The sequence below is a fragment of the Mesorhizobium sp. B263B2A genome (assembly GCF_020165775.1).
GTDB classification, from domain to species: Bacteria; Pseudomonadota; Alphaproteobacteria; order Rhizobiales; family Rhizobiaceae; genus Mesorhizobium; species Mesorhizobium opportunistum.
This window is the reverse complement of record NZ_JAIUIU010000034.1, coordinates 1-54,019: the sequence shown is the minus strand read 5'-3', so window position 1 is coordinate 54,019 and position 54,019 is coordinate 1. Positions and strand designations below refer to the sequence as shown.

Genomic DNA, 54,019 nt, shown 5'->3' with positions numbered 1-54,019 from the left:
CCCCCCCCCCCCCCCCCCCCCCCCCCCCCCCCCCCGGCCGCGCCGGCCGCCGCGGCCAAGCCGATCGCCGACCTGCTGGCGACCGCCAATGTCGAGCAAGGCGCCGCCGTCTTCAAGAAATGCCAGGCTTGCCATTCCGGTGAAAAGGGCGGCCCCAACAAGGTCGGCCCCGATCTGTGGGACCTCGTCGACCGTCCGGTTGCCGAACATGAAGGCTTTGCCTATTCGGCCGGCATGAAGGAATTTTCCAAGGGCGGCACCGAGAAGTGGACCTACGACAACATCAACCACTTCATCACTTCGCCGAAGAAATTCGTGAAGGGCACGGCCATGGGCTTCGCCGGCCTGCCCAAGGACGAGGACCGCGCCAACGTGATCGCCTATCTGCGCACGCTGTCGGACAATCCCAAGCCGCTGCCGGCACCTGGTGCCGCCGCCGATGCCGGCGCACCGGCCAAGCCCGCCGATGGAGCCGCTCCGGCAAAGCCCGCTGACGGCGCCGCACCGGCCAAGCCGGCGGCGCCCGCGGCGCCTGCCCCGGCTGCACCCGCCAAATAACCAGATATCATCGCGACGATCTTGAAAAAGCCGGGTTCAGCCCGGCTTTTTCGTTAGGAAAACGGCATGTGCGGCGACAAAGCCGCGCATGGCGGTTTTCACCAGCGCCAAATCATCTAGATTGGTCTGGGACAAGCCGTACGAAGACGAGCAGTGCGAAGATGGGCAGTGCGAAGACGGGCAGTGCGATGATGCAGGCAGCGCGAAGAGGACAGGGCATGACGGTTGGCCGAACGCTTCTCAAATCGCTGCTGGCGGCGGCCCTGCTGGCGGCGGGATTACAGACGACGCGTGCCGACGAATGGCGCACCACCTCATCGCTGATCGGCCAATCCAAATATGGCGACAATTTCCAGCACTACGACTACGTCAACCCGAACGCGCCCAAGGGCGGCACGCTGAACTCGGTGGTGCTCGGCACGTTCGACAGCTTCAACCCCTACATCGTGCAGGGATCGCCAGCGGCGGGCCTCGTCGGCTTCGGCGGCGGCCTGCTCTACGACACGCTGATGGAGCAGGCGACCGACGAAGGCAGCGTCAGCCACCCGCTGATCGCCGATGCCTACAAATATCCCGATGACTATTCCTCGGCGACATACCGGCTCGACCCGCGCGCAAAATGGCATGACGGCCAGCCGATCACGGTCGACGACGTGATCTGGTCGTTCCAGGTGCTGAAGGCGAACAGCCCGCAATACAGCCGCTATTTCGAGAACGTCACCGATGCGGTGGCGATCTCCGACCGCGAGGTCGAGTTCCACTTCAGTCAGAAGGGCAACCGGGAACTGCCGAAGATCCTCGGCGATCTCGCCGTGCTGCCGAAGCACTGGTGGGAAGGTACGGATGCCAATGGCAAGAAGCGCGACGTCACCAAGCCGACACTGGAAATCCCGCTCGGCTCGGCCGCCTACAAGATCGTCAGCTTCAAGCCTGGGTCGGAAATCGTCTGGCAGCGCGTGCCGGACTATTGGGCGGCCAAGCTGCCGGTGAAGATCGGCCGCGAGAACTTCGACACACAGCGCTTCACCTACATTCTCGACGACAATGCGGCATGGCAAGCCTTCACCAAGGGCGGACTTGATGACGTCAAGCCGGAAAACAGTTCGAAGCGCTGGAAGACATTCTATAATTTCCCAGCCATCAAGGCTGGCGACGTCATCAAAAAGGAATTCAAGACCACCTCGCCCGAGCCGATGCAGGCCTTCATGCTGAACCAGAGGCGACCGCTGTTCGCGGACCGTCTGGTGCGCGCAGCTCTGACCTACCCGTTCGACTTCGAGACGATGAACCGCACGCTGTTCTACGGTTTCAACACTCGCACCAGCAGCTATTTCCAAGGCACGGAACTGGCCTCAAGCGGCTTGCCGCAAGGCAAGGAATTGGAGATTCTGGAAAAGTATCGTGACAAGCTGCCGCCTGAACTGTTCAGCCAGGAATTCAAGCTGCCGGTCTACGATTCACCTCAGGCGGAGCGAAAATATCTCAAACAGGCTGTCGATCTCTTCGCCAAGGCGGGCTGGGTCATCAAGGGCGGCAAGATGGTCAACGCCAAGACCGGCGAACCGTTCAAGTTTGAAATCCTCGGCTGGAACGACACCGATCAGGTCATCGCCAGCCCCTATATCGCGAATCTGCGCAAAATCGGGGTCGACGCCACGCTGCGTCTGATCGATCAGACGCAGTACATCAACCGCGTCAACAATTTCGACTATGACGTCATTATCGGGCAGCTCGGCCAGTCCGAATCGCCCGGCAACGAGCAGCGTGACTTCTGGAGTTCCATGGCTGCCGACAGACCTGGTTCGCGCAACTACGCCGGCATCAAGAACCCGGTCGTCGATGCCCTGGTCGACGGCATCATCTTCGCCACCGACCGCGACGATCTGGTTGCGGCCACCCATGCACTCGACCGGGTACTGTTGTGGAACTACTACGTGGTGCCGCAATACTATCGAGCCGTGGTCTGGCTGGCTTACTGGAACAAATTCGGCATTCCGGCCAAGCAGCCGTCTTATATCGGCGCCGACCAGAATTCCTGGTGGATCGACCTCGACAAGGAAAAGGCCCTGGCTGCCAAATACAGGAGCGGCAATTGATGGCGGTGCTGCCCCGCCGTGATTTTCTCGCCCTTGGCACTGCCGCCGCTGCCGCCGCGATGCTGCCGGGCAAGGCTTTCGCCGACATTGCCACCGGCGTGAAACTGCATGGGCTCTCCGCCTTCGGCGACCTCAAATACAAGCCGGATTTCACCCATTTCGACTATGTCAATGTCGATGCGCCGGCCGGCGGGATTTTCAATTTCTCGCCACCCAACTGGGGCTATAACCAGGATACGCAGACTTTCAACACATTGAACTCGTTCGCCGACAAGGGCGATGCGCCACCACGCATGGAGATGTGTTTCGACGGGCTGATGGTGCGCGCCCTCGACGAGCCCGACGCGGTCTATGGCCAGGTCGCCGACGGCGTAACGCTGTCGGATGACCGCAACAGTTTCACCTTCTCGCTTCGCCCCGAAGCGCGTTTCCATGACGGATCGCCGTTGACTGCGCAGGACGCGGCCTTCACCTTCAAGCTCTACAAGGAAAAAGGGCACCCCGACCTGTCGTTGTCGCTTACGCACATGGTCGAAGCCACCGCCGTCGACGACCACGCCTTGCGACTTACTTTTTCCGGCAAGCAATCGGCCCGCACCGTCCTCAACGTCGTGGAATTCCCGATCCTGTCGAAAGCCTTCTACACGGCCAATCCTTTCGACTCTTCGCAGTTGAGTCCACCGCTCGGCTCCGGCGCCTACAAGGTCGGGCGCTTTTCGGCCGGCGCATGGATCGAATATGACCGCGTGCCCGACTATTGGGGCCGCGACCTGCCCGTCAATCGCGGCCAGAACAATTTCGACCGCATCCGCATCGAGTTCTACCAGAACCGCACGGCCGGCTTCGAAGCTTTCAAGAAGGGCGAAATCACCTATCGCGAGGAGTTCACCTCACGCGTCTGGGCGACCGCCTACGATTTTCCAGCACTGACCGCCGGCAAGGTGGTCAAACACGAATTCCCGGCCGAGAAGCGACCGACGATGCAGGGAACCGCGGTCAACCAGCGACGCGCCCAGTTTCGCGACGCGCGCGTGCGCCAGGCGATCGCGCTCTGCTTCGACTTCGAGTGGACGCGGCGTAACTTCTTCTACGGTTCCTACGAGCGTTCGCAATCCTGCTTCGAGAAATCGGACTTTCGCGCCGAAGGACCGCCATCGCCGCAAGAACTGGCCCTGCTGGAGCCGCTGCGTGGCCAGCTTCCAGCCGAGGTCTTCGGCGAGGCCGTAGTCCAGCCTGCATCCGACGGTTCCGGCCGCGACCGCAAGCTGCTTGGCCAGGCCGTGAAGCTGCTCAACGCGGCGGGCTGGAAACGATCGGGCGATTTCGTCGTCAACGACAAGGGCGGCAGGCTTTCGGCCGAGTTCATGGTCGATGACGACACCTTCGTTCAGGTCTATTCGCCCTGGGTCGCCAACATGAAGGCGGTGGGCATCGACGCCACGATCCGGCTGGTGGATTCGGCGCAATACCAGTCCAGACAGGCAACGTTCGATTTCGATCTGCTGTCGGCCGCCTTCTCGTTCAGCGCAACGCCGACCCGAGACGACATCGAAGCCTTCTTCCATTCCCGCACCGCCAACCTCCCAGGATCTCGTAACCTGCCGGGCATTTCGAACCCGGCGATCGACGCATTGATCGACATGGTAGGGGCTGCGAAGAACCGCGAAGACCTGAACGTGGCGATGCGCGCGCTCGACCGGGTCTTGCGCGCGCGGTGCGATTGGATTCCAAGTTGGTTTCTGGCGAATCACCGAAGCGCCTATTGGGATATGTTCGGCTTTCCCGAGCAGAAGCCCGATTTCGGCTTTCCGGTCGAGGCGCTGTGGTGGGTCGATAAGGGCAAGGCGACGAAAATTGGCAAAGGCTGAGATCCAACGAGGGCAGGAAGCCTGATGGGCGCCTATATCCTGCGCCGCATCCTTTTGATGATCCCGACGCTGTTCGGCATCATGGCAATCTCCTTCGCCGTCATCCAGTTCGCACCTGGCGGCCCGGTCGAGCAGGTCATCGCCAAGCTGACCAACCAGGGCGGCAGCGACCGCCTCGGCGGCGGTGGCGGCGATGCGGGCGGCTCCAACCTCGACGGCGCCGGCGACGTCAGCTCGAAATATCGCGGCGCGCAGGGGCTCGATCCGGAATTCATCAAGAAGCTGGAGAAGCAGTTCGGCTTCGACAAGCCGCCGCTCGAGCGCTTCGGCATGATGCTGTGGAATTATGCCCGCTTCGATTTCGGCAACAGCTACTTCCGCGACATCTCGGTGCTCGACCTGATCCTGGAAAAAATGCCAGTGTCGATCTCGATCGGGCTCTGGATCACGCTCCTGTCCTACATGATCTCGATCCCGCTCGGCATCCGCAAGGCGGTGAAGGACGGCACACCTTTCGACATCTGGACCAGCGGTGTCGTCATCGTCGGCTATGCCATTCCAGGCTTCCTGTTCGGCATCATGCTGATGGTGCTGTTTGCGGGCGGCTCGTTCTGGGATTGGTTCCCGTTGCGCGGCCTGACCTCGGACAATTGGGACCAGTTGTCCTGGTGGGGCAAGATCGTCGACTATTTCTGGCACATGACCCTGCCGCTGACGGCGCTGGTGCTGTCGGCTTTCGCCACGACGACGCTGCTGACCAAGAACTCGTTCCTGGAAGAAATCCGCAAGCAGTATGTGGTGACCGCACGCGCCAAGGGCCTGTCGGAACGGCAGGTGCTCTACGGCCACGTCTTCCGCAACGCCATGCTGATCGTCATTGCCGGCTTCCCCGGCGCCTTCATCTCGGCCTTCTTCACCGGCTCGCTCCTAATCGAGAACATCTTCTCGCTCGATGGCCTCGGCCTGCTCGGCTTCCGGTCGGTGGTCGAGCGCGACTATCCGGTGGTGTTCGCCAACCTCTATATCTTCTCGCTGCTTGGGCTGTTCATCGGATTGCTGTCCGACCTTATCTACACCTGGGTGGATCCGCGCATCGATTTCGAGCGGAGAGACGTCTGATGTCGGAGGCAAGCGTTACCGCAGGCGTGGTGCCGGAGCGGATGCCACGGCCGTTTCTGTCGCCGCTCAACAAGCGCCGCCTGCAGAATTTCAAGGCCAACAAGCGCGGCTACTGGTCGCTGTGGATATTCCTCGTCCTGTTCGTGCTGTCGCTGTTTGCCGAATTCATCGCCAACGACAAGCCGATCATCGCCTCCTACAAGGGCGAGATCCTGTTTCCGGTGCTGGTCGCCTATCCCGAGGAAAAATTCGGCGGCTTCTATGCCGTCACCGATTATCGCGACCCGGTCATCCAGGACGAGATCAACGCCCATGGCTGGATGATCTGGCCGCCGGTGCGCTACTCCTACCAGACCGTCAACAACGCCATTCCCGAAGCGGCACCCGCCAAGCCGTCATGGGAATATGATGCCAAGACGCGCTGCAACCAGTATCCGCAAGGTGCCGCCGATCCGGCCTGCAATGTCGGCAACTGGAACTGGCTGGGCACCGACGACCAGGCGCGCGACGTGCTGGCACGGGTCATCTACGGCTTCCGCATCTCGGTGCTGTTCGGCCTTATCCTGACCGCCGGTTCGGCTCTGATCGGCGTCGGCGCCGGCGCCTTGCAGGGCTATTTCGGCGGCTGGACGGATCTCCTGTTCCAGCGCTTCATCGAAATCTGGTCGGCGATCCCGGTGCTCTATCTCCTGCTCATCGTCGCCGCCATCCTGCCGCCGGGTTTCTTCATCCTGCTCGGGCTGATGCTGCTGTTTTCCTGGGTGGCGCTGGTCGGCGTGGTGCGGGCCGAATTCCTCCGCGCCCGCAACTTCGAATATGTCAACGCGGCTCGCGCGCTCGGCGTGCCCAACCGCACCATCATGTTCCGGCATTTGCTGCCCAACGCCATGGTGGCGACATTGACCTTCCTGCCGTTCCTGCTCTCAGGCTCGATCTCGACGCTGACCTCGCTCGACTATCTCGGCTTCGGCCTGCCGCCGGGCTCGGCGTCGCTCGGCGAACTGCTCAAGCAGGCGCAGCGCAACCTCAATGCGCCGTGGCTCGGCATTTCCGGCTTCGTCGTCATCTCGCTGATGCTGTCGCTGCTGGTCTTCGTCGGCGAGGCGACGCGCGACGCCTTCGATCCGCGCAAGACATTCAGATGAGCGAAGCCCCCTTGCTCCGCGTCCAGGACCTCAGCGTCGCCTTCAGCCAGGGCGGCGGCCAGTCTGTCGCCGTCGACCACATCTCGTTCGACATCGCCAAGGGCGAGACGGTGGCGCTGGTCGGCGAATCCGGCTCCGGCAAGTCGGTGTCGGCGCTGTCGGTGCTGAAGCTGCTGCCCTATCCCAGCGCCAGCCACCCCTCTGGAAAGATCCTGTTCCAGGGCACCGACCTCCTGGCCATGAACGAGAAGCAGTTGCGCCAGGTGCGCGGCAACAAGATCACCATGATCTTCCAGGAGCCGATGACCTCGCTCAATCCGCTGCACACGATCGAGCAGCAGATCGTCGAGATCCTGAAGCTGCACCAGGGCATGGCCGACCGTCCGGCCAAGGCGCGCACGCTGGCCCTGCTCAACGAGGTCGGCATCCGCGATCCGCAGAAGCGGCTCGACGCCTACCCGCACCAGCTGTCGGGCGGCCAGCGCCAGCGCGTCATGATCGCCATGGCGCTGGCCAACGAGCCGGAACTGCTGATCGCCGACGAGCCGACGACGGCGCTCGACGTCACCGTGCAGGCGCAGATCCTCGAACTGCTCGCCGGCCTGAAGAGCCGCAAGGGCATGTCGATGCTGTTCATCACCCATGATCTCGGCATCGTGCGCAAGATCGCCGACCGGGTCTGCGTGATGACCAAGGGCAAGATCGTCGAGACCGGACCGACCAAGGACATCTTCGCCAACCCGCAGCACCCCTATACGCGTCACCTTCTGGCCGCCGAGCCGAAGGGCAAGCCGCCGGCCGCCAATGCCGACGCCAAGCCGGTCATGACCGGCAAGGACATCAAGGTCTGGTTTCCGATCAAGCAAGGCTTCTTCCGGCGCACCGTCGACCATGTGAAGGCGGTCGACGGCATCGATGTCACCGTGCGCGCCGGCCAGACGTTGGGCGTGGTTGGCGAATCCGGCTCCGGCAAGACGACGCTCGGCCTGGCGCTGGCGCGCATGATCTCGTCGACGGGAACCATCCAGTTCAACGGGCGCGACATCAACCAGCTCACCTTCAACGCCATGCGGCCGCTCAGGCGCGAATTGCAGATCGTCTTCCAGGATCCGTTCGGTTCGCTCAGTCCGCGCATGTCGATCGCCGAGATCATCGAGGAAGGCCTGAAGATCCACGAGCCGAAGCTGTCGCCCGACGAGCGTGACGACAAGGTGGCCGCCGTGCTGAAGGAGGTCGGGCTCGATCCGGCGACCCGCAACCGCTATCCGCACGAGTTCTCCGGCGGCCAGCGCCAGCGCGTCGCCATCGCGCGCGCCATGGTGCTCAACCCGCGCTTCGTCATGCTGGACGAGCCGACATCGGCGCTCGACATGAGCGTGCAGGCGCAGGTCGTCGACCTCCTGCGCAGCCTGCAGGCCAAGCACGACCTCGCCTATCTCTTCATCAGCCACGACCTCAAGGTCATCCGGGCGCTGGCCAACGACGTCATCGTCATGCGCAACGGCCAGATCGTCGAAGCCGGCCCTTCCGAACAGATTTTTGGAAATCCGCAAACCGACTATACTCGGGCGCTGATCGCGGCGGCCTTCAAGATAGAGACCGCTCCGGTCGGTATTGTCAGCCAGTGACTGCATAGAGAGAGACTGAAAGACCGCGATGGAAAAAGGCCGCATCCTGCTTGCCGTTACCGGCTTTCATCCACAGCGCTGGCGCGACCTGTTGTCGGCCGAGCGCGAAGTGGTGCTGGAGCCGGACGGCGCCAAGGATCCATCGATCACCTATGCGGTGGTGTGGAAGCAGAGGCCCAACCTGTTGTCGTCGCTGCCCAATCTGCGCGCCATCTTCTCGATCGGCGCCGGCGTCGACCATGTCTTCGCCGACCCCGGCCTGCCCGACGTGCCTGTCGTCAGGGTCGTCGCCGACAACCTTACCCAGCACATGACCGAATATGTCGTCTGGCGGGTGCTCGATCATCATCGCCAGGGCATGCTCTACCGTTCGCAGCAGCAGAAGAAGATCTGGCACGAGCCGCAGCAGAGAGCGGCTAGCGACATTTCCGTCGGCATCATGGGGCTCGGCAATCTCGGCCGCGCCGCGGCCTCGGTGCTGTTGTCGCTCGGTTTCGCGGTCAATGGCTGGTCGCGCACCGACCGGCCGATGGCGGGCGTGGCGACCTATTGCGGCGAGGCCGGATTGATCCCCTTCCTCAAGGCGACCGATATACTGGTGGTGCTGTTGCCGCTGACGCCGGACACGCAAGGCATCATCAACTACGGCGTGCTGAAGGAACTGCGGAAACGCAACGGTCTCGGCGGCTCGGTGCTGATCAATGCCGGACGCGGCCGCCTGCAGAAGGACGCCGACATCGCGCGGGCGCTGGACGACGGCACGCTGAAGGAAGCGAGCCTCGACGTGTTCGAGGTCGAACCGCTGCCGAAAACCAGTCCGCTGTGGAAACACCCAAAGGTGTTCGTGACACCGCACGCCGCGGCAACCTCGGACCCGGTCCACCTGGCGCCGATCATGCTGCGCCAGATGGACGCCTTCGAGCGCGGCGAAAAGTTCGATAACCTGGTGGACCGCAAGGCGGGGTATTAGGCGGCGACCGTCCTCATCTGGCCAGATCCCACTTGCGGAAGCATTGCTTGATCGCCTTGATGGAAGACAACTGCAACTTTGGCAGGTCTGTCTGTTCGAACAACGCCTGGTAGCGTTCGCGGTTTTTCGGCGTGGTCACGGCGATATGGCGGATCATGTCCCATTTGACGCTGTCGCGCCCGCCCTGCAGGGCACCGCGCCTTTCCTTTTCGAACAGCGTTCGCCTGAAATAACGCAGCAGGCTTGCCGGCGTGGAGATATCCAGCAGGATCAGTCCCGTCGCCCGCTGAAAGCGTTGCGGCATGCAGATCGAGTAATTTCCGTCCATCACCCAGCGTTCGCCGGCAATCGCGGCGTCATGCAAGGCGATGAATTCGGCCTTTGGACGCGGTTCCCAGTCGGTGTCGGGCAGATGATGAAGCAGGTCGAGGTGAACGGGCTCCAGGCCACGCTTGCGGGCAATCGCGTCGGCCAGGGTCGACTTGCCGCTGTTGGACGGCCCCAGGACGCATATGCGGTCTCCAAGGTCCGAGAGTTTCATCCGATGATACCCTACGAAGACGCGGTCCGCTGCCTGCGATTAGCTGGGCAGGGCGAACTTCTTCTGCTTGTCCGGTTTGCCGCAGTCGCGGCGCTCGATCGACCGGTTCATGGCATCGATCTCGCCGGATGCCTTGTCGCTGTCGCGCTTGGCTTTGGAGCGCATGTCGGGCGTGAACGGGCCGAAGCCCATCGCGGGATTGTAAAAGGTCGGTTTTGCCGTCGTGGGAAGGTTGTATTGCTGCGCCAACCCATTGCGCCGCGCCAGCAATTGATCGCATGGCACGCTGTCATACTGCAGGGAGGACTCTATGTTGGCGTCCTGCCGCTCGGACATCGAATTGCCCACGCAGCCGGCCGTTGCCAGGCAAGACGCCAAGATCATCATGTTCCAGCGCATCTGAAATGCTCCTCCTGATATCCCGCCTGATGCGACCAGATCGCAAATATCAGTCGCGCACGCAAATCAGACTTTTTCGCAGCCGTACGCACGAGAGCAGGATCACCACACCAAGATTGTGCAGCTCAGGCGGCGTAAGCCTTCCCTGCCACAACGGCCAGCCCTTTGACAGGCTCATGGCGGTCCAGCCGGATGGTCGTCGGCTCCAGCGCCAGGACCGAAAGCCCGTTGGCCTCGAGCGTGCGCCTGACATAGGCTTGCGAATGGGCGTAGCGCCGCGACGTCTGCAGCGCGAAGTCGCCGGCCTCCGCCATGGTTTCGACGGAGAAGGCAAACAGGCCGCCGCCGGCAAGCAGGCCCGCGACCGTCTCCACCAGAGCTTCGAGGCGACCGACATAGATGAGCACATCGGCCGACGTCACCAGATCGGCCTTGTCGCCCGAATAGGAGAATCCCTGCAGATCCGCCTTCACCAGCGCGTCATAGATGCCTTTTGCCCGCGCCTTCCTCAGCATCGCGGCGGAAATGTCGAACCCTTCCAGCCGGTCGACGATCGGCCTCACCCGCTCGCCCATCAGCCCGGTGCCGCAGCCAAGGTCGAGCGCCAGGCGGAAGCGACCCGGCCTTGCCTTGCGAATCTGTCGGTCAAGAAACTCGGGCAGCCGGTAGCCGAGCCTGTCGACCAGTGCCGTGTCGAAGGTTTCGGCATAATGGTCGAACAGCGTTTCGACGAAGGCACTCGGCGGCGCCGGGGCCGCGGGCCCCTTGCCGATCAGCTGCAGCTTGAGGGATGCGCCCTGGCGGTCCGCCGGATCGAGCTTCAGCGACGTCGCCCATGCCTGCGCGGCCAGGTCGGCCCGGCCGGAGGTCTGCTGCATCTCACCGAGGCGAAACCAGCCCATCGCCCATCGCGGTGCCAGTTCCAGCGCGCCGAGCAGCAGTTCGGCCGCCTGGGCGTGATCGCCGGAGGCAAAGAGCATTTCGGCATAATCGGCACGGCGATCAGCGTTCAAATCGCCCGACGAGGTCTGAAGCGGCTTCATGATGATGGGTTCCGCCGGCAGAACCGCCAGCCATCGCCTCTGTAGAGCAAACAAGAGCCGAATTGAACTGGCCAGTCATGTTTTGACGGGGAGTCAGCAGTCTCCGGCAACAGGCTTCCCGTGGCGGAATTATATCCTATCTTGGGGCGATGCGCGCCAGCGACCTGCTTCAACCCCGGCCCGAGGGCCTTTACTGCCCGCCGGGCGATTTCTTCATCGATCCGGTGCGGCCGGTGAACCGGGCATTGATCACGCACGGCCATTCCGACCATGCACGCTCCGGCCACCGCTCGGTGCTGGCGACGCAGCAGACGCTCGACATCATGGGCCTGCGCTATGGCGAGGATTTTGCCGGAACGACCCAAGCGGCGCGGTTTGGCGAGACGATCGTCCTCAATGGCGTCGACGTCAGCTTCCATCCGGCCGGCCATGTGCTGGGTTCGGCGCAGATATGCGTCGACCATCAGGGCATTCGCATCGTCGCCTCCGGCGACTACAAGCGGCAGAAGGATGCGACCTGCGCGCCGTTCGAGCCGATCCGCTGCGACGTGTTCATCACCGAGGCGACTTTCGGCCTGCCGGTGTTTCGCCATCCGCCCGATACGGAGGAGATCGCCCGCCTGCTGAAATCGGCCGCGCAATTCCCGGAGCGCACGCATCTGGTCGGCGCCTATGCGCTGGGCAAGGCGCAGCGGGTGATGCGGCTGCTGCGCGACGCCGGCTACGACAAGCCGCTCTACATCCATGGCGCGCTGGCCAAGCTCAGCGACTATTATCAGAGCCAGGGCATCGAGCTGGGGATGCTCGAACCGGCGACGGTGGAAGACGGCAAGGGGGATTTTGCCGGCGCCATCGTGGTCGGCCCGCCGGCGGCTTTCGCCGACCGCTGGGCGCGGCGTTTTCCCGATCCGATCTCATGCTTCGCGTCAGGCTGGATGCGCATCCGCCAGCGCGCCAAGCAAGGCGGCGTCGAGCTGCCGCTGATCATCTCTGACCATGCCGACTGGGACGAGCTCACCGCCACCATCAAGGAGACCGGCGCCAAGGAAATCTGGGTCACCCATGGGCGCGAGGAAGCGCTGGTGCGCTGGTGCGAGCTCGAAGGCATCGCCGCGAGACCGTTGCATCTGGTGGGGTATGAGGACGAGGGCGATTGATGTTAGTTGCTGATCAACTAATCGCCGGCGTCGCGATCCTTCACACCCCCCTCTGGCCTGCCGGCCATCTCCCCCGCAAGGGGGGAGATCGGATGTCACCACCGCTTTCGCCAATCGCCAACGGCGCAAGGAAAGTGCCGGCATCGAAGCTGCCAATCTCCTCCCTTGCGGGGGAGATGTCCGGCAGGACAGAGGGGGGTGTGCCGAAGCGCCATGCTCGCCCGGTGTCACCATGAACCGCTTCGCCGAGCTTCTCGACCGCCTGGTGCTGACGCCGTCGCGCAATGGCAAGCTGACCTTGCTGACCGACTATTTCCGCAGCGTCGAGGACCCGGACCGCGGCCTGGCGCTGGCCGCCATCACAGGCGACCTCAACATAGCGGCGATCAAGCCGGCAATGCTGCGCACCCTGGTCACGGAACGCATGGACCCGGTGCTGTTCGGCTATTCCTATGACTATGTCGGCGATCTCGCCGAAACGGTGTCGCTGGTCTGGCCGCAGACACCGGGGCACATCCCGAACCGCGAGCCGACGCTTGGCGAGGTCGTGGCGAAACTGCAGGCGGCGAGCCGCTCCGACGGCCCGAAGATACTCGCGGGGCTGCTCGACAGCGCCGGCATTTCGGCGCGTTTTGCCATCATCAAGTTGGTCACCGGCGGCCTGCGCATCGGTGTGTCGGCGCGGCTCGCCAAACAGGCGCTGGCGGATTTCGGCAAAGTCGATATCGCCGAGATCGAGGAGCTCTGGCACGGATTGTCGCCGCCTTACACGGCGCTGTTCGCCTGGCTCGAGGGCAAGGCCGACAAACCGCGCAACACCGCATTGGCGCTGTTCCGCCCGGTGATGCTGTCGAACCCGATCGGTGACGGCGATCTCGAAAAGCTTGATCCCGCCGACTATGCGGCGGAATGGAAATGGGACGGCATCCGCGTCCAGGCGGTGGCCGAAGGCGGCGTCCGCCGGCTCTATTCGCGCACCGGAGACGATGTCTCCGGCGCCTTTCCCGACCTCGCGGACGCCATGAATTTCTCCGCGACGCTCGATGGCGAGCTGCTGGTCGGCGATCCCAGAGAGGCGACAGGAACCTTCTCGGACCTGCAGCAGCGGCTGAACCGCAAGACGGTGACCCCGAAGATGCAGCAGCAATACCCGGCCTTCATGCGCTGCTACGACCTGCTGCAGATCGGCGGCGAGGATCTGCGCGGATTGTCGTTCCGCGAACGGCGTACCCGCCTCGAAGCCTTCATAGGGACGCTCGACCCGAGCCGCTTCGATCTGTCGCCCTTCGTCGACTTTACCGACTGGCAGGCGCTTGAGGATTTGCGCCGGGCGCCGCCGCACCCGATCATCGAAGGGGTGATGCTCAAGCGCTGGGATTCGGCCTATGTCGCCGGCCGGCCGAAAGGCCCATGGTTCAAATGGAAGCGCGATCCGCACACGGTGGACGCGGTGCTGATGTATGCCCAGCGCGGCCATGGCAAGCGGTCGAGCTTCTACTCGGACTACACGTTCGGCGTCTGGTCCGGAGCCGAGGGCGAGGAGGAACTGGTGCCGGTCGGCAAGGCCTATTTCGGCTTCACCGACGAGGAGCTGAGGCAGATCGACAAATATGTCCGCGACAACACGGTCGAGCGTTTCGGGCCGGTGCGCTCGGTGCGGGCCGACCGCGACAACGGGCTGGTGCTGGAAGTCGCCTTCGAAGGGCTCAACCGCTCGACCCGGCACAAATCCGGCGTGGCCATGCGCTTTCCCCGCATTTCGCGGCTGCGCTGGGACAAGCCGGCCAACGAGGCCGACCGAATCGAGACGCTGCAGGCGCTGCTCGACCGATAGATCACTTTACGGCAGAAGCTTCCGTTCAGGGCTCGATCGAGACGCGGATCTCGTAGATATCGACCGCCTTGCCCTGCTTGTCGAAATCGGAATTGATGGCGATGGTTCCGGCCGAGCCTGGACGCTTGTCGGGGAATTTCACGTCGAACAGATATTCGTTGCGCTGCTGGCCGACCGCGTAGCGTTTGCGGCCGCAGTCGCCAAGCTCGCCGAAATTGCAGTCGACGGATATCTGCGTGTCCTTGCCGTCCTCGGCGCGGGCGAGGATGTCGAACACGGCGTGCTTGCCGGCGAGTTTCTCCAGCACGCCTTGCCCGACGTCGAAGGCAACCGCCGAACCGGAGGCGCCGGACTGGATGCGCAGGAATGGCCCGCTGTCGTCCTTCATCACCTCGGCCTTGGCATCCGACGGAGCGGCGACATGCGTCGGGTCGGTCGGCGAGAAAACATTGATCCAGTCGCGCGACTGGTCCGCGGACCCCGGCTTTGCGGGTGCGTTGGCACCGTCGGCCGGGGTGAAATCATCGTCCTCGACCGTTGGTGGCGCTTCAGGCGGCGCCGTATCGAGCTGCGCCGCCGTCTTGAACACGCCGGTCTGCATGGCGAAAAACAAGCCGATGCCTACGGCCGCAAGCACGGTCACCGTGAGGAAGATGGCGGTCAGTGGCAGGCGGCGCCCGCGAATGCGCCGCTCGTCGCGGTCGGGCGCCACTTCCGTCGCGGCACCGGACGTGGCGGGGGCGGACATGTCGATGGCCGGCGCACCGGGGAGCGTCGCGTCCGGCATGATGTCGGGAACGACCGGCAGCACACGCGAGCGCGGCGCGTCGGACGCGGGCTGCGCAGGGCTGTCGACGACGGCAGCGGGCGATGGCGACTTGTCGCCGATCTCGATCGCGGGCGCCGCAACGGGCGCGGGCTCGGCCGCCGGTGCGTCGACCTCCAGGCCAACATCCGGCACCGCCGGCAGGAACTCGGATTCGATTTCGGTGATTGTCGCCTGGATCGACTTGCGGCGCTTGATGGCCATTTCCACGGTCACGCCGGGATTGGCTTGGAGCGCACGGTCGAGCGCGGCAAAGGCCGACCGGTAGACCCGCTCGCGGAACGCGCGGTCCTCGGCATTGCCCTTTTCCAAGGCGTTCCGGATCGCTTTTTCGATCGCGTCCAAGCGAAATCCCTCTGCAAATCGCCTAACCTGGCGTGATGGTTAGCCGCAGGCGACCAATCAATCAACGGGCGGGCAGCCGCATTCTGCCTCGACGGGCTGTCCAAAGTCCATCTTCGCGATATTCCGGCAAACAAAATCGGAATATCGCGGCGATTTTCACGCTTGCGGACGCGTGAACCCGGTTTCCATCACCATGGACGCTCCTCAATGATTTGCTAAGTCGCATCTTGAATTCGCGGCCGGTTGCGTCTATCACCCAGCCCATCTTGGATGGCCTCGGCCTCCCGGGCCGCTTTAGCTCAGTTGGTAGAGCACCGCATTCGTAATGCGGGGGTCGCGTGTTCGAGTCACGCAAGCGGCACCAATTCCTCTCCGCTCATGTCGTCCTCCCACGTGCCGCAACCAGCACCTATGCGGTGGATCGCTCCCGGCCGAGCACATCCGCCATTGTCGCGACTCGGGTTTGGTGGGAAACTCCCGGGCGTCAGCATGGGAGGTCGAAATGCCCAACACTTTCAAGACCGGAGACGTCGTCAAGCTGAAGTCGGGAGGCCCGAAGATGACGGTCAGCGACGGTGCCGCTTCCGGCGTGTATCTGTGCCATTGGTTCAACAAGGAAGGCGACGTGTGGACCCCGCAACATGCGGGTTTCAAATCGGACCAGTTGGTGGCCGCCGACCAATCGACATAATTCCTGTCCCAGAAGGGGCCGGATCAGGGCACTCCACGGCTCTCGGAACCAGCGCTGTCGCGGTGTCGCCGACAATCGGCATGATCGGCACAGGGCGACCGACGGATTTCCGCCGTCGCGGCGTTTAACGGTTGAAGCGTGACCTCGGCACGGGCCGTGGCCAACGCGCCAACCGGAGACGCCGAACCATGATACGCAGTTCGATCCTTGCCGCTGCCTTGAGCCTGCTGACCGTGGCCGCTTTCGCCCAGACGGCGACGCAGTCCCCGGCCGACACACCCCCTGCCGTTACGCCCCCTGCCGCCACGCCGCCGGCTGCCGCCCCCGCCGCGCCGAAGGCCAAGCCCGACCTCACCCTGGCCAAGTTCCAAAAGCGGCGGGAGAAGGCGATCATGGCCGCCGACACGGACGGCGACGGCAAGATCAGCCAGCCGGAGTGGGGAGCGTTTCAGGCCAAGCACAACGGCAAGGGCGATCCCGCCAAATCCTTCGCGCGCATCGATTCGAACCATGACGGCTTCATCGATCGCGCCGAACTCGATGCCTTCTTCGCCAAGCGCTTCGCCAAACTGGACAAGAATGGCGATGGCGTTCTGACGGCCGACGAGAGGCCAGGCCACAAATCCGCTCCCAAGCCGGAGCAATGACCAAGAGGCCATGAAGCGTGATGAATATCGGGAGCGCGCCAGCCGATGAGCGCCGATCCGGACGAGGAGTTGGTTCGTCGGGTCGGTGCTGGCGATCCCGCGGCGGTGCAGACGCTCGTCGCGCGCAAGCTGCCGCGCATCCTGTCGCTGGCCGCGCGGATGCTGGGCGACGCGGCGGAGGCCGAGGATGTCGCGCAGGAAACCTTCGTGCGCATCTGGCGTCATGCATCGAGCTGGCGGCGCGGCAATGCACGCTTCGACACCTGGATCCACCGGGTGACGCTCAACCTGTGCTACGACCGGCTGCGCCGGCGCCGCGAATGGGTGACCGACGCTGTGCCGGACGTGGCCGACCCGGCGCCGCTTCCCGACGCTCATCCGCGGGAAGACGCGTTTCGCGTCGAGCAGGCCCTGCAGGCGATCGCGCCGCGCCAGCGCGAGGCGATCGTCCTGGTCTACTATCAGGAGATGTCGAACATAGAGGCGGCCGCGACCCTGGAGATCAGCGTCGATGCCTTGGAAAGCCTGCTTTCGCGCGGCCGGCGGGCCTTGCAGACGATCCTGGCCAGGGATGGTGTCCATGAAGGGCATGACTGAGAAAGGCATGACCGAGAGCCGCACGACCACGAATGCGCGGCTTCCGTCGCGCCTTGCCGGCTGGGCACCGGGTTCCATCGTTGCGACACCGCGCGGGGCACGCGGCACCTTTGGGCAAGGGGAAAACAGATGACCGAAGAGAACAGTCGGGCGATGGACGCCAAACGCTTCGCGGCACTGGCCGCGGCCTATGGCAGCGACCTGCGCCGATGGCCGCAAGCCGAACGCGAGGCGGCGACCGCGTTCGCTTCAAGCGAGACGGGCCAGGCCATTTCGGGGCACGCCGGCAGGCTCGATGCCCTGCTCGACCGCTACAGCGTCCCGCACCCAGGCAAGGCACTGCACGACGCCATCCTACGGACTGCCGGCCAACATCTCACCCGGCGTCGGCGCCGGCGGTTCTGGTGGCTGGGAATGGGACTTGCGGGCATCGGTCTTGCCGGCGCCGTCGCGGGGCTGGCGCTGGTGACCGTCGTCACGCCGGAGGTTCAGCCCGACCACTATGTACTCGATGCCAACGCGACGGCGTTCGGCGATGCCGGGCCCGACGACACGATCGAGGAGGACCTATGAGCACAGGCCGCAATTTCCTCATCGCGTCGGTGGTGCTGAATGTCTTCCTGGCCGGCGCGCTTGCCGGCGGAGCCGTCTGGATAAGAAGCGGCAAACCGGCCCTGGGCTATTCGCTGGAAGCGGCCGGCGGCCGGCTTCCCGACCAGGAGCGCATGCTGTTCCGCAAGGCACTGCGCGAAGTCCGCCGCGAGTCGCGCGACATCATCCTCGACGGCCAGCAGGCTCGGCGCGAGGCGGCGGACCTGTTGCGGCAGCCCGTCCTCGACACCGCGGCCCTGTCGGCGGCACTGGAGCGCGCCCGCAATGCCGACGTCACCGTGCGCACGCGGCTGGAACAACGCATCATCGAATTCGCGGCGGCAGGCTCCGCCGATGAGCGCAGCGTGCTGGCCGAAGGGCTGACAAGACGCGCCGGGCAGCAACCATCCGCCACGCCAAAAAAATCGCCGTGACGACCGACGGAAAATGCCGAAGCCGCCGTTTAACGAAGCGAAGGGCGGGATCTGCCGACCCCGAGCGGTGCGGGCAGATTCTCAACTTGGGACCATTCGGAGTACGATCATGAACCAACTGAGAAAATACGCCATCACCGCCGCCCTTGCCGTGACCGGAACGGTCGCGACGGTTGCGGCATCCTCGGCAATGCCAATTGTGTCGCTTGCCCAGCCAGCCGCGCTGGTCGAGCACGTCGCCTGGGGTTGCGGACCCGGCTGGCATCCCAATCCCTGGGGTCGCTGCGTCCCCAATCGCGTGGTGGTCTACCCGCGCTATCGCTACTGGCATGGACCGGCCTACTACGGCTGGCATCCGCACCGCCACTGGCACCGCTGGCATCGTTGGTAAGAGCCTCGGGGCCGGCCACCCGCGTCGGCCCCCAGTTGAACAGCATGAAACGGCTCGAACGGGCTCTCGCGCCTCGCGCGCGAGCCCAAGCAATGGAGAGCTGACTTGGCTATCCCGGCCTCCAATTCCCCGCCAGATCCAGTCCCAGATCCAGTCCTCGTCGTGTTCAACCGTTTCGGGCTAGGGGCAAGGCCTGGCGACCGCGACAGGATTGCCGGCGACCCGCGCGGCTACCTGAAGTCGGAACTGCGGCAGCCCGACATCGCCATGATTTCACTTGACGATCCAGCCTATCCGAACCTGCCGGGCAGCACGTCAGCCATCCAGGCCAGCATGGCGGCAAATTTCCAGCGCAAGCTCGACCGCGAGCGTATGGCTGCCGCCGTGGGGCAACCGGCGACGGCGAACGCCCAAAACATGCCGGCCCAGAACATGCGCGCCCAGACCACGCCGGCTCCGATTATGCCTGCCCCACCCGTACCGCCTCCCGCAGCTCCGACCAAACCCGTACCGCCGGTCGAGGCCACGCTGTTTCGGGCCGAAGCACAGGCGCGCTTCGACAAGGCGCTGCGGGCGCAAGGCGGCTTTGTCGAACGCCTGGTCTATTTCTGGTCGAACCATTTCTGTGTCTCCGTGGCGAAAGACAACATCGTGCGGGCGAGCGCCGGTGCCTTCGAACGGGAAGCGATCAGGCCCTTCGTGCTCGGCCGCTTCGCCGACATGCTGATGGCGGTGGAGCGGCATCCTGCGATGCTGTTCTATCTCGACAACCAGCAATCGATCGGCCCGGACTCCCGTGCCGGCAAGAACCGAAAGCGCGGCCTCAACGAGAACCTCGCCCGTGAAACCCTGGAACTGCATACGCTCGGCGTCGGCAGCGGCTATACCCAAGCCGACGTCACCAGCTTCGCCCGCATCCTGACCGGCTGGACGATGGCCGGACGGGAAGGACGGCTGGGCGAACCCGGCAGTTCCGTCTTCAATGCCAATGCGCATGAGCCGGGCGACGCGGTGCTGCTCGGCAAGACCTATCCGGCCGGCGGCATGGGCCAGGCCGAGGCCGCGCTCGACGATATCGCCCGCCATCCGGCGACGGCACGGCACATCGCCACGAAGTTCGCCCGCCATTTCATATCGGACGACCCGCCAGCGGCGGCGGTCGCGCGTCTCGCCAAGGTTTTCGCCAAGAGCGACGGCAATCTCAGGGCGTTGGCGGCGGCGCTCATCGACATGCCGGAGGCCTGGTCGACGCCATTGGCCAAGATGCGCTCGCCAGTCGACTATGTCGCCGCCATCCGAAGAGCGGCCGGCCCGGGTCCGAACGATCCCGGCCAGTCGCTCGCCTGGCTCAACGCGCTGGGCGAGCCGCTCTGGCAGCCGCCGGGACCGAATGGGTTTTCCGACCTGACCGCCAGCTGGGCGTCGGCGGAAGGCATGAAGGTCCGCCTCGATATCGCCTGGCAGGCGGCCCGGCAGGCCAGGGATATCGGCAATCCCAGCGACATGCTCGACGCCGTCATCGGTTCCTCCGCGTCACCGGAGACGCGGCAAGCGGTGGCCCGCGCCGAGTCCAAGCAACAAGGCCTGGCGCTGCTCATGATGGCGCCGGAATTCCAGCGACGATAGCGCGAGCGAAGATCGTTTTGGTGCGAACAATTCCCATGGAGATGATGCCATGAGCCTGCTGTGTGAGGTCCCCAACCCTTCGCGCCGCGCCATGCTGATGACCGGCGGCGCGCTGTTTGCCTGGGCCTACCTGCCCCGCTTCGCGCGTGCCGCCGACAATCGCGACCCGCGCCTGATCGTCATCGTCCTGCGAGGCGCACTCGACGGCCTCTCGGCGGTCGGTCCGGTGGGCGATCCGGACTATGCCGGCCTGCACGGTGACATCGCTTTGTCGCTCGCCGGCCCGCACGCGGCGCTGCCGCTCGACGGTTTCTTCGCGGTCAATCCGGCGATGCCGGTATTCGCCAGGCTGTTCAAGGACGGCCAGGCAGCGGTGGTGCATGCGGCCGCGACAGGCTATCGCGAGCGCTCGCATTTCGATGGCCAGGATGTGCTGGAAAGCGGCTTTGCTGGCCCCGGCCATGTCGCCACCGGCTGGCTCAACCGGGCGCTGGAAAACCTGCCGGCGGGCGATCGCGTGGCGACGCTTGGCGGACTGGCCGTCGGCCCGTCGACACCGTTGGTGATCCGCGGCGCAGCCCCTGTGCTCGGCTGGGCGCCGCAATCGCTGCCGGCGCCGGCCGGCGACCTCGCGGCACGGGTTCTCGATCTCTATCAGCATCGCGACCCGGTGCTGGCGGTGGCCCTGCGAAAAGGGCTCGACGCTGACAAGATGGCGCTCGACGACCAGATGGGAGCGAAGACGATGAAGCCTAAAGGCGGCCTCGACAGCGCCGCCGGCATGCGGCAGGCGGCACAAGGCTCCGCCAGGCTGATCGCGGCCGATGACGGGCCGCGCGTCGCGGCACTGACCTTCGACGGCTGGGACACGCATGTCAACGAAGGCGGCGCGACCGGCCGGCTCGCCACTTTGCTCGGTGGCCTCGACGGCGCCTTCGAGGAATTCGAAAAGGGCCTCGGCGAACGCTGGAAGGACACCGCGATCGTCGCCATCACCGAGTTCGGGCGCACGGCGCAGATCAACGGCACGGTCGGCACCGACCACGGCACCGGCACCGTGGTGCTGTTGGCCGGAGGCGCGATCAAGGGCGGCCGCGTCATCGCCGACTGGCCCGGATTGAAGCCGTCTCAACTCTTCGAGCAACGCGACCTGGCGCCGACCAGCGACGTCAGGGCGGTGCTGAAGGGCCTGCTCGCCGACCAGTTCGGCCTTTCCGCCGCGATACTTGGCGACAAGGTGTTTCCGGAGTCCGCCGCGGTGAAGCCGATGCGGGATCTCATCGCCTGAAGCGGGTGCCGCTCCCGAAACCCTGCCATCCAGGATTAAGGTTAAATTCACTATACATTTGTTCTGCCCGCGCAAATATTCGAAGAGTTTCCCAAACCATGCTGAGGCATATCGATGGGAAAATCTGTGGTTCAGCTTCAACGACTTGTCCGGCTATTCTGCCACCCGCTGGCGCTGGTCCTGGTCAGCCTTGCCGGGATTTTCGCCGCCGGCCGGGCTGAGCATGAATGGCTGTCGGTGCCGTTCTCGCTGGCGCTGGTGGCGGCCCTTGCCGGGCTTCTGTTGCTGGCTTGCGGGCGTCTTGCCTTCTCCGTCTATCTCGCCTGGATGAGCGTTGCCTTCATCACCGTGGTTTCGGCGATCAAATTCCGCATGAAGGGATTTTCGCTGCACTTCTACGACGCGGTCTTCGTGTCGAGGGATGCGGAAGTGTATCGCTTCCTGCTCGGCTCCTACCTGCATCTCATCGTGCCGGTCGTCATTGCGCTGGCGCTCGGCATCGCGGCGGCGATCGTGCTGTTCCGGTTCGACCGGAAAATTGGCTGGCCGGTATCCGTGCGCGTGCTGATCATGGCGGCGCTCGTCGTCCTGGTGCCGCTGACCTTTCCGGCCGAAGCCTCGAAGAACCGCTATTTCTACTATATGCAGGGCCGGCACATGTCGGCCTTCTTTGTCTCGCTGCTCGATCTGCGCAATCTGGTCGCCGAGCCGGCCTTCGAGAAACGGCTGCAGGCGGTTGCGCCGCAAACGCCTTTCGGCGACACCGTCGATTGCGGCGACCGGGCTGATCTTCCCGATGTCTTCTTCGTGCTCAGCGAAAGCCAGTCCGATCCCGGCAACTTTCCGCAGGTCGGCAATGGTGGGGGATTCCTGCAGAGGTTCGCCCCCGGAGCCGGCACGCCGCATCCAATGCAGGTCGAGACCTTTGGCGGTGGCACATGGATCACCAATCTGTCGCTGATGACCGGCCTTTCAGCCACCGATTTCGGCTGGCGAAGCCCTTATTTGACGATCACGCTGCAGGACAAGGTTGCCGGCGCCTTGCCGGAAGTGCTGGCGCGCTGCGGCTATCGAACCGCCGTGATGACGCCGATGGACTTCAGCTTCGTCAATGAAGGGCCATTCCTGAAATCGATCGGTTTCGAAACCGTCCTCGACATCAAGGCCATCGCCGCGCCCTTCTATCACCTGCGCGACAACTTCTACTACCACGCGGCCGAGGCGTTCATCGCCCGCCACCGCAAGGAGGACGGGCGGCCGCTGTTCCTCGAAATCCAGACCATGTTTCCGCACTCGCCCTATGAGGGGCGACTGGAGCCCGAGCTGAAAGTCGCCGGAGAACCTTTCTCGGACGATGTCCAGGTCAGCGAATATCTGCGCCGGATGGCGGTGGCGCGCGGCGATTTCCAGGACTTCCTCGCCGGCCGCGAGGCGGATGTCGGGGAGCGTGGCGCCGTGGTGCTCGAATTCGGCGATCACCAGTCGTCGGCGACCAAGCCGTTCGTCGACGCGATCGCTGGCGGCGACGCACTGGCCAGGCCGGATTCGATTGCCTACCGCACCTTCTACACGCTCACCACCTTCAACCATCCGCTCAAGCGTCCGATGCCCGGGATGGCACCGCTCGATGTCGGCTTCCTCGGCGCCAGCCTGCTCGATGCCGCCGGCCTGCCGATGTCGCCCGTCATGGCCGATCTGGTGCGCCTGCGCGACCATTGCGGCGGCAGCTTCCATGGCTGCAGCGATCGGGCGGCGGTGGATGCGCATCTGCGGCGGCGCGTCGATTCAGGCCTGCTGCATCTTTTCCCACAGGCCGCGCCACTGCATTCGCTTGTGCCGCTCCAATCCGCTGAAGCTCGCTAACTAGAGCTTCAGCGCACGTCGCGCGTGCCGCCCGGATCAGGCGGCCTCGACCTTGGCGACCGGCTCTCCCTGCACAAGCTTGGTGACGCCGGCGAAGTCGAGCTTGCCGGAACCGAGCACCGGCACTTTCGGGACGACGCGTACTTCGGCGGGCACCATCAGATCCATGGCACCGTTCGCCTTGGCGAAGGCCAGGAGATCCGCGCGTGTGGCGCCGGGAGCCTCGGTGATCAGGATCAGCTTTTCGCCTTTGCGCGCATCCGCTACAGCCGCAACGGCCGATAGCGAACCTTTCCACAATTCACCCGCCAGCGCCTCGACGGCGGCCAGCGAGATCATCTCGCCGCCGATCTTGGCGAAGCGCTTGGCGCGACCGCGAATGGTGATGAATCCGCCCTCGTCCACCGAGACGACGTCGCCAGTGTCATGCCAGCCGTCCGGCAGCGGTTCGAGCACGCCCGGCTTCTCGGCGCGAAGGTAGCCCGCCATCACGTTGGGGCCGCGCACATGCAGCCGTCCGCCATCGTCGACACCCGGCACCGGATCGAGACGATACTCCATACCGGGCATGATTTTGCCGACACTGCCGGACCGGTTGTACATCGGCGTGTTGATGGAGATCACCGGCGCGGTCTCGGTGACACCATACCCTTCCAGGATACGCAGGCCGAACTTTTCCATATAGGTCATGCGGGTCGACGGCTTGACCGGTTCGGCGCCGGCAAAGCAATAGCGTATCGAGCGGAAGTCGTAGGGGTGCGCCGAGCGCGCATAGCCGCTGAGGAACGTATCGGTGCCGAAGATGATCGTCGCATTGGATGCATAAATCAGCTCCGGCACGATGCGGTAGTGCAGCGGCGATGGGTAGAAAAAGACCGGAACGCCCGAGATCAGCGGCAGCACCGTGCCGGCCGTCAAGCCGAAGGAATGGAAGATCGGCAAGACGTTGAACACCTTGTCGCCCGAGTGGAAGTCGATCCGCGAGGCCGCCTGCGCTGCATTGGCCAGGATGTTGCGGTGGGTGAGCACGACGCCCTTCGGCGTGCCTTCGGAGCCCGAGGTGAACAGGATCACCGCCGGGTCGGTGGCCTTGCGGGCGACCCGCGGCGTGCTCTTGCGCAACAGGCCAAGCAGCTTGTCCTTGAGGCCGATGGTTGCGCGCAGGTCGTCGAGCCAGACGATGTCGACCGACCGGCCCATCTCCTCGACCACGGCGCCGAGCTTGGCCTGTTCGACAAAGGCTCGCGAGGTCAGCACGGTGCGCACATCGGCCGCCTTGCAGGCGGAGAGGATGTTGGCGGCACCGGCGGTGAAGTTGATCATCGCCGGCACCTTGCCGGCCGACATGACGCCAAGCAGTGTGGCGCACGAGCCGTTGGCGTTGGGCAGCATGATGCCGAGCGTCTGCTGGCCGGCATAAAGGGTCTCGAACTTCTCGCCAAGCACGGCGGCGGCCGTAAGCAGCTTGCCATAGCTCAGCGAGCCGGTGACCGGGTCCTGCACGGCGAGCCGTTTCATGCCGCGCTCATTCGCGGTCAGGATGACCTTTTCCAGCACCGTCTTGTCGATATCCTGGGTGCGGAAGACGAGATCCGACATGACCTGATAGAGGGCAGCGCCCGCCGCGGCACGCCGCTGGCGGCCCCTCAGTTCCGGCGCCACTTCCAGCTTGACCGGTTCCAGTATGGTCACCTTGACCTTCGGGAACAGGCGGCGGCGCACATGTTGCGACGTCAGCCGGGAGAACGGGCTTTTCTCCAGCCCGTCGATGCGGATCGGCACGACCATCGAGCCGGTCTTGTCCGCCACCATGGCGGCGCCGTCATAGACCTTCATCAGCCCGCCGGTGACGGTGATGCGGCCTTCGGGGAAGATGACCAGCGGATCACCGCCTTGCACGATCTTGATCAGCGTGCGGGTCGACATCGGCTTGGCCGGGTTGAGCGGCAAGGCGCGGGCGAGCTTCATGAACGGCTTCATCCACCAGGCCTGGGCAATGGTGTAGTCGATGGCGAAGACCGGCTCCTCGTCGGTCAGCGTCAGCGCCAGCGGACCGTCGAGGAAGCTGACATGGTTGAGTGCCAGGATCGGTGCCTTGCCGGCGGCCTTGAGGTTTTCCATGCCCTCTATCTCCAGGCGCAGGAAGGCGCGGAACAGGATGGAGACGAAGTCGCGGAATGCGTTGGTCGGCAGATATTTCAGCATCAGCCAGGCAGCGACGGCGTTGGCCGCGGCGAGGCCGAAGAGGATGCCGCCGGTGGAGACTTTCGTCTGGATCAAGGCGACAACGATACCGCCCACCGTCATGAAGCCGGCATTGACGATGCTGACCGCGGCGACGACGCGGGCACGGCGCGCTTCGGGCGACCAGGCCTGCACGGCGGCGAAGGTCGGCACCACCAGGAAGGCGCTGGCGATGGCCATGCCGGCAAGGTCGATCGCGACGCGGATCGTGTTCGGACCGGCGAAGAATGCGCTAAGGGTTTCCGCCTTGGGCGAAGGCTGCATGCTCCAGATGGTCCAGGCCAAATGCAGGCCGAACAGCGCCAGCAGCGCCGTGCCGACAGGAGCGGGCAAGAGCACGATGCGCCCCTGCGACATCCATGCGGCAATGGCCGAACCGATGGCGATCGAGACAGCGAAGACAGCGAGATAGGCGGTGACGGCGATTTCGTTGCCGCCGAGCGAATCCTTGATCAAGGTCGGCAGGATCGAAAGCACGATGGCGCCGATCAGCCAGAACCACGACGTCATCAGTCCGGCGCGCCAGATCCGCTTATCGGTGCGCAGTTCCGAGACCTGACGCCAGGTCGAGCGGAAGATGTTCTTGTCGATGACGAGGTCGGGCGCCGCCGAACCCGTGGCCGGAATGTAGCGGCTGACGAACCAGCAACCCACGGCCAAGGCCATCATGATCGGTCCGAACACCGCGACACCGATGCCGTCGGCCGAGACGACGCCGCCGGCAATGGTGCCGCCGAGAATGGCGGCAAACGTGGCCGACTCGATCCAGGCGTTGGCCTTGGGCAGTTCCTTGCGCTCGAGATGATCGGGCAGGATGCCGTATTTGATCGGCCCGAACAGCGCCGAGATGATGCCGAACATCAGCAGCGCCGTCATCAGCACCGGGATGGACGACAGCGCGATGCCGGCGACGGAGACTCCCGCCGCCGCGATCTCGGCGAATTTCAGCCGGCGCGCGATCAGCGCCTTGTCGAAGCGGTCGGCGATCTCGCCGCCAAGCGCCGACAACAACAGGAAGGGGGCCATGAAGACGGCCCCGGCGAGCGTCACCAGCGAAGCCGCCTGATCGGCAGCCAGCGTGAAAAGGATCAGGAACACCAATGTGTTCTTGAGGAAATTGTCGTTGAAGGCGGACAGGAACTGCGTCCAGAACAGAGGCGCAAAGCGCCGGGACAACATCAGATGCGTGTTCATGGCGATTTCCATTTGGCGGAACCCTGCGACGCTGTGCCGGTGGGCCCTGCGGGTTGCAGGCGCTGTTTCGATCCCAGTGATAGTCGTGAGCTGGTTAAACTTCCTTACTGCGCTTGATGTTCATTAAATGAACATCGTTCACAATTGCACTCTACCACGTCTTGAACATTGTTCAAGCAGCAAAATGAACAGCGTTCACCGCCGTTGAAAAAACGGAAGCGGCGGCCGGTGGGGTCTGTCAGGAATCAGGGCGTCCCAGGTGCCGGATCTAGCGTGGCCACCGTCTTCAGCGCGCCGTCGAGCATGTCGCCCTTCTCGTCCTTCAGCGCCACCTCGCGCAGGCGGCGGATCCAGTCGGCGGCATCGTGCCGGCCCTTGAGCAGGTCGAGCGCCGACAGCACGCGGTCGAATTTCGACTGGGCGCGGACGTGGGTGTCGCTGTAGCCCTTGATCAGCCGGCGGCAATTGAGGATCTCGACGGCCAGCGCATAGTCGGCCGGTACATGGCTGAGCGCCAACGCGTACCAGCGATCGAGATGAGCTGTCTCGACCTGGTGGCGCAGCAGGCGGCGGCGCCAGCGGCGCAGGCCGCCGATGAACCAGAGTGCGGCGAAGCCGGCAAAGCTGTCGGTGCGGATGCGGCGGCCGTGGTTGATGCGACGGTCGAGAAAGGCCGCAAGCTTCGGCCGGTTCTCGATATAGCTGCCCAGCCCCGCGGGCAGCGTGCCGCAGAACTCTTCGATGCGCGGATGGAAATATTCGGTCACCTGCAGGATCGAGCCGTCCTTGACGCCGACCTCGCGGCGCACACGCTTGTCGCGCGTCGAGCGCGTCTTCAGATCCGCCACGCGGATCATGTCGTCGTAGCACATTGCGTTGGCGAGATGCTTTGCCGCCGCGATGGACAAAGCGTAACCATGGCCGACGCCGTCCAGCGCGATGGCCTTGTCCAGCCGGTCGAGATACTCGCGCCCGTAGGCGATGTCCTGGTAGTCGACCACCTTTCTCAGGCCCCGGAGCGCCATGTCGCGCATACCGACTGGCATCAGGTCGATGCGGGCGGCCAAGGCCTGCCAGCCCTGCAGCAGGCTTTGCGGACCACTGACGCGCCCTGCACCCAGGGCGGATTCGACAATCGCCGGCTCCGACGGCTTTGACACAGGCGCCGCCGCGCCACGCGCGCGGTCAAACGCGGCGCCAAAGGCGGCAAGGCTGGCCTTGACGCCCCGACCACCGGCGCCGATCGCCTGCTCGTAGCTTTCGCGCGTGAACGGCAGCGCGTCCGACCCCGCCAGCGCGCCGAGCAGGCTGGCCGAGATCATCGAACCGTTGTCGGCGGCGATCTTCTCCATGTCGAAGGCGATGAAGCGCTTCGATGCGGCCTCCGCGGTCGCATGCACCTTGGACGACGAGGCCCGGCCGTCGCCCGGCTCGATCTTTTCCGACACCGCGGCGATGCGGTGCGAGGAGGCGATCAGCGTGGTGCGCTCTGGCGTGACGAAGCCACGGATGATGGCGCGGCCGGCCTCCATCAATTCGGCGGCGATCAGGACATCGACATCGCCTTGCGAGGGCGACAGCGCGAAGACCGGCAGGCGGCCGGTGTCGCGGGCCATTTCGACATAGTAGATGGTGGCGCCGGTGCGCTGGGCGACGCCGGCGACCGAGGTCGACTGCGCGACATAGCCATTGCGCTCGGCAACGTCGGTGATCCAGTCGGCGAGCACGCCGCCGCCCTGGCCGCCGACCGCCAGCACGGCGAGCTTGATGACGCGCTCATCATCCTGGGCGCCGGGGCGAGCCCGGAAGGGTGGGACAGCGTCAAGCATCGGCGAAGGTCAGCCGCCGGCTTTCGCGGCGGCGCTGCAACAGGCCAATGGTGGCGCGGCGGCTGGCTTCGAGGAAGCGGTCCCAACGGCTCGGATTGTGCACGACATCGGCGCGGTAGAAGGACGGACACAGCACCGCCGCATCGGCGACCTCGCCGCAATTGCCGCAGCCGACACAGTTCTGGTCGATCGATGCCACCGGATCGTCGCGCAGCGGGTCATCGAGCGATTTCACCGACAGCGACGGGCAGCCGGAGAGCCGCATGCAGGCATGGTCGCCGGTGCAGATGTCCTCGTCGACGCCGAACTTCGGTTTGATCACCCGCTCGCCGCCCTTGATCGCCTTGTCGACCAGCGGCTTTTCACGGCGCTGACGGTTCAGCATGCATTCGGACGAGGCGACGATGACCTTCGGCCCTTTTTCCTCCGTCGTCAGCGCCTCGCGCAGCGTGTCCTGCATCTTGCCGACATCATAGGTGCGGTCGACATGGCGCAGCCATTTGACGCCCATGCCTTTCACCGCCTCGGTGATCGGATGTTTCGTCGACTTGGTCTTGTTGCCGGCGCGCGACGACAGGATGTCCTGGCCGCCTGTGGCGGCCGAGTAGAAATTGTCGACGATGACGATGACGCCGTCATTCTTGTTGAACACCGCGTTGCCGATCGAGGAGGTCAGGCCGTTGTGCCAGAAGCCGCCATCGCCGACGAAGGAGATGGAGCGGCGCTTTGCGTCGGGCGAATTGAACGCCGACGCCGACGCCGGCCCCAGCCCATAGCCCATGGTGGTGGCGCCCAATTCGAAAGGCGGCATGATCGAGAACAAATGGCAGCCTATGTCGGAAGCGATGTGGTGCTTGCCCAGCTCCTGCTCGACCAGTTTGGTCGCGGCGAAGATCGGCCGCTCCGGGCAACCGATGCAGAAGCCCGGCGGACGGCCCGGCACGACGTTGATGAGGTCGGCGGTGTCGACGCCGTCGCCGACCTTGTTGGGCGCGCGGACTTCGCCGGGCAGAAGATGCGGTGCCTCGGCGCGCAAGAAGGCGCCGATGCCGTCGAGCATGACCTGGCCAGTGTATTCACCGGCCATCGGCAGATGTTCCTTGCCGACCAGCCTGGTGCCACGCCCGGCCTTGTGCAGCATGGCGGCAAAGGCCTGCTCGATGTAATTGGGCTGGCCTTCCTCGACGACCAGCACCGCCTGCTTGCCCTCGCAGAACGACAGAAACTCGTCGTCGATCAGCGGATAGACGGCGTTGAGCACATAGAGCGGCACGTCGGCGTCGCCGTAGGTGTCGGAAAGGCCGAGCCGCTGCAGCGCGCGGATGACCGAATTGTACATGCCGCCCTGCATGACGATGCCGACCGAGCCATGGTCCGACCCGAAGAACTCGTTGATCCTGTTCCTGGCGATGAAGTCGACCGCCGCCGGCCAGCGCTTCGCAATCTTCTCCTTTTCATGCAGGAAGGAGGCGGGGGGCAGCACGATACGGCCGGTGTCGCGGCGCGGTGCTTCCAGCGCATCGGCCACCGTCATCGGCGGCCGCTTATTGTCCTTGGCGATGAAATGGCCGTGGACGTGGCAGCAGCGGATGCGGACCTGCAGCATGACCGGCGTGTTGGAGATTTCGGACAGCTCAAAACCGTCCTCCACCGCCTTGACGATCGACGGCAGATTGGGCCGCGGGTCGAGCAGCCAGACCTGGCTCTTCATGGCGAAGGCATGGCTGCGCTCCTGCATGATCGAGGAGCCCTCGCCATAATCCTCGCCGACGATGATCAGCGCGCCGCCGGTGACGCCGCCGGACGCCAGATTGGCCAGCGCATCGGAGGCGACATTGGTGCCGACGGTGGACTTGAAGGTCGCGGCGCCACGGATCGGATAATGCACCGAGGCCGCGAGCATGGCGGTGGCGGTGGCTTCCGAGGCGCTGGCCTCGAAATGGACGCCGAGTTCGCCCAAAATATCCTGCGCGTCGGCCAGTACATCCATCAGATGGCTGATCGGCGCACCCTGATAGCCGCCGACATAGCCGACGCCGCATTGCAGCAGCGCCTTGGTGATGGCGAGAATGCCCTCGCCGGCGAATTCTTCGCCGGCGCCGAGCCTGAGCTTTTCGACTTCCTTGGCAAAAGACCGTTCGGCCATCTCTGCCTCCTTCCGTTGCCGCCGAAATTGGCGGCGTCCATCTAAAGTCCTTGTTTATGCATGTCGTTTCCCCAAACCGGATCCAGTTTTGGGCGACATGCATCAGATGTCGTGCTTGCGAATGTTCTTCAGCATCTTCTGCAGCGTGGCGATGAGGGCTGCATATTCGGCATCGTCGACATCGTCGAACATCGCCTCGAACGCGTCATGCATGGCCGGCCAGGCGCGGGCGAACTCGGCGCGGCCCTCGTCGGTCAGGAAGACATGGCGGATGCGGCTGTCGGTGACGCCTTGCTCGCGGCGAACGAGGCCCTGGCCTTCCAGCGTATCGAGCGTGCGGCTCAAGGTCGACTGCTCGATCACCGTGTAGACCGAAAGATCATTGACGGTGATGCCGTCGGTGACCGACAGCACGGCAAGCGTGCGGACCTGCGGAATGGTCAGGCCCTGCTTGCGGAAATCGTCGCGCAAGGTGGCGTTGTAGCGGCCCATGATGCGGTTCATCAGGTAGGGCGCGAATTGCTGCAGGCCGATTTGCCCGAGGGTCGAGATGCGCTGGCGCTTTTCGGCGACCTTCTGTTCCATCACATCCTCCCCGCCAGGAGAAAGCCGGAACCGCCGCCGAGGCCCGCGCCCGGATGGGTCGAGGCGCCGATATGGTAGAGGTTCTTGATGCCGGTCTGATGGTTGCGGCTGGTCTTGAACGGCCGCCACAGGAAGGACTGATCGAGGGCCGACGAACCGCCATAGGGATCGCCGCCGACCAGGTTGATGTTCATCGCTTCAAGATCGGCCGGCGAATAGGCGCGGCGCGCGATGATGCTGTCCTTGAAGCCATCGATGTGGCTGGCGAGGATCGCTTCGGCACGGTCGGCATAGGCCTCGCGCAACGCGTCGGTCCATTGCCCGTCGGCCGGGGCCTGCAGTTTGCCTGCGGCGTCGCCCTTGATAAAGCGAGGCGCCTCTGGCAGTTGCAGCCACAGGATCGCCTTGCCCTCCGGGCAGCGCGACGGATCGAGCGCATGCGGCTGGCCGACGCAGATGGTCGGCACCTCCGGCAGCATGCCGCGCGCCGCCTCGTTGCAGGCCTTCGATACGCCGTCCAGTCCAGGCGTCAGATGCAGCAGCGCCACCTTGTCCAAGCCATTGCCCCGCCATGCCGGCGGCTTGTCGAGGGCGTAGTGGATCTGGAAATTGCCCTTGCCGTAGCGATATTTCTGCGTCGCCTCAATATCGACCTTGGGCGCCTCCGCGCCGAGCAGCCGGCCGTAGAGTTGCGTCGGCGTCACCGAGCAGATGACGCTCTTGCTGGCATGGACCGTTTCGCCCGAGGCCAGCCGCACGCCGGTGGCGCGGCCGCCAGCCAGGATGATCGAGGCAACGTCGGCTTCGGTGGAGATGACGCCGCCGCGTTCGGTGATCAACGCCTCGAAGGCCGAAAGCAGGTTCTTCGCCCCGCCCTTGACGATCGGCGCGCCGGCCGCTTCCAGCGCGAAGGCGATCACCTTGGCGATCTGGCCGGAGAACGCATCTTCGGGCCCGAGCCCGGCATGCAGCACCCAGGGCGCCCACAGCGCGCGGATGGTCTCGGACTGGTAGGTGCTTTCCAGCCAGCCGCGCGCCGGCACCAAAGCTTCGCCGAGAAAGGCGCCAAGGCCACGCGGACCGCGCCGCCAGGCATCGCCAGCCAGCAGCTTCGCCGTCGGGTAGGACCACAGGCTGCCGCCGAGCAGGCCGAACAAAAGGCCGGCATTGCGCTCGATGCCGCCGACATCGTCGGCGTGGCGGTCGCCGTCACCAGCCGCGATCGCATTGAGGGCGGCAACATTGGCGGCGCGGTCGGTGCCGAGCACGGCATGGCTGCCGTCCGGCCGCAGCACGCCAGTTGGCGAGCCGGTATGGCAGAATTCCAGGCCGTGCCGGGCGAGGTCAGCGCCCAATGCAGCAAAGGCCGGCGAGGTGATGAACAGCACGAAGGTCGTCGCCATCACATCATGGATAAAGCCGGGCGCGGTGATCTCCTCGGTACGCATGCAGCCGCCGATGCGGTCGTTGCGCTCGAGCACCAGCACCTTCGCGCCCTTGCCGCCCAGCATCGCCGCGCAGACCAGCGCGTTGATGCCGCTGCCGACGATGATGTGATCGGGGGCTTTCATCGGGGGTTTCCTGCGGGCGGACACTGCAGTTCAATCGCGTGGGATTGCGCTCTACGGCGCCCCCCTCTGTCCTGCCGGACATCTCCCCCTCTTGGGGGGAGATTGGCAGCTTCGGCGCTCTGCTCATTCTTGCAGCGTCGTAGATTCGCGAAAACGATCGTGGTGAAGGCCAATCTCCCCCCAGGAGGGGGAGATGTCCGGCAGGACAGAGGGGGGCGCCGTAGAGTGGCGGCGTTGCAAGCCTGCCACCCCTCACCTGTCACCAACGCATCGCCTTCACTCATGATCTTCTCCCGAAGACCCACCTCGCCCTATTTTCCCGACACCAGCGCCAGGGCGCGGATCGGGCTGCCGGTGCCGTGCTCGATTTTCAGCGGCGCGGCGATCAGGATGGCGCCTTTCGGCGGCAGCTGGTCGAGGTTGCAAAGGCTGGCCAGCCCGTAGCGATTGGCCTTGTGCATCAGCGTGTGGGCCGGGAAAGGCGGCTCCATGCCGCCGGCCTTGCCGGCATCGGTGCCGATCGTCTCCGAGCCCCAGCCCTTGATGTTCTTGCCGATCAGGAACTGGATGGCTTCCGCCGTCGGGCCGGGCGTGTGCGGTCCGGTCTCGTTGGCGTTGAGGAACTCGGCTTCCGAGCCGTTGCGCTTGTACCAGTCGGTGCGCATCACCACCCATTCGCCGGCATTGATCGCGCCGTGCTCGGCTTCCCATGCCTTGATGTGGTCGACGGTGAGCAGGAAATCATGGTCGGCGGCGGCTTCCTTCGAGCAGTCGATGACATTGACCGGGCCGACGAAGTTCTGTGCCGGAATGGTGTCGGTGGCGCCGTCCGGATAGTCCTTGCCGCTGATCCAATGCTGCGGCGCATCGAAATGCGTACCCGAATGCTCGCCGAGCTTCAGCCAGTTCCATGCCCACCACGGGCCGTTCTTGTCATAGCGGGAGATGTTGTGGATTTCGATCTTCGGCGTGTCGACGGCGAGTTCAGGCGGTAGCTTGATCAAGGGCGTGTCCGGCCCGAGCGGCGCCGACAGGTCGACCACCCTGATGGCGCCTGAAAGCAACTGGCCGGCGACCTCGCCGAGGAGTTTTTGGGTGTCCATGGTCTCTGTTCCCTCTTTTCGATGATGATCAAGGCTCGTCTCGGCCCTTAATATCCTACTAGACGAAAACATATGCATCTGCAATTATCTTTAAGCATAAAGGAAATGGGAACGGGGCGTGAGCGAGTTCGACGCCATCTTTGTCGGGGCGGGCCACAACAGTCTGGCATGCGCCGCGCATCTGGCGCTCAAAGGTTGGAAAACCGGGATTTTCGAGTGCAGCGCAGCAATCGGCGGCGCCGTCCAGACGCGCGAATATACTCTTCCCGGCTTCCGCCACGACTTCGGCGCGATGAATCTCAGCCTGTTTGCCGGCTCCGCCTTCCACCGGAAATATGCAAATGAATTGAAAGCCCAGGGGCTGGAGTTCGCGCCGGTCGCCGACTGTTTCGCCAGCGCCTTTCCCGACGGACGCTGGTTCGGCGTCAGCAACGACCTGGAGAAAACCGCGAGCCGCATGGCCGCCTTCTCCGCCGCCGATGCAGCAGCATGGCGCAGGCTAGTTGCCGCCTTCCCGGCGGAGGCCGAGCATCTGTTCCGGCTGCTGGGACTGCCGATGAGCGCCCGCGCACTGGCCGGCACGGCGTGGAACCTGTGGCGCAAGAAGGGCATTGCCGGCGCGCTCGACACTAGCCGGCTGTTGCTGTCTTCGCCCCGCGCCTGGCTTGAAGAAAACTTCGAGTCGCCGCATGTGCGGGCGACGCTCGCTACCTGGGGCATGCATCTCGATTTCGCGCCGGACATCGCCGGCGGCGCCGTCTTCCCCTATCTGGAATCGATGGCCAACCAGAGCTTCGGCATGGTGCTGGGCAAGGGCGGCGCCGACACCATCATCCGGGCGCTCTCGGGCATGGTCACCTCCGCCGGCGGCAGGATCGTGACCGGCGCCGAGGTGGCGGAAATCACGGTTTCCGCCGGCAAGGCGACCGGCGTGCGGCTCGCCTCGGGTGAAACGCATACAGCCACCAGGGCGGTCATCGCCGGCGTCGCGCCCAGGGCGTTGACCGGCAAGCTGCTGGCGAACGGTTCGGGCGATGCCGGCTTCGACACGGCGATGCGGAAATTCCGCCATGCGCCGGGCACGATGATGATCCACCTGGCGCTCGACGACTTGCCGGACTGGCGCGCGGGATCAGAACTTCGGCAGTTCGCCTATGTGCACCTGTCGCCGTCGCTCGACGCCATGTCGCGCACCTACCAGCAGGCGATGGCAGGCATGCTGCCGGACGAACCGGTGCTGGTCGTCGGCCAGCCGACCGCGATCGATCCGTCGCGCGCACCCCAGGGCAAGCATGTGCTGTGGGTGCAGGTGCGCATGCTGCCCGCCGAAATCCTGGGTGATGCCGCCGGCAAGATCGCGCCCGCGCATTGGGACCAGGTCAAGGATGTCTACGCCGAGCGCGTGCTCGATATCATCGAGACCTACGCGCCCGGTCTGCGGAGCAAAATCCTCGGCCGGGCGGTGTTTTCGCCCATCGACCTCGAACGCGAGAACCCGAACCTCGTCGGTGGCGACCAGGTCTGCGGCAGCCACCATCTGGCGCAGAACTTTTTGTTCCGCCCGGCACGCGGCTATGCCGGCTGGAACACGCCGGTCGCCAATTTGCATCTCACCGGAGCCGCGACATGGCCGGGCGCGGGCACCGGTGCGGCCTCGGGCTTCATGCTCGCGCAACAGCTTGGCGGGAGGTAGGCCCGAAGATTTTATGGAGGCGACGAGGGGCAAGGCGCTGCTGCCCACGAAGCCCGAGACAATGAACCGACACCGCCGCGCAACGACAATAACCAACAAGGGGAACGACCATGACAATCAACAGACGCGAATTGCTCGGATACAGTGCCGCGGCACTCGGGGTGGCCGCCGTTGGCCTGCCGCAAATGGCCAAAGCCGCTGCCGGTGAGCTGACCATCGCCTATAACGTCAACCTACCGTCCTGGGATCCGACCACCGGACCCTCGGCGGTCAACCCGACGATCCAGGGCCTCTACCAGTCGGTGTTCGACCAGTTCATCCCGCAGAAGCCGGACCTGTCCTTCGCGCCGGGCCTGCTCACCGAATGGGGCTGGAACGACGACCGCACCAAGGTGATGATGACGGTGCGCGAAGGCGTCAAATGGCATGACGGCTCGCCCTTCACGCCCGAGGACGTGGTGTGGTCGCTGCAGCGGGCGGGCGACGAAAAGACCGGCAACCCGATCCAGTTCGTCTGGAAGAACGTCAACAACTTCAAGATCGACGGCAACAAGATCACCGGCGATGTCGTGCAGTTCGACCCGGTCTATTTCAAATGGATGTCGTTCCTGACCGGCTACATCCTGCCCAAGGCCTATTACGAGAAGGTAGGCGCCGAAGGTTTCGAGAAAGCGCCGATCGGCACCGGCCCCTACATGGTCGAGAAGTTCGAGCGCAATGCCTTCCTGCGGCTGAAGGCTAATCCGACCTACTGGGGCGGCAAGCCGGCCTTCGAGAATGTGACGATCAAGTTCGTCGCCGATGCGGCGAGCCGCGTCGCCGAGATCGAGTCCGGCTCCTCGCAGGTGACGCTCGAAATCCCCTATGAGGAGTATGACCGGCTGATCGCCAAGGAGGGACTTGCCGGCTCGTGCAAGCCGGTTTCCGACATTGGCATGATCTTCTTCAACGACATTGAAGCGATGCTGGACAAGAATGTCCGCCAAGCCGCCGTCATGGCGGTGGACAAGGAGCTTCTGGTCAAGCGGCTACTGCGGGGCTATGGCCAGCCGATCGCTACGCTGGAGACACCGGAGTATACGGCCTTCGACGCCTCGATCAAGGTCGAGCACAATCCGGAAAAGGCCAAGGAATTGCTGGCAGCCTCGGGCTATTCGCCCGAGAAGCCGGTCAAGTTCACCATCCAGACGACCAAGGGCTTCAAACCCAAGGACTATGAGATGATCCAGGCGATCGTCGGCATGTGGCGCAAGGTCGGCATCGAGGCGACGATCGAGGTCTACGAAATCGCCAAGCACTATGAATTGCGCGCCGCCGACAAGCTGGCGCCAGCCGCCTTCTACAATTGGGGCAATGCCATCGGCGACCCAACCACTTCGACCGGCTTTGCCATGTATGGCCCGAGCCCGCATTCCGTGTGGGACAGCCAGGACCTGATCGACATGATCAACCCGCTATGGGGCGAGAAGGACGAAGCCAAGCGCATTGCCGGCTGGAAGGCGGTCGACAAATACATCGCCGAGCAGGCCTATGTGCTGCCGCTGATGCAGTACGCGCAGCCGATCGTGCATGCCAAGGGCGTCAACGTGGTCCAGCATGTGTCCGGCGCCCTTTTGCCGGCCTTGATGACCCCGGCCTGAGGCAAGCTAGGAGGCATGCCGTCGCAAAGACGGCGTGCCTCTCCAACTTACGCAGGCCCCCTCATCCGGCCCTTCGGGCCACCTTCTCCCCGCCGGGAAGAAGGAACGGGCGCAGCCATCCGTGACCTCTTGTCCCCTCGGGAAAAGGTGGCCGCGAAGCGGCCGGATGAGGGGGCCGTTCGTTCCATCAGTCGCTTATACGCACTGGACTTACGCCGGCATGCTCCTGCAACGCTTCCTGATCCGTCTTTTGACGATGCTGATCACGCTGTTCGGCGTGGCCGTCGTCGTGTTCGTCGTGATCCGCGTCGCGCCCGGCGATCCGATCGCCATGATGCTGCCGCCCGGCGCGACCGATGCCGACATTGCCCGGCTGCGGGCGCTCTATGGGCTCGACAAGACGATCGTGCAGCAATTCTTCATCTGGCTGTCCGGCGTGGCCCGGGGCGATTTCGGCACCTCGATTTCGCTCAGGCAAGATGTGCTCGGCCTTGTCTTCAACCGGCTGCCGGCGACGCTGGAACTCGCCATCGTCGCGCTCGTCATGGCGGTGGCGCTCGGCGGCACGACGGCGGTCCTCGGCGCTCGTGAACGCGGCACCGCGGTCGAGGCCGGCATCGACATCGCCAGCGGGGCGGCACTGTCCATTCCCGACTTCCTGTGGGGCCTGGTGTTGATCCTTTTGTTCGGCGTGCTGGTGCCGATCTTCGACATTTCCGGCCGCGTGTCGCCGCAGCTCGACCTGCCCTTCGTCACCCAGTTCTATCTGTTCGAGAGCATTTTACGCCTGCGCTTCGACCTGACCTGGGACCTGCTGAAGCACATGCTGATGCCGGCTGTGGCGCTGGCGCTGCCGCTGGCCGCGATCATCTCGCAACTGCTGAAGCAGTCGCTGAAGGAAGTGCTCGACCTCGACTATGTCGTGCTGGCGCGGGTGAAGGGGTTTTCGGAAACGCAGGTCATTCTGCGCGAGGCGCTGAAGAACGCCGCTTTGCCGACGCTGACACTGGTCGGCGTGCAGTTCACCTTTCTGATCGGCGGCACGGTCATCGTCGAACGGCTGTTTTCCTATGAGGGCCTCGGCAACATGGCAATCGATGCCGTCATCAACCGCGACCTCCCGCTGATCCAGGGCATCGTGCTGGTCTTCGCGCTGCTCTTCGTGCTGATCAACCTTACCGTCGACATGATGTATGCACTGCTCAATCCGAGGCTGCGCCATGGATAACGCGCGCACCTCACGACGCGGGCTAAGTCCCAGGCTGTGGCTGGCCGGCGGCTGGCTGCTGCTGGCGCTTCTAGCGGCGATCTTGGCACCACTGGTCGCACCGCAGGATCCGCTGGCGCAGGATTTGATGCTGGAACGGCTGCCGCCGTTCTGGATCGATGGAGCCGAACCCGGCTATTGGCTGGGCACAGACAGCCTCGGCCGCGATCTGTTGTCCCGCCTGATCTTCGGCGGACGCATCGCCTTCATCGTCGCCTTTGCCGCGGCCATCGCCGCCTGCCTGGTCGGCTCGACGCTCGGACTGATCGCCGGCTATTTCGGCGGCTGGGCCGACCGCATCATCTCGCGCATCGTCGATGTCTGGATGGCGTTCCCGCCGGTGCTGTTCGCCATCCTTTTGGTTGCCGTGCTCGGCACCGGTCTCAGCTCGGTCATCATCGCCATTGCCGTCATCGACTGGACGCGCTTCTGCCGGGTGATCCGCGCCGAGGCGATGGGCCAGTCGCGCATGGACTATGTCGAGAATGCCCGCATCGCCGGCTATGGCCGCATCGGCATCATGCTGCGCGAAGTGCTGCCCAATGTGGTGCCTTCGATCGTGGCCCTGCTGTCGCTGGAAATGGGCATCGCCGTCATCGTCGAGGCGATCCTGTCCTTCGTCAATCTGTCGATCTCGACCGACGATCCGACCTGGGGCGGCATCATCGCCGAAGGCCGGCTGTCGATCCATCAGGCCTGGTGGGTTCTGGTGTTTCCGCTGGTGACGCTGATCCTCACCGTGCTGTCGTTCAGCCAGTTCGGCGAAGCGCTGAAGACGCGTTTCGACCCGGTGCTGCGATGAGCGCCTGTCTCGACATCGCCAATCTGAGCGCCTTGCTGCCGAACGGCCAACGCGTGCTGCGCTCGGTTTCACTCTCAGTACAGCCCGGCGAGGTCCGCGCGCTGGTCGGCGAGAGCGGCGCTGGCAAGACGATGATCGGCAAGGCGGTGCTCGGCGTATTGCCGTCGAGCGTGCGCATCGTCGAAGGCGACATGCGGCTCGAAGGCGAGGATCTTGGCAAGCTAGCGCCCAAGGCACGGCGCACGCTGATCGGCGCGCGCACGGCTCTGATCCCGCAGGATCCCCTGACCGCACTCAACCCGTCACGCCGCATCGGCTCGCAGATGACCGACCGGCTGGTACGCATTCTCGGCTGGAGCGCAGAGAAGGCCGATACTCGAATTCGCCAGTTGCTGGACGAGGTGCAGATCCGCGACCCCGACCGCGTGCTGAGAAGCTATCCGCACGAGCTTTCCGGCGGCATGCGCCAGCGCGTGCTGATCGCCGCCGCCTTCGCCGCCGAGCCAAGGCTGATCGTTGCCGACGAGCCGACGACGGCGCTCGACGTCACCGTGCAGAAGCAGATCCTGCGGTTGATCGCGCAGTTGCAGCGCGAGCATGGCACGGCGATCCTGTTCGTCACCCACGACCTCGGCGTCGTCGCCAAGATCAGCCAGAAGGTATCGGTGCTCTATGCCGGCAAAGTGGTGGAAGAGGCCGAGACGGCTGCCCTCTTCGCCGCCCCGCAGCATCCCTACACACGGGCGTTGATGGCTGCCACGCCGCGCTACACGGACCCGCTCGCCTCGCTGAAACCGGTCGACGAGGCGGTGCTGACTGGACTGGCTGCCGAGATTGCCGCCGCCGACCAGGCCTGGAGGCGACCGCATGGCTGAGCCGCTGTTTTGCGTGCGCGGGCTGAAGGTCGCGTTGCCCGACATGACGCGCAAGCCGCTGATCGGCCGCGCACCCTTAGCCCAGATTCTGAAGGGTCTCGACTTCGACCTGCCGAGGGGATCGGTGACCGGCATCGTCGGCGAATCCGGTTCCGGCAAATCGACGCTCGGCCGCGCCTTGGTGCGGCTCTCGGAACCCAGCGCCGGCAGCATCCGCTTCGACGGCCGCGATATCACCCATCTGCCGGAGATGGAGCTGCTGCCGTTGCGCCGCGACCTGCAGATGATCTTCCAGGATCCGATGTCGTCGCTCAACCCGCGCCGCACCATCGCCAGCATCATCGCCGCGCCGCTCAAGCAGAACGGCCTTGGCGACAACCTCAAGAGCCGCGTCGCCGAAGCTTTGCAGCGGGTCGGCCTGCCGCAGAGCTTCGCCGGCCGCTACCGCCACGAACTGTCTGGCGGCCAGCGCCAGCGCGTCGGCATTGCGCGCGCACTGGCGCTGTCGCCGAAATTCGTGCTGGCCGACGAGATCGTCTCGGGTCTGGATGTGTCGACGCAGGCGCAGATCCTCACTCTGCTGGAAAAGCTCGCGGCGGAGATGGGGCTGACGGTCGCCTTCATCAGCCACGATCTGTCCGTCATCCGGCGGCTGTGCCAGCAGGTGATCGTCATGCGCGAGGGCGTGATCGTCGAGGCGAGCGCCACCGACGCGCTGTTCGACAAGCCGCGGCAGGCCTACACGCGCGACCTCATCGCAGCCATTCCGCTGCCCGAGATCGATGCGGGCTGGCTGGACATTCCTTCCGCCGCCAAGGCACCGACATGAATGCATATGCACGCCGAAGAGCGGGTCCGGACGTGCGACCACAAAGAGCCAAGTCCCGTCAAATGGAGAGGACCGACATGAAGACCACAATCACAATTGCAACGCTCGCCGCCGCGATGCTCGGCAGCGCCGGCATGGCCACCGCCGGCTCGATCCCGGGCATGCGCGGCCACGATCACACGGGCATCACCGTTCCCGACATGAAGCAAGCGGTCGACTTCTTCACCGAAGTGGTCGGCTGCAAGAAGGCGATGTCGTTCGGCCCGTTCGCCGACGACAAGGGCACCTTCATGCAGGATCTCCTGGGTGTCGATCCCAAGGCTGTCATCGAGCAGGTCACCATGGTCCGCTGCGGCTATGGATCGAACATCGAGCTGTTCAAATACACCGCGCCCGACCAGAAGGACCTGACGCCGAAGAACAGCGACATTGGCGGCTTCCACATCGCCTTCTATGTCGACGATGTCGCCGCCGCCAAAGCCTATCTCGACGGCAAGCGCGTCAAGACAAGGATGGGACCGTTGCCGGTCAAGGAAGGGCCCGCCGCCGGCCAGACCATCCTCTATTTCCAGGCGCCCTGGGGACTGCAACTGGAAGCGATCAGCTATCCCACGGGGATGGCCTATGAGAAGGGCGCCGAGACCGTGCTGTGGAGCCCCAAGAACCCGGAAAAGTGATATTTGGCAGCGCGCTTGCGGAGCGACACGCAAGCGCGCCGCCCCGATGTCGGCCAATGATTTCGGCATAAAACTTTAAGCTTGAAATATCTGGCTTCCGGCGCGATACTTGAGATGCAGCAAGCGAAGAGGAGATCGCACGGATGAAGGTTGCGGTTCTCGGCGGCGGACCAGCCGGCCTCTACTTTGCCATTTCGATGAAGCTCAGGGACGCCGCGCATAATGTGACGGTGTACGAGCGCAACCGCGCCGACGACACGTTCGGCTGGGGCGTCGTGCTGTCGGCCGAGACGCTCGACAATCTGTCGAAGAACGACCCGGTCAGCGCCGTCTGGATCAAGAAGCATTTCGCCTATTGGGACGACATCGCCGTCATCCATGACGGTGTGCGCACAGTCTCGTCGGGCCACGGCTTCTGCGGCATCGGCCGCAAGCGGCTGTTGATCCTGCTGCAGCGGCGCGCGCGCGAACTCGGCGTCAAGCTGATGTTCGAGAGCGATATCGCCGATCCCCGGCCTTACATGGAGACGCACGATCTGGTTGTTGCCGCCGACGGGCTGAACTCCAGGGCGCGCAACAGCTTCGTCGATATCTTCAAGCCCGACATCGACACCCGCAAGTGCAAGTTCGTCTGGCTCGGCACCAACCAGAAATTCGACGACGCTTTCACCTTCATCTTCCAGAAGACCGAGCATGGCTGGGTGTGGGCGCACGCCTACCAGTTCGACAGCGACACCGCGACCTTCATCGTCGAGTGCAGCGAACAGACCTGGGCTGCCTTCGGCTTCGGCGCGATGACGCAGCAGGAATCGATCGCCGTTTGCGAGAAGATCTTCGCCAAACATCTTGGTGGTCATTCGCTGATGACCAATGCCAACCACATCCGTGGCTCGGCGTGGATCAATTTCCCGCGCGTCTTGTGCGAGCGCTGGTCTTACAAGAACCTGGCCTTGATGGGCGACGCGGCGGCATCGGCGCATTTCTCGATCGGTTCCGGCACCAAGCTCGCACTGGAAAGCGCCGTGGCGCTGGCCGAGTATGTCGAGACCGAACCGGATCTCGACGCAGCCTTCCGCAAATATGAGGATGCGCGGCGCACCGAGGTGCTGAAGCTGCAGTCGGCGGCACGCAACTCGCTGGAATGGTTCGAGGAAGTCGAGCGCTATCTCGGCCTCGATCCGGTGCAGTTCAACTATTCGCTTTTGACCCGCTCGCAGCGCATCAGCCACGAGAATTTGCGGCTGCGCGATGCCGAATGGCTGGGTGGCGCGGAAGAATGGTTCCAGCGCCAGGCCGGCGCCGGCGGCAACAGCCTGCGCCGCGCGCCGATGTTCGCCCCGTTCAAGCTGCGCGACATGCAGCTCAGCAACCGCGTCGTCGTCTCGCCGATGGCGCAGTACAAGGCCGTCGACGGCTGCCCGACCGACTGGCATTTCACCCATTATGCCGAGCGGGCCAAGGGCGGCGCCGGCCTCATTTATATCGAGATGACCTGCGTCAGCCCCGAGGGACGGATCACGCCCGGCTGTCCCGGTTTCTACGCGCCCGAACACGAGGTGGCATGGAAGCGGCTGGTCGATTTCGTCCACACCGAGACCGAGGCCAAGATCTGCGCCCAGATCGGCCATTCCGGCGCCAAGGGCTCGACCCGGCTCGGCTGGGAAGGCACCGACGTGCCGCTGACCTCGGGCAACTGGCCGGTCATGGCGGCGTCGGCCGTCGCGTGGTCGCCGCAGAATCAGATGCCGAAGGCGATGGACCGCGCCGACATGGACCAGGTGCGCGACGAATTCGTGGCTTCGGCCGAGATGGCCGACCGATGCGGCTTCGACATGCTCGAGATCCACGCCGCGCACGGTTATCTGTTGTCGTCCTTCATCACGCCGGTCACCAACCGGCGCACGGATCAATATGGCGGTTCGCTGGAAAACCGCATGCGCTATCCCCTCGAAATCTTCCGCGCTGTGCGTGCCGCCTGGCCGGCACAAAAACCGATCTCGATGCGCATTTCGGCCAATGACTGGGTCGGCATCGACGGCGTGACACCGGCCGACGCGGTCGAAATCGCAAGACTGCTGCATGAAGCCGGTGTCGACATCTGCGACGTCTCGGCCGGCCAGACGTCGGTATTGGCGAAACCGGTCTACGGCCGCATGTTCCAGACGCCGTTTTCCGACCGCATCCGCAACGAGGTTGGCATGGCCACGATGGCTGTCGGCAACATCTATGAACCCGACCATGTGAATTCGATCCTGATGGCCGGCCGCGCCGACCTGGTGGCACTGGCCCGGCCGCATCTCGCCGATCCCTACTGGACGCTGCATGCCGCCGTGACGCTCGGCGACCGCGGCGTGAAGTGGCCCGATCCCTATCTGCCCGGACGCGACCAGCTCTACCGCCTGGCTGAACGCGATGCCGCCGCGGGGCTGAAAGTATGACGGGCGCGACCGGGATCCCCAGCAAGCACGCGCTGGTCACCGGTGGCGGTTCCGGCGTCGGCCGGGCCATCGCGCTGGCGCTGGCGGGCGCCGGCATCGACGTCACCATTTGCGGTCGCCGGGAAGCCGAGCTTGCCAAGGTGGCCGGCGAAAGCGACCGCATCTTTGGCATCACTGCCGATGTCACCAACGAGGAGTCTATGGCCTCGCTCTATGAAGCGGCGGAAGCTGCGCGGGGGGCCTTCGACATCGTCGTCGCCAATGCCGGCATGGCCGGCAGCATGCCGGCGCACAAGACGACGCTCGCCGATTGGCAGCGCACGCTGGACGTCAATTTGACCGGCGCCTTCCTGACGGTGAAGCCGGCACTGGCGGGAATGGCCGCGCGCAAGGCAGGGCGGATCGTGTTCATCGCCTCCACGGCCGGATTGAAAGGCTACGCCTATGTCGCGCCTTACGTCGCCGCCAAGCATGGCGTCGTCGGCCTGATGCGGGCTCTTGCCGCCGAGACGGCGAAATCCGGCGTCACTGTCAACGCCGTGTGTCCGGGTTTCGTGGAGACCGACATGCTGGAACAGTCCATCCAGCGCATCATCGAAAAGACCGGCCGCTCGGCCGAGGAAGCGCGAACAAGCCTCGCCTCGACCAACCCGCAAGGCCGCTTCATCCAGCCGCAAGAGGTTGCCGCCGCCGTGCTGTGGCTGTGCGGCGACGCGGCGCAATCGATCACCGGACAGGCGATTTCCATCTCGGGAGGTGAAACATGGTAGCCGGCCCCCTGCCCGCGCCATCGGGACCCGGCAAGGACCGCTTGCGCCTGTGGATCAGGCTGCTGCGTGCCTCGCGCACCATCGAGGCCGAACTGCGCGAGCGGCTGAAGAAGGACTTCAACACGACGCTGCCGCGCTTCGACGTGATGGCTGCACTTTATCGCGCCCCGGAAGGCATGCTGATGAGCGACCTGTCGCGCTTCCTTTTGGTGTCCAACGGCAATGTCACCGGCATTGTCGACCGGTTGGTCTCGGAAGGGCTGGTGGCCCGCGCGCGCCGCAACGGCGACCGCCGCACCTCGATGGTGCGGCTGACCGATGAAGGCACCAAATCCTTTGCCACCATCGCCGCCGCGCATGAGGGCTGGATCGGTGAACTGCTGGGCAAGGTCAGCGAGGACGACGCGCGACGGCTGACAGGCATGCTGACCTCATTCCGCAGCAACTGGGAGGGACGCGAATGACCGGGATGGCCGGGCTCAAGCCGAAGCATTTCCTCTGGGAAGTCGAGGGCAGGATCGCCAAGGTCCGGCTCGACCGGCCGGAGCGCAAGAATCCGCTGACCTTCGACAGCTATGCGGAACTGCGCGACACGTTCCGCGACCTCGTCTATGCCGACGATGTCGATGCCGTCGTGTTCTTGTCCAACGGCGGCAATTTCTGCTCCGGCGGCGATGTCCACGACATTATCGGCCCGCTGGTCAAGATGGACATGAAAGAGCTCCTGGCCTTCACCCGCATGACCGGCGATTTCGTCAAGGCGATGCTGAACTGCGGCAAGCCGATCATCGCGGCGGTCGACGGCGTCGCGGTCGGCGCCGGCGCCATCATCGCCATGAGCTCCGATATCCGCATCGCCACGCCGGAAGCCAAGACCGCCTTCCTGTTCACGCGCGTCGGCCTCGCCGGCTGCGACATGGGCGCCTGCGCGATCCTGCCGCGCATCATCGGCCAGGGTCGGGCGGCCGAACTGCTCTACACCGGCCGCACCATGACGGCCGCCGAGGGCGAGCGCTGGGGGTTCTATAACAGGCTGGTCGATGCCGCAGCGCTCGAGGCCGACGCGCTCGACATGGCGGCGCGGATCGTCTCCGGCCCGACTTTTGCCCACGGCATCACCAAGACGCAGTTGAACCAGGAATGGTCGATGGGCCTCGACCAGGCGATCGAGGCCGAGGCACAGGCGCAGGCGATCTGCATGCAGACGCGCGATTTCGAGCGGGCGTACCGGGCGTTCGTGGCCAAGGAAAAGCCGGTGTTCGAGGGGGATTGAGATGGGCGGTTTTTTGGAGACGTTGGCGGGACAGCGCCCCCCTCTGTCCTGCCGGACATCTCCCCCTCTAGGGGGGAGATCGGCTGTCGTACATGCTTTCGCAAATCGCCAGCGCCGCAAGATGGGCGCCGGCGCCCAAGCTGCCAATCTCCCCCCTAGAGGGGGAGATGTCCGGCAGGACAGAGGGGGGCGCCGTAGAGCGCAACGCCTCAACCGCGGAGGCACCAATGCCTGACCGTTCCTTCCTCAACTGGCCGTTCTTCGAAACCCGCCATCGCGACCTCGCTGAGCGCCTCGAAACCTGGTGCGCCAAAAACCTCCCCGTCGATCACCACGACGTCGACGCCGCCTGCCGCGAACTCGTGGCGAAACTTGGCCGCGACGGCTGGTTGAAACCGACGGCGCTCGACACGGACAATCCCGCACCACTCGACGTGCGCACTCTGTGCATCACGCGCGAGACGCTGGCGCGCCATGATGGGCTGGCCGACTTCGCCTTTGCCATGCAAGGATTGGGCACTGGCGCGCTCAGCCTGTTCGGCACGCCGGAGCAGCAGCAATGGCTTTCGAAGACACGCGCCGGCAAGGCGATTTCGGCCTTTGCCTTGTCGGAACCGCGCTCCGGATCGGATGTCGCCAACACCGAGATGACGGCGACCCGGGATGGCGACGGCTATGTGCTTACGGGCGAGAAGACCTGGATCTCCAATGGCGGCATCGCCGATCTCTATGTCGTCTTTGCCCGCACCGGCGAGGCGCCGGGCGCCAAGGGGCTCTCGGCCTTCCTCGTGCCTGGCGACGCCAAGGGACTTGGCATCGCCGAGCGTCTCGAAGTGATCGCGCCGCATCCGCTGGCGCGGCTGTCCTTCGATCAGGTCCGCCTGCCTGCCTCCGCACTGATCGGCAAGCCCGGCGACGGCTTTCGTATCGCCATGTCGGTGCTGGACGTGTTTCGCTCGACCGTCGGCGCGGCGGCGCTCGGCTTTGCCCGCCGCGCGCTGGATGAGAGCATCAAGAGGGTGGCCGAGCGCAAGCTGTTCGGCGCGCCGATGGGCGAACTGCAGATGGTGCAGGGACACATCGCCGACATGGCTCTCGACGTCGACGCGGCGGCCCTTCTGGTCTACCGCGCCGCCTGGACCAAGGACATGGGCGCGGCCCGGGTGACGCGCGAGGCGGCAATGGCCAAGCTGTTCGCCACCGACAAGGCGCAAGAGGTGATCGACAAGGCCGTGCAGCTGCATGGCGGCGACGGGGTCCGCAAAGGCCATATCGTCGAAAGCCTGTATCGCGAGATCCGCGCGCTGCGCATCTATGAGGGCGCCTCGGACGTGCAGAAAGTGGTCATCGCGCGGCAAGTGATGGGCGCGGCCTGACGGCGAGCGGCATTCGATTTTGAGACTTGGATTTTTTTGAAATACCGGGAGGCTTGAAATGCACGAGATTTTGCAGCCGGAGGGCTGGGCCAAACCGGTCGGCTACGCCAATGGCGTCGCGGCGCGCGGTCGGCTCGTCTTCGTCGGCGGACAGGTCGGCTGGAACGGACAATGCCAGTTCGAAACCGACGATTTTGTCGGCCAGGTGCGGCAGACCCTTGCGAACATCGTGGCGGTACTGGCCGAGGCGGGCGCCATGCCGCAGCACATCACCTCAATGACCTGGTATTTCACCGACAAGGCCGAATACCTGGCCAATCTCAGGGGGATCGGCGAGGCCTACCGCGAGGTGATCGGCCGGCATTTTCCGGCGATGGCCGCCATGCAGGTGACGGCGCTGGTCGAGGACCGCGCCAAGGTGGAGATCCAGGCGACGGCGGTTATCCCGGAATAAAGAATTCGTTGTTCCCGGAATAATTTATGCGCGCAGCTCCGCCTTCCGTAAAATCGGCAGCACATGGTCGCAGAAATAGGGCAGCTCCTGCGTGTAATTGACGAAGGACAGGGCGATGCCTTGGTAGCCATGTCCGGCAATGGCGGCCATGTCGGCAGCAATCGTTTCCGGCGTCCCAATCAGCGGATAGGTGCCGGCGCCGCCGGCGAAACGCTGCCGATAGCGGTCATAGGCATGCGGGTCGTGCGACTGCGAGAATTCCTTCTTGCCGGCCATATGGGCATCGACCGCGTCGTGGTCGGCCATATCGACGGCATAGCGCGTGTAATAGGCCTGCGCCTCCTCCATGGTCGGGCGGCAGACGACATGCGCCACGGTGTAGACGCCGACATCCCGGCCCACTCTGTCGGCCCGCTCGCTGATGTCGGCGACATGCTTGCCGGCGTCACCCATCTCCGAGAAGGTCGTGAACAGATAGTCGCATCGGGCGGCGGCGAAATCGCGGCCCGGGCCGCCGAACGCGGCGTTCATGGTCACCGGGCGCGGAACCTGCAGGCTGACTGGCCGGCTGACGGCTTCCTTGAGACGATAGTAGGTGCCCTCATAGTCGAGAGGCTCGCTCGATGCATAAAGCCTTTCGAGTATCTCGATCCATTCCGCAGCCTGGTCGTAGCCCTTTTCGACGAGCGGCGTGCCGAACATGCCGAATTCCCTAGGGTTCCAGCCGCAGACGATGTTGAGGCCGGCGCGGCCCTGGCTGATGTGGTCGACCGTTGCCAGCGCCTTGGCGGCATAGAGCGGATGCACCAGCGGCACATGCACGGTCATGAACAGGCCGATCCTGTCGGTGGCCATGGCGAGCGCCGCCGCCCAGGTAAAAGTCTCGAACGACCATTCGCGCACATTGTTGCGGCCGCCAAAGCCGCGCCAGCGGGCGATCGGCAGCATGAACTCCAGGCCCGCGCGGTCGGCGATTTGCGCTGCCGTCAGATTGTCCTGCCAGCTTGCCGTCCAGCGTTCCGGCACATCGGTGATGGCCAGGCCGCCATCGGCATTGGTGGAAAAGACGCCGAGCTTCAGTTTGTTGGGACCGTGCAGGGGATGTGGTTTCATGTCGCGACCTCCCGGCGAAGGTTGCACGCTACGGCCCCGCGAAAATATTTCAAGCATGAAATAGCTTCGTCCGGCGATGGTTTGCGGATATGAATCCAGGCAGCATGAAAAAGGGGACGGCATGAGCGAATTCCGCCAGAAATGCATCGGCAGGACGAACCTCGTCGGTTCCTTCGCCGCCATTCCTCATCCCGTCGCGGTCGAAGTGATGGCGCAGTCCGGCCTCGATTTCCTCTGCATCGACTGGGAGCATGCCCAGATTTCGCGCGACATGATCGAGACCATGGTGCGTGCGGCCGATGTCCACCGCGTGCCGGCGATGGTGCGCGTTCCCGGCCATGCGCCGGAAGCGATCCAGGCCGCACTCGACAGCGGCGCGCAAGGCGTGCTGGTGCCGCGCGTCTCGACCGCCGCCCAGGCGCAAGCAGCGGTGAAGGCATCTCGCTATCCGCCGAAGGGCGAGCGCGGCGTCGGACCCGGCCGGGCCGCCGGCTATGGCTATCGCATTCCCGAATATCTGGCCGGCGCCAACGACAGGATCGTCGTCGCGGTCCAGGTCGAGACAGCGGAGGGGTTGGCCAACATCGAGGCGATCGCGGCCGTGGAAGGCGTCGACATGGTCTTCGTCGGTCCCGGCGATCTCTCGGTGTCGATCGATGCGATCGGGCCGAAGGGCGCTGACAGGCTCACGGATGCAATCCGGACGATCATCGGCGCGACGGTCGCCCATGGCAGGACATCGGGCATATTTTGCGCCAGCCCGCAGAATGTCGGCCGATGGGCGGCCATCGGGGCGAGTTTCTTCGTGCTGGCCAGCGACACGATGTTTCTTGGCGCCGGCACCGCGGCCAACTGTGCCGCCGCACGCGACGAATTGGCTTGAGGCGGGCGCAGCCAGGCAAAAAGGCGTATCGGCCACACAACAGGCCAGCCAAGCTTTTTAAGCTTAAAACTTTCGCCTTGAAAAGCGCCTCACTTTGGATAGCATTCAAAGTCGATGGGCGACTGCCGTGCCAAAGGGGTTGCCGGCCAGTCCGTCGTCGAGTTCGGGGTGGGAGGGGTTCAGTCCTTGTCGTTTGTACCGGCCCAGTCATCGTCGAACGCGCGCTATGCTTTCGATGGCGTGCGCGCCCGTGATCCGCATACAGTGAATCTCACCAATCGCGCGCGCAGGGTCGCCGCTATGAATTGACGCCCCGCTGGGAGGTGGGACGGCAAGAAACCGTGCGGGGGAACCCGCCCGATCAACAACCAGAGGGAACACCCCAGAGGGACCAACCAATGAAGCTCACCCGTCGCAATCTCATCCTGCTCGCGGCCACCATCGGTATCGCCGCCGGCCCTGCCACCGCCTATGCCGCCGATGTGCTCAATGTCGGCGCCTACCCGACCAATCCGCCCTTCGAGTACAAAAACGAGAGCGGCACCTTCGAGGGTTTCGAGGTCGACATCGTCAACGAAGCGGCCAAGCGCGCCGGCATGACCACCGACATCGCCGATCTCGGCTTCCAGGCCTTGTTCGCCGCTACCACCTCGAAGCGCATCGATGTCGCGATCTCGTCGATCACCATCACGCCGGAGCGGCTGAAGTCGCAGTCCTTCACGCAGCCCTACTATGATTCCGACATGGGCATCGCCACGAAGACCGACAGCGCAATCAGTACCGAGGCCGACCTCAAGGGCAAGATCGTCGGCGTGCTTTCGGGCTCGACCGGCGAGACCTGGGTCAAGGGGCACCAGGAAGCCGACGGCTTCAGCGACGTGAAGGGCTACGACACGCAGCAGAACCTGCTGCTCGACCTCAGCGCCGGCCGCGTCGATGCCGCCGTCAGCGACATTCCGGGCATGGAATACTCGTTCACCAAGATGAAGGATTTGAAGGTCAAGCAGCGCATCAAGACCGGCGAACAGTACGGCCTGATGATGACCAAGGACCATCCGCTGCTCGGCAAGCTGAACGACGCGCTGACCGCGATGAAAAAGGACGGCACGCTGGCCGCGATCCACAAGAAGTGGTTCGGCAGCGACGCGCCGGCCGATTCGTCGACCGTCAAGGAAATGCCGCTGCCGAAGGCCTGAGCGGCAATGCATTGACATCGTGCCGGCCTTCCACGCCGGCACGATTCATTTCATGCTCCGGCACCGACTGCCGCAGGCCATCCCGCTGCAGGCGCGGGTCAACTGGTTTCAACCTGAGCATCCGTTGCTCTCGGGAACGCTCCCATGTCGCTGATCGACACTTTCTTCAACGCCGATGTCATCGCGTCGAGCCTGCCGGCGCTGTTGCGCGGTTTCCTGAACACGCTGCTGCTCGGAATCCTGAGCATCGGCATCGGCATCCCCATCGGACTGGTGATCAGCCTGCTGCGGCTCTATGCACCGAAGCCGCTGCGGTGGCTGGCGGTCGGCTACACCGACATTTTCCGGGCCCTGCCGGTGCTGGTGGTGCTGATCCTGATCTATTACGCGCTGCCCTTCCTCGGCATTCGCCTGTCGTCCTGGGCGTCCGCCGTGACGGCGTTCGCCATCATCATGTCGGCCTATTCGGCGGAAGTGTTCCGCTCCGGCATAGAGAGCATTCCGCGCGGCCAGTTCGAGGCGTCGCAGGCGCTTGGCCTGCCGTTCCTTTTGACCCTGCGCAAGGTGGTGCTGCCGCAAGCGGTGCGCGTGGTGATCCCGCCGATGACCAGCAATTGCGTCTCGATGTTCAAGGACACCTCGCTCGCCTCGACGGTGGCGCTGCCGGAACTCTTGAAAGAAGCAACCAATGCGCAATCGCTCTACGCCAATCCCTCGCCGCTGATCGGCGCGGCGCTGGTCTATCTCATCTTCCTCTGGCCGATGGTCCGCCTCGTCAGCCTGCTTGAAGACCGCTTCAAGACCGAAAAGACGCGCTGAGCTCGCCAACCTAACCCACCCCGACCAAGTCCTTCGCAGGAGCCTGCCCGTGAACAAGCACCAAACCGACAATGCGAGCGCCGCCGCGTTCCCCGTCGACGCCATCCGCGCCATGTTTCCCGCTCTGCAACGGGCCGGCGATTTCATCTTCCTGGACAACGCCGCCGGCGCGCAGATCCCGCAGAGCGTGCTCGACGCGGTGACCAACCATCTGGTTTCGCACAATGTGCAGCGCGGCGGCCGCTATGGCCGCAGCGTCACCGTCGACCAATCGGTTGCCGACGCGCGCGAGAGCGTGGCGCTGCTGATCAACGCCTACAGCCCGGCGGAAATCTGCTTCGGCATGAACGCCACCTCGTTCATCCGACTGGTCAGCCTCGGCATCGGCCAAATGCTTGCCAAGGACACGGAAGGAGAGCGCGACGAGATCGTCATCACCGACATGGACCACGATGCCAACATCGCCACGTGGCTCGCGCTGGAACCCGCCGGCGCCAAATTCAAGTGGTGGCGGATGCGCGAGGACGGCAATTTGCATGTCGACGATCTGCGCCCGCTGGTCTGCGAGCGCACCCGCCTCGTCGCCTGCACGGTGACGGCGCATTCGATCGGCTCGATCGTCGATGTCGCTTCCGTGGCAAAAATTGCGCACGCGGCCGGCGCGGAAGTGTTCCTCGACTGCGTCCATTACGGACCGCACGGGCTGATCGACGTGCAGGCCTGGGACTGCGACTATCTCGTCTGCTCCGGCTACAAGAACTTCTCGCCACATATGGGCTTCCTGTGGGGCCGCTTCGAAACGCTGAAGCGGCTGCCGACCTTCCGCGAGGATTTCATCCCCGACGAGCCGCCCTACAAGGTCGAGGCCGGCACCTTCATCTACGAGAACGTGTCGGGCATGGATGCCGCCGTGCAGTATCTGGAACTGATCGGCCGCAATCTAGCACCTTCCAACAACCGCTCGCGGCGCGAGAACATCGTCGCCGGCATGGGCGCCATCCGTGACTATGAGCTGCTTTTAGCGCGCGAGATGCTGGCTGTGCTGAAAGGGTGTGGGGCGACAATCTACGGCGTCGCCGAGGAGGGCCGCATCCATGAGCGCGTGCCGACTTTCTGCTTCAACATCGGCAAGTTGTCGCCGCAACGGATCGTCGAGGAAATGGCCGAGATGCAGATCGGCATCCGCGACGGCCACATGTATGCCCCGCGCCTGATGAAGCGGCTCAATTTGTCGATGGACAGCGGCGCCATCCGCGCCTCGCTGGTCCACTATAACACCGTCGAGGAGATCCACCGTTTCGGCGAGGCGTTGCGCGCAATTGTTGCGAAGCTGTCGTGAGCTGATCTCTTCGCGAGATGCCGGCGGGACAGCGCCCCCCTCTGTCCTGCCGGACATCTCCCCCACAAGGGGGGAGATTGGACGTCATCGCGGCTTTCGCTAATCGTCAACGCCTCAGCGATAAGCGGGGCGCCGAAGCTGCTAATCTCCCCCCTTGTGGGGGAGATGTCCGGCAGGACAGAGGGGGGCGCGAAGGATCGCTATCTTCGCGGTATGGCGATCTCCGCGACGGACCACCTTCGCCTG

At 64.5% G+C, this 54,019-nt stretch carries 46 protein-coding genes and 1 tRNA gene; 36 read left to right on the top strand and 11 right to left on the bottom strand.

Annotated elements, in window-relative coordinates; translation table 11 throughout:
* The 7 genes from LB568_RS30540 to LB568_RS30510 form a co-directional block, all read left to right on the top strand.
* The coding region (locus LB568_RS30540; RefSeq protein WP_224732116.1) for a c-type cytochrome at positions 1-558 on the top strand (558 nt) is incomplete at its 5' end.
* Between the two features lie 218 nt (positions 559-776).
* Entirely contained in the window at positions 777-2,654 is a 1,878-nt protein-coding gene (locus LB568_RS30535) for an extracellular solute-binding protein (protein ID WP_224732115.1), read from the top strand.
* A complete protein-coding gene (locus LB568_RS30530; RefSeq protein ID WP_224732114.1) occupies positions 2,654-4,522 on the top strand; it encodes an extracellular solute-binding protein in 1,869 nt (622 codons plus the stop codon). The genes LB568_RS30535 and LB568_RS30530 overlap by 1 nt, the downstream gene beginning before the upstream one ends.
* A gap of 24 nt (positions 4,523-4,546) precedes the next feature.
* The gene (locus tag LB568_RS30525) at positions 4,547-5,641 is read left to right on the top strand and encodes a microcin C ABC transporter permease YejB (RefSeq protein ID WP_224732113.1); all 1,095 of its coding nucleotides are present in this window, start codon (positions 4,547-4,549) and stop codon (positions 5,639-5,641) included.
* Positions 5,641-6,786, top strand: coding sequence for an ABC transporter permease (locus tag LB568_RS30520; RefSeq protein WP_013891316.1), 1,146 nt, complete (start codon positions 5,641-5,643; stop codon positions 6,784-6,786). The genes LB568_RS30525 and LB568_RS30520 overlap by 1 nt, the downstream gene beginning before the upstream one ends.
* Positions 6,783-8,414 carry an ABC transporter ATP-binding protein gene (locus LB568_RS30515; protein ID WP_013891317.1) on the top strand — a complete coding sequence of 544 codons (1,632 nt, stop codon included), beginning with the start codon at positions 6,783-6,785 and terminating at the stop codon, positions 8,412-8,414. Before LB568_RS30520 ends, LB568_RS30515 begins: the two co-directional genes overlap by 4 nt.
* Before the next feature lie 28 nt (positions 8,415-8,442).
* A complete protein-coding gene (locus tag LB568_RS30510) occupies positions 8,443-9,384 on the top strand; it encodes a 2-hydroxyacid dehydrogenase (RefSeq protein ID WP_224732112.1) in 942 nt (313 codons plus the stop codon).
* A 13-nt stretch (positions 9,385-9,397) separates the two neighbouring features.
* Here LB568_RS30510 and LB568_RS30505 read toward each other — a convergent pair whose 3' ends face one another.
* The 3 genes from LB568_RS30505 to LB568_RS30495 form a co-directional block, all read right to left on the bottom strand.
* Positions 9,398-9,925 (bottom strand): AAA family ATPase, encoded by a 528-nt coding sequence (locus tag LB568_RS30505; RefSeq protein ID WP_140570194.1) that lies wholly within the window; start codon positions 9,923-9,925, stop codon positions 9,398-9,400.
* A 39-nt stretch (positions 9,926-9,964) separates the two neighbouring features.
* Positions 9,965-10,324, bottom strand: coding sequence for a hypothetical protein (locus tag LB568_RS30500; protein ID WP_013891320.1), 360 nt, complete (start codon positions 10,322-10,324; stop codon positions 9,965-9,967).
* Positions 10,325-10,449: 125 nt separating this feature from the next.
* Positions 10,450-11,367: a methyltransferase domain-containing protein gene (locus tag LB568_RS30495; RefSeq protein WP_013891321.1), complete on the bottom strand. Its 918-nt coding sequence runs from the start codon at positions 11,365-11,367 to the stop codon at positions 10,450-10,452.
* A 149-nt stretch (positions 11,368-11,516) separates the two neighbouring features.
* Here LB568_RS30495 and LB568_RS30490 point away from each other — a divergent pair, with 149 nt between their 5' ends.
* Together LB568_RS30490 and LB568_RS30485 are read left to right on the top strand one after the other, a co-directional pair.
* Positions 11,517-12,524 carry a ligase-associated DNA damage response exonuclease gene (locus LB568_RS30490; RefSeq protein WP_224732111.1) on the top strand — a complete coding sequence of 336 codons (1,008 nt, stop codon included), beginning with the start codon at positions 11,517-11,519 and terminating at the stop codon, positions 12,522-12,524.
* 232 nt (positions 12,525-12,756) lie between these two features.
* On the top strand, positions 12,757-14,358 hold the full coding sequence (locus LB568_RS30485) for a cisplatin damage response ATP-dependent DNA ligase (protein ID WP_224732110.1): 1,602 nt from the start codon (positions 12,757-12,759) through the stop codon (positions 14,356-14,358).
* Positions 14,359-14,383: 25 nt separating this feature from the next.
* On the opposite strand, the gene LB568_RS30480 is transcribed toward LB568_RS30485, so the two are convergent.
* The gene (locus tag LB568_RS30480; protein WP_224732109.1) at positions 14,384-15,529 is read right to left on the bottom strand and encodes a hypothetical protein; all 1,146 of its coding nucleotides are present in this window, start codon (positions 15,527-15,529) and stop codon (positions 14,384-14,386) included.
* A 288-nt stretch (positions 15,530-15,817) separates the two neighbouring features.
* On the opposite strand from LB568_RS30480, the gene LB568_RS30475 reads away from it, so the two are divergent.
* The 10 genes from LB568_RS30475 (at position 15,818) to LB568_RS30430 (ending at position 23,657) form a co-directional block, all read left to right on the top strand.
* Positions 15,818-15,893, top strand: a tRNA-Thr gene (locus LB568_RS30475).
* Between the two features lie 138 nt (positions 15,894-16,031).
* Positions 16,032-16,220 carry a YodC family protein gene (locus LB568_RS30470; RefSeq protein WP_013891325.1) on the top strand — a complete coding sequence of 63 codons (189 nt, stop codon included), beginning with the start codon at positions 16,032-16,034 and terminating at the stop codon, positions 16,218-16,220.
* A gap of 188 nt (positions 16,221-16,408) precedes the next feature.
* On the top strand, positions 16,409-16,867 hold the full coding sequence (locus LB568_RS30465; RefSeq protein ID WP_224732108.1) for an EF-hand domain-containing protein: 459 nt from the start codon (positions 16,409-16,411) through the stop codon (positions 16,865-16,867).
* 45 nt (positions 16,868-16,912) lie between these two features.
* Positions 16,913-17,464, top strand: a complete 552-nt coding sequence (locus tag LB568_RS30460) for an RNA polymerase sigma factor (protein WP_224732107.1) — start codon at positions 16,913-16,915, stop codon at positions 17,462-17,464.
* Positions 17,465-17,593: 129 nt separating this feature from the next.
* Positions 17,594-18,037, top strand: coding sequence for a hypothetical protein (locus tag LB568_RS30455; RefSeq protein WP_224732106.1), 444 nt, complete (start codon positions 17,594-17,596; stop codon positions 18,035-18,037).
* The gene (locus LB568_RS30450) at positions 18,034-18,489 is read left to right on the top strand and encodes a periplasmic heavy metal sensor (protein ID WP_224732105.1); all 456 of its coding nucleotides are present in this window, start codon (positions 18,034-18,036) and stop codon (positions 18,487-18,489) included. The genes LB568_RS30455 and LB568_RS30450 overlap by 4 nt, the downstream gene beginning before the upstream one ends.
* Before the next feature lie 109 nt (positions 18,490-18,598).
* Positions 18,599-18,880, top strand: a complete 282-nt coding sequence (locus tag LB568_RS30445) for a GCG_CRPN prefix-to-repeats domain-containing protein (protein WP_013891331.1) — start codon at positions 18,599-18,601, stop codon at positions 18,878-18,880.
* A gap of 105 nt (positions 18,881-18,985) precedes the next feature.
* Positions 18,986-20,506: a DUF1800 domain-containing protein gene (locus LB568_RS30440; protein WP_224732104.1), complete on the top strand. Its 1,521-nt coding sequence runs from the start codon at positions 18,986-18,988 to the stop codon at positions 20,504-20,506.
* A 49-nt stretch (positions 20,507-20,555) separates the two neighbouring features.
* On the top strand, positions 20,556-21,794 hold the full coding sequence (locus LB568_RS30435; protein ID WP_224732103.1) for a DUF1501 domain-containing protein: 1,239 nt from the start codon (positions 20,556-20,558) through the stop codon (positions 21,792-21,794).
* 114 nt (positions 21,795-21,908) lie between these two features.
* Positions 21,909-23,657, top strand: a complete 1,749-nt coding sequence (locus LB568_RS30430; RefSeq protein ID WP_224732102.1) for a sulfatase-like hydrolase/transferase — start codon at positions 21,909-21,911, stop codon at positions 23,655-23,657.
* 36 nt (positions 23,658-23,693) lie between these two features.
* Here LB568_RS30430 and LB568_RS30425 read toward each other — a convergent pair whose 3' ends face one another.
* From LB568_RS30425 to LB568_RS30400, 6 genes are all read right to left on the bottom strand, one after another.
* On the bottom strand, positions 23,694-27,095 hold the full coding sequence (locus tag LB568_RS30425; RefSeq protein ID WP_224732101.1) for an acyl-[ACP]--phospholipid O-acyltransferase: 3,402 nt from the start codon (positions 27,093-27,095) through the stop codon (positions 23,694-23,696).
* Between the two features lie 245 nt (positions 27,096-27,340).
* The gene (locus LB568_RS30420) at positions 27,341-28,924 is read right to left on the bottom strand and encodes an indolepyruvate oxidoreductase subunit beta family protein (protein ID WP_224732100.1); all 1,584 of its coding nucleotides are present in this window, start codon (positions 28,922-28,924) and stop codon (positions 27,341-27,343) included.
* The gene (locus tag LB568_RS30415; protein ID WP_013891337.1) at positions 28,917-31,070 is read right to left on the bottom strand and encodes an indolepyruvate ferredoxin oxidoreductase subunit alpha; all 2,154 of its coding nucleotides are present in this window, start codon (positions 31,068-31,070) and stop codon (positions 28,917-28,919) included. Before LB568_RS30415 ends, LB568_RS30420 begins: the two co-directional genes overlap by 8 nt.
* 102 nt (positions 31,071-31,172) lie before the next feature.
* Entirely contained in the window at positions 31,173-31,655 is a 483-nt protein-coding gene (locus LB568_RS30410; RefSeq protein WP_013891338.1) for a MarR family winged helix-turn-helix transcriptional regulator, read from the bottom strand.
* On the bottom strand, positions 31,655-33,226 hold the full coding sequence (locus LB568_RS30405; protein WP_224732099.1) for a phytoene desaturase family protein: 1,572 nt from the start codon (positions 33,224-33,226) through the stop codon (positions 31,655-31,657). Before LB568_RS30405 ends, LB568_RS30410 begins: the two co-directional genes overlap by 1 nt.
* A 311-nt stretch (positions 33,227-33,537) precedes the next feature.
* Entirely contained in the window at positions 33,538-34,329 is a 792-nt protein-coding gene (locus tag LB568_RS30400) for a cyclase family protein (protein WP_140570233.1), read from the bottom strand.
* Positions 34,330-34,447: 118 nt separating this feature from the next.
* Here LB568_RS30400 and LB568_RS30395 point away from each other — a divergent pair, with 118 nt between their 5' ends.
* The 13 genes from LB568_RS30395 to LB568_RS30335 all read left to right on the top strand — a co-directional run bounded on the left by LB568_RS30395 (position 34,448) and on the right by LB568_RS30335 (position 48,423).
* Positions 34,448-36,022, top strand: coding sequence for a phytoene desaturase family protein (locus tag LB568_RS30395; protein WP_224732098.1), 1,575 nt, complete (start codon positions 34,448-34,450; stop codon positions 36,020-36,022).
* 110 nt (positions 36,023-36,132) lie between these two features.
* Complete coding sequence (locus tag LB568_RS30390; RefSeq protein WP_224732097.1) at positions 36,133-37,662, top strand: ABC transporter substrate-binding protein; 1,530 nt, start codon at positions 36,133-36,135, stop codon at positions 37,660-37,662.
* Positions 37,663-37,882: 220 nt separating this feature from the next.
* Complete coding sequence (locus tag LB568_RS30385) at positions 37,883-38,890, top strand: ABC transporter permease (protein WP_140570243.1); 1,008 nt, start codon at positions 37,883-37,885, stop codon at positions 38,888-38,890.
* Entirely contained in the window at positions 38,883-39,731 is an 849-nt protein-coding gene (locus LB568_RS30380; RefSeq protein ID WP_224732096.1) for an ABC transporter permease, read from the top strand. The genes LB568_RS30385 and LB568_RS30380 overlap by 8 nt, the downstream gene beginning before the upstream one ends.
* A complete protein-coding gene (locus LB568_RS30375) occupies positions 39,728-40,606 on the top strand; it encodes an ABC transporter ATP-binding protein (RefSeq protein WP_224732095.1) in 879 nt (292 codons plus the stop codon). The genes LB568_RS30380 and LB568_RS30375 overlap by 4 nt, the downstream gene beginning before the upstream one ends.
* On the top strand, positions 40,599-41,435 hold the full coding sequence (locus tag LB568_RS30370; RefSeq protein ID WP_224732094.1) for an ATP-binding cassette domain-containing protein: 837 nt from the start codon (positions 40,599-40,601) through the stop codon (positions 41,433-41,435). The genes LB568_RS30375 and LB568_RS30370 overlap by 8 nt, the downstream gene beginning before the upstream one ends.
* A 77-nt stretch (positions 41,436-41,512) precedes the next feature.
* Positions 41,513-42,112, top strand: a complete 600-nt coding sequence (locus LB568_RS30365) for a VOC family protein (protein ID WP_224732093.1) — start codon at positions 41,513-41,515, stop codon at positions 42,110-42,112.
* A gap of 143 nt (positions 42,113-42,255) precedes the next feature.
* Positions 42,256-44,550 carry a bifunctional salicylyl-CoA 5-hydroxylase/oxidoreductase gene (locus tag LB568_RS30360; protein WP_224732092.1) on the top strand — a complete coding sequence of 765 codons (2,295 nt, stop codon included), beginning with the start codon at positions 42,256-42,258 and terminating at the stop codon, positions 44,548-44,550.
* Positions 44,547-45,320, top strand: a complete 774-nt coding sequence (locus tag LB568_RS30355) for an SDR family NAD(P)-dependent oxidoreductase (RefSeq protein ID WP_224732091.1) — start codon at positions 44,547-44,549, stop codon at positions 45,318-45,320. The genes LB568_RS30360 and LB568_RS30355 overlap by 4 nt, the downstream gene beginning before the upstream one ends.
* Positions 45,314-45,784: a MarR family winged helix-turn-helix transcriptional regulator gene (locus LB568_RS30350; protein ID WP_013891350.1), complete on the top strand. Its 471-nt coding sequence runs from the start codon at positions 45,314-45,316 to the stop codon at positions 45,782-45,784. Before LB568_RS30355 ends, LB568_RS30350 begins: the two co-directional genes overlap by 7 nt.
* A complete protein-coding gene (locus LB568_RS30345) occupies positions 45,781-46,593 on the top strand; it encodes an enoyl-CoA hydratase family protein (RefSeq protein ID WP_224732090.1) in 813 nt (270 codons plus the stop codon). Before LB568_RS30350 ends, LB568_RS30345 begins: the two co-directional genes overlap by 4 nt.
* A gap of 227 nt (positions 46,594-46,820) precedes the next feature.
* Entirely contained in the window at positions 46,821-47,969 is a 1,149-nt protein-coding gene (locus LB568_RS30340) for an acyl-CoA dehydrogenase family protein (protein ID WP_224732089.1), read from the top strand.
* Between the two features lie 58 nt (positions 47,970-48,027).
* Positions 48,028-48,423 carry a RidA family protein gene (locus LB568_RS30335; protein ID WP_224732088.1) on the top strand — a complete coding sequence of 132 codons (396 nt, stop codon included), beginning with the start codon at positions 48,028-48,030 and terminating at the stop codon, positions 48,421-48,423.
* Positions 48,424-48,447: 24 nt separating this feature from the next.
* On the opposite strand, the gene LB568_RS30330 is transcribed toward LB568_RS30335, so the two are convergent.
* Complete coding sequence (locus tag LB568_RS30330) at positions 48,448-49,536, bottom strand: LLM class flavin-dependent oxidoreductase (protein WP_224732087.1); 1,089 nt, start codon at positions 49,534-49,536, stop codon at positions 48,448-48,450.
* Between the two features lie 121 nt (positions 49,537-49,657).
* On the opposite strand from LB568_RS30330, the gene LB568_RS30325 reads away from it, so the two are divergent.
* From LB568_RS30325 to LB568_RS30310, 4 genes are all read left to right on the top strand, one after another.
* Positions 49,658-50,419 (top strand): HpcH/HpaI aldolase family protein, encoded by a 762-nt coding sequence (locus tag LB568_RS30325; protein ID WP_224732086.1) that lies wholly within the window; start codon positions 49,658-49,660, stop codon positions 50,417-50,419.
* A gap of 398 nt (positions 50,420-50,817) precedes the next feature.
* Positions 50,818-51,615, top strand: a complete 798-nt coding sequence (locus tag LB568_RS30320) for an ABC transporter substrate-binding protein (protein WP_224732085.1) — start codon at positions 50,818-50,820, stop codon at positions 51,613-51,615.
* Positions 51,616-51,759: 144 nt separating this feature from the next.
* Positions 51,760-52,434, top strand: coding sequence for an amino acid ABC transporter permease (locus LB568_RS30315; protein WP_023766380.1), 675 nt, complete (start codon positions 51,760-51,762; stop codon positions 52,432-52,434).
* A gap of 49 nt (positions 52,435-52,483) precedes the next feature.
* Positions 52,484-53,773 carry a cysteine desulfurase-like protein gene (locus LB568_RS30310; RefSeq protein ID WP_224732084.1) on the top strand — a complete coding sequence of 430 codons (1,290 nt, stop codon included), beginning with the start codon at positions 52,484-52,486 and terminating at the stop codon, positions 53,771-53,773.
* Positions 53,774-54,019: the final 246 nt, after the last annotated feature.

Bases quoted from the DNA above. Each gene is read 5' to 3' on its own strand.
- LB568_RS30515 (WP_013891317.1), top strand. From the start codon at position 6,783: ATGAGCGAAGCCCCCTTGCTCCGCGTCCAGGACCTCAGCGTCGCCTTC.
- LB568_RS30410 (WP_013891338.1), bottom strand. From the start codon at position 31,655: ATGGAACAGAAGGTCGCCGAAAAGCGCCAGCGCATCTCGACCCTCGGG.
- LB568_RS30415 (WP_013891337.1), bottom strand. From the start codon at position 31,070: ATGGCCGAACGGTCTTTTGCCAAGGAAGTCGAAAAGCTCAGGCTCGGC.
- LB568_RS30535 (WP_224732115.1), top strand. From the start codon at position 777: ATGACGGTTGGCCGAACGCTTCTCAAATCGCTGCTGGCGGCGGCCCTG.
- LB568_RS30450 (WP_224732105.1), top strand. From the start codon at position 18,034: ATGAGCACAGGCCGCAATTTCCTCATCGCGTCGGTGGTGCTGAATGTC.
- LB568_RS30370 (WP_224732094.1), top strand. From the start codon at position 40,599: ATGGCTGAGCCGCTGTTTTGCGTGCGCGGGCTGAAGGTCGCGTTGCCC.
- LB568_RS30330 (WP_224732087.1), bottom strand. From the start codon at position 49,536: ATGAAACCACATCCCCTGCACGGTCCCAACAAACTGAAGCTCGGCGTC.
- LB568_RS30430 (WP_224732102.1), top strand. From the start codon at position 21,909: ATGGGAAAATCTGTGGTTCAGCTTCAACGACTTGTCCGGCTATTCTGC.
- LB568_RS30420 (WP_224732100.1), bottom strand. From the start codon at position 28,924: ATGCTTGACGCTGTCCCACCCTTCCGGGCTCGCCCCGGCGCCCAGGAT.
- LB568_RS30365 (WP_224732093.1), top strand. From the start codon at position 41,513: ATGAAGACCACAATCACAATTGCAACGCTCGCCGCCGCGATGCTCGGC.
- LB568_RS30520 (WP_013891316.1), top strand. From the start codon at position 5,641: ATGTCGGAGGCAAGCGTTACCGCAGGCGTGGTGCCGGAGCGGATGCCA.
- LB568_RS30460 (WP_224732107.1), top strand. From the start codon at position 16,913: ATGAGCGCCGATCCGGACGAGGAGTTGGTTCGTCGGGTCGGTGCTGGC.
- LB568_RS30510 (WP_224732112.1), top strand. From the start codon at position 8,443: ATGGAAAAAGGCCGCATCCTGCTTGCCGTTACCGGCTTTCATCCACAG.
- LB568_RS30380 (WP_224732096.1), top strand. From the start codon at position 38,883: ATGGATAACGCGCGCACCTCACGACGCGGGCTAAGTCCCAGGCTGTGG.
- LB568_RS30405 (WP_224732099.1), bottom strand. From the start codon at position 33,226: ATGAAAGCCCCCGATCACATCATCGTCGGCAGCGGCATCAACGCGCTG.
- LB568_RS30390 (WP_224732097.1), top strand. From the start codon at position 36,133: ATGACAATCAACAGACGCGAATTGCTCGGATACAGTGCCGCGGCACTC.
- LB568_RS30525 (WP_224732113.1), top strand. From the start codon at position 4,547: ATGGGCGCCTATATCCTGCGCCGCATCCTTTTGATGATCCCGACGCTG.
- LB568_RS30350 (WP_013891350.1), top strand. From the start codon at position 45,314: ATGGTAGCCGGCCCCCTGCCCGCGCCATCGGGACCCGGCAAGGACCGC.
- LB568_RS30400 (WP_140570233.1), bottom strand. From the start codon at position 34,329: ATGGACACCCAAAAACTCCTCGGCGAGGTCGCCGGCCAGTTGCTTTCA.
- LB568_RS30325 (WP_224732086.1), top strand. From the start codon at position 49,658: ATGAGCGAATTCCGCCAGAAATGCATCGGCAGGACGAACCTCGTCGGT.
- LB568_RS30335 (WP_224732088.1), top strand. From the start codon at position 48,028: ATGCACGAGATTTTGCAGCCGGAGGGCTGGGCCAAACCGGTCGGCTAC.
- LB568_RS30455 (WP_224732106.1), top strand. From the start codon at position 17,594: ATGACCGAAGAGAACAGTCGGGCGATGGACGCCAAACGCTTCGCGGCA.
- LB568_RS30345 (WP_224732090.1), top strand. From the start codon at position 45,781: ATGACCGGGATGGCCGGGCTCAAGCCGAAGCATTTCCTCTGGGAAGTC.
- LB568_RS30340 (WP_224732089.1), top strand. From the start codon at position 46,821: ATGCCTGACCGTTCCTTCCTCAACTGGCCGTTCTTCGAAACCCGCCAT.
- LB568_RS30470 (WP_013891325.1), top strand. From the start codon at position 16,032: ATGCCCAACACTTTCAAGACCGGAGACGTCGTCAAGCTGAAGTCGGGA.
- LB568_RS30530 (WP_224732114.1), top strand. From the start codon at position 2,654: ATGGCGGTGCTGCCCCGCCGTGATTTTCTCGCCCTTGGCACTGCCGCC.
- LB568_RS30320 (WP_224732085.1), top strand. From the start codon at position 50,818: ATGAAGCTCACCCGTCGCAATCTCATCCTGCTCGCGGCCACCATCGGT.
- LB568_RS30500 (WP_013891320.1), bottom strand. From the start codon at position 10,324: ATGCGCTGGAACATGATGATCTTGGCGTCTTGCCTGGCAACGGCCGGC.
- LB568_RS30495 (WP_013891321.1), bottom strand. From the start codon at position 11,367: ATGAAGCCGCTTCAGACCTCGTCGGGCGATTTGAACGCTGATCGCCGT.
- LB568_RS30505 (WP_140570194.1), bottom strand. From the start codon at position 9,925: ATGAAACTCTCGGACCTTGGAGACCGCATATGCGTCCTGGGGCCGTCC.
- LB568_RS30360 (WP_224732092.1), top strand. From the start codon at position 42,256: ATGAAGGTTGCGGTTCTCGGCGGCGGACCAGCCGGCCTCTACTTTGCC.
- LB568_RS30490 (WP_224732111.1), top strand. From the start codon at position 11,517: ATGCGCGCCAGCGACCTGCTTCAACCCCGGCCCGAGGGCCTTTACTGC.
- LB568_RS30445 (WP_013891331.1), top strand. From the start codon at position 18,599: ATGAACCAACTGAGAAAATACGCCATCACCGCCGCCCTTGCCGTGACC.
- LB568_RS30385 (WP_140570243.1), top strand. From the start codon at position 37,883: ATGCTCCTGCAACGCTTCCTGATCCGTCTTTTGACGATGCTGATCACG.
- LB568_RS30315 (WP_023766380.1), top strand. From the start codon at position 51,760: ATGTCGCTGATCGACACTTTCTTCAACGCCGATGTCATCGCGTCGAGC.
- LB568_RS30485 (WP_224732110.1), top strand. From the start codon at position 12,757: ATGAACCGCTTCGCCGAGCTTCTCGACCGCCTGGTGCTGACGCCGTCG.
- LB568_RS30425 (WP_224732101.1), bottom strand. From the start codon at position 27,095: ATGAACACGCATCTGATGTTGTCCCGGCGCTTTGCGCCTCTGTTCTGG.
- LB568_RS30375 (WP_224732095.1), top strand. From the start codon at position 39,728: ATGAGCGCCTGTCTCGACATCGCCAATCTGAGCGCCTTGCTGCCGAAC.
- LB568_RS30355 (WP_224732091.1), top strand. From the start codon at position 44,547: ATGACGGGCGCGACCGGGATCCCCAGCAAGCACGCGCTGGTCACCGGT.
- LB568_RS30465 (WP_224732108.1), top strand. From the start codon at position 16,409: ATGATACGCAGTTCGATCCTTGCCGCTGCCTTGAGCCTGCTGACCGTG.
- LB568_RS30435 (WP_224732103.1), top strand. From the start codon at position 20,556: ATGAGCCTGCTGTGTGAGGTCCCCAACCCTTCGCGCCGCGCCATGCTG.